This is a genomic window from Methanobrevibacter sp. TMH8, assembly GCF_020148105.1.
GTDB lineage: Archaea > Methanobacteriota > Methanobacteria > Methanobacteriales > Methanobacteriaceae > Methanobinarius.
This window is the reverse complement of record NZ_JAHLZE010000003.1, coordinates 1-57,671: the sequence shown is the minus strand read 5'-3', so window position 1 is coordinate 57,671 and position 57,671 is coordinate 1. Positions and strand designations below refer to the sequence as shown.

At 26.3% G+C, this 57,671-nt stretch carries 52 protein-coding genes, 1 tRNA gene and 1 pseudogene (1 of these 54 running past the window's edge); 39 read left to right on the top strand and 15 right to left on the bottom strand.

Annotated elements, in window-relative coordinates:
* The 4 genes from KQY27_RS00755 to KQY27_RS00740 form a co-directional block, all read left to right on the top strand.
* On the top strand, positions 1-983 hold the final stretch of the coding sequence (locus KQY27_RS00755; RefSeq protein ID WP_224424671.1) for an Ig-like domain repeat protein. The gene continues 1,351 nt to the left of window position 1, outside the view; 983 of the gene's 2,334 nt are visible here — the last part of the coding sequence; the start codon falls outside the window, past its left edge; its stop codon occupies positions 981-983.
* Positions 984-1,330: 347 nt separating this feature from the next.
* A complete protein-coding gene (gene purL / locus KQY27_RS00750) occupies positions 1,331-3,598 on the top strand; it encodes a phosphoribosylformylglycinamidine synthase subunit PurL (RefSeq protein WP_224424670.1) in 2,268 nt (755 codons plus the stop codon).
* A 151-nt stretch (positions 3,599-3,749) separates the two neighbouring features.
* A complete protein-coding gene (gene glp / locus KQY27_RS00745; RefSeq protein ID WP_224424669.1) occupies positions 3,750-4,985 on the top strand; it encodes a gephyrin-like molybdotransferase Glp in 1,236 nt (411 codons plus the stop codon).
* A 201-nt stretch (positions 4,986-5,186) separates the two neighbouring features.
* A complete protein-coding gene (locus KQY27_RS00740; RefSeq protein ID WP_224424668.1) occupies positions 5,187-6,344 on the top strand; it encodes a site-2 protease family protein in 1,158 nt (385 codons plus the stop codon).
* Between the two features lie 124 nt (positions 6,345-6,468).
* Here KQY27_RS00740 and KQY27_RS00735 read toward each other — a convergent pair whose 3' ends face one another.
* From KQY27_RS00735 to KQY27_RS00720, 4 genes are all read right to left on the bottom strand, one after another.
* The gene (locus KQY27_RS00735) at positions 6,469-7,146 is read right to left on the bottom strand and encodes a DUF166 family protein (protein WP_224424667.1); all 678 of its coding nucleotides are present in this window, start codon (positions 7,144-7,146) and stop codon (positions 6,469-6,471) included.
* Between the two features lie 196 nt (positions 7,147-7,342).
* Positions 7,343-7,720, bottom strand: a complete 378-nt coding sequence (locus KQY27_RS00730) for a putative zinc-binding protein (protein ID WP_224424666.1) — start codon at positions 7,718-7,720, stop codon at positions 7,343-7,345.
* A gap of 418 nt (positions 7,721-8,138) precedes the next feature.
* The gene (locus KQY27_RS00725; protein ID WP_224424665.1) at positions 8,139-8,552 is read right to left on the bottom strand and encodes a ferritin family protein; all 414 of its coding nucleotides are present in this window, start codon (positions 8,550-8,552) and stop codon (positions 8,139-8,141) included.
* A 266-nt stretch (positions 8,553-8,818) separates the two neighbouring features.
* The gene (locus KQY27_RS00720; protein ID WP_224424664.1) at positions 8,819-10,051 is read right to left on the bottom strand and encodes an FprA family A-type flavoprotein; all 1,233 of its coding nucleotides are present in this window, start codon (positions 10,049-10,051) and stop codon (positions 8,819-8,821) included.
* Positions 10,052-10,832: 781 nt separating this feature from the next.
* On the opposite strand from KQY27_RS00720, the gene KQY27_RS00715 reads away from it, so the two are divergent.
* A complete protein-coding gene (locus KQY27_RS00715) occupies positions 10,833-11,630 on the top strand; it encodes a V4R domain-containing protein (RefSeq protein WP_224424663.1) in 798 nt (265 codons plus the stop codon).
* 289 nt (positions 11,631-11,919) lie between these two features.
* Here KQY27_RS00715 and cobI read toward each other — a convergent pair whose 3' ends face one another.
* Positions 11,920-12,681 carry a precorrin-2 C(20)-methyltransferase gene (gene cobI, locus KQY27_RS00710; RefSeq protein ID WP_224424662.1) on the bottom strand — a complete coding sequence of 254 codons (762 nt, stop codon included), beginning with the start codon at positions 12,679-12,681 and terminating at the stop codon, positions 11,920-11,922.
* A 335-nt stretch (positions 12,682-13,016) separates the two neighbouring features.
* Here cobI and KQY27_RS00705 point away from each other — a divergent pair, with 335 nt between their 5' ends.
* The 5 genes from KQY27_RS00705 (at position 13,017) to gyrA (ending at position 22,072) form a co-directional block, all read left to right on the top strand.
* A complete protein-coding gene (locus KQY27_RS00705) occupies positions 13,017-14,909 on the top strand; it encodes an ATP-dependent DNA helicase (RefSeq protein WP_224424661.1) in 1,893 nt (630 codons plus the stop codon).
* A 193-nt stretch (positions 14,910-15,102) separates the two neighbouring features.
* Positions 15,103-15,540, top strand: a complete 438-nt coding sequence (locus KQY27_RS00700; protein ID WP_224424660.1) for a MarR family transcriptional regulator — start codon at positions 15,103-15,105, stop codon at positions 15,538-15,540.
* 134 nt (positions 15,541-15,674) lie between these two features.
* Positions 15,675-16,922, top strand: coding sequence for an MFS transporter (locus tag KQY27_RS00695; protein WP_224424659.1), 1,248 nt, complete (start codon positions 15,675-15,677; stop codon positions 16,920-16,922).
* 507 nt (positions 16,923-17,429) lie between these two features.
* Positions 17,430-19,367, top strand: a complete 1,938-nt coding sequence (gene gyrB, locus KQY27_RS00690) for a DNA topoisomerase (ATP-hydrolyzing) subunit B (protein WP_224424658.1) — start codon at positions 17,430-17,432, stop codon at positions 19,365-19,367.
* Between the two features lie 281 nt (positions 19,368-19,648).
* On the top strand, positions 19,649-22,072 hold the full coding sequence (gene gyrA, locus KQY27_RS00685) for a DNA gyrase subunit A (protein WP_224424657.1): 2,424 nt from the start codon (positions 19,649-19,651) through the stop codon (positions 22,070-22,072).
* Positions 22,073-22,248: 176 nt separating this feature from the next.
* Here gyrA and KQY27_RS00680 read toward each other — a convergent pair.
* Positions 22,249-22,324 (bottom strand) — tRNA-Arg (locus tag KQY27_RS00680).
* Positions 22,325-22,730: 406 nt separating this feature from the next.
* Between KQY27_RS00680 and rbr the strand changes: the two genes are divergently transcribed.
* Positions 22,731-23,270, top strand: coding sequence for a rubrerythrin (gene rbr, locus KQY27_RS00675; protein ID WP_224424656.1), 540 nt, complete (start codon positions 22,731-22,733; stop codon positions 23,268-23,270).
* 199 nt (positions 23,271-23,469) lie between these two features.
* On the opposite strand, the gene KQY27_RS00670 is transcribed toward rbr, so the two are convergent.
* Positions 23,470-24,204: a CPBP family intramembrane glutamic endopeptidase gene (locus tag KQY27_RS00670; protein WP_224424655.1), complete on the bottom strand. Its 735-nt coding sequence runs from the start codon at positions 24,202-24,204 to the stop codon at positions 23,470-23,472.
* A 468-nt stretch (positions 24,205-24,672) separates the two neighbouring features.
* Here KQY27_RS00670 and hisF point away from each other — a divergent pair, with 468 nt between their 5' ends.
* Both hisF and KQY27_RS00660 read left to right on the top strand, forming a co-directional pair.
* Complete coding sequence (gene hisF / locus KQY27_RS00665) at positions 24,673-25,497, top strand: imidazole glycerol phosphate synthase subunit HisF (protein WP_224424654.1); 825 nt, start codon at positions 24,673-24,675, stop codon at positions 25,495-25,497.
* Between the two features lie 48 nt (positions 25,498-25,545).
* The gene (locus KQY27_RS00660; protein ID WP_224424653.1) at positions 25,546-26,520 is read left to right on the top strand and encodes a DNA glycosylase; all 975 of its coding nucleotides are present in this window, start codon (positions 25,546-25,548) and stop codon (positions 26,518-26,520) included.
* 145 nt (positions 26,521-26,665) lie between these two features.
* Here KQY27_RS00660 and KQY27_RS00655 read toward each other — a convergent pair whose 3' ends face one another.
* The 3 genes from KQY27_RS00655 to KQY27_RS00645 all read right to left on the bottom strand — a co-directional run bounded on the left by KQY27_RS00655 (position 26,666) and on the right by KQY27_RS00645 (position 28,020).
* Complete coding sequence (locus KQY27_RS00655) at positions 26,666-26,962, bottom strand: transcriptional regulator (RefSeq protein WP_224424652.1); 297 nt, start codon at positions 26,960-26,962, stop codon at positions 26,666-26,668.
* A 354-nt stretch (positions 26,963-27,316) separates the two neighbouring features.
* Positions 27,317-27,583, bottom strand: a complete 267-nt coding sequence (locus KQY27_RS00650; protein WP_224424651.1) for a winged helix-turn-helix domain-containing protein — start codon at positions 27,581-27,583, stop codon at positions 27,317-27,319.
* Positions 27,584-27,690: 107 nt separating this feature from the next.
* Complete coding sequence (locus KQY27_RS00645; RefSeq protein ID WP_224424650.1) at positions 27,691-28,020, bottom strand: MarR family transcriptional regulator; 330 nt, start codon at positions 28,018-28,020, stop codon at positions 27,691-27,693.
* 227 nt (positions 28,021-28,247) lie between these two features.
* Between KQY27_RS00645 and KQY27_RS00640 the strand changes: the two genes are divergently transcribed.
* The 9 genes and pseudogenes from KQY27_RS00640 to KQY27_RS00600 all read left to right on the top strand — a co-directional run bounded on the left by KQY27_RS00640 (position 28,248) and on the right by KQY27_RS00600 (position 36,184).
* Positions 28,248-28,649 carry an NUDIX domain-containing protein gene (locus KQY27_RS00640; protein WP_224424649.1) on the top strand — a complete coding sequence of 134 codons (402 nt, stop codon included), beginning with the start codon at positions 28,248-28,250 and terminating at the stop codon, positions 28,647-28,649.
* A 467-nt stretch (positions 28,650-29,116) separates the two neighbouring features.
* Complete coding sequence (lysA, locus tag KQY27_RS00635) at positions 29,117-30,436, top strand: diaminopimelate decarboxylase (protein ID WP_224424648.1); 1,320 nt, start codon at positions 29,117-29,119, stop codon at positions 30,434-30,436.
* 58 nt (positions 30,437-30,494) lie between these two features.
* Complete coding sequence (gene dapF / locus KQY27_RS00630; protein ID WP_224424647.1) at positions 30,495-31,367, top strand: diaminopimelate epimerase; 873 nt, start codon at positions 30,495-30,497, stop codon at positions 31,365-31,367.
* Positions 31,368-31,723: 356 nt separating this feature from the next.
* On the top strand, positions 31,724-32,014 hold the full coding sequence (locus tag KQY27_RS00625) for a 50S ribosomal protein L21e (RefSeq protein ID WP_224424646.1): 291 nt from the start codon (positions 31,724-31,726) through the stop codon (positions 32,012-32,014).
* Between the two features lie 4 nt (positions 32,015-32,018).
* Positions 32,019-32,360 (top strand): RNA polymerase Rpb4 family protein, encoded by a 342-nt coding sequence (locus tag KQY27_RS00620; protein WP_224424645.1) that lies wholly within the window; start codon positions 32,019-32,021, stop codon positions 32,358-32,360.
* 644 nt (positions 32,361-33,004) lie between these two features.
* A pseudogene (locus KQY27_RS00615) lies at positions 33,005-33,571 on the top strand (DUF655 domain-containing protein); the annotation flags it as partial.
* A 439-nt stretch (positions 33,572-34,010) separates the two neighbouring features.
* The gene (gene rsmA, locus KQY27_RS00610; protein ID WP_224424643.1) at positions 34,011-34,904 is read left to right on the top strand and encodes a 16S rRNA (adenine(1518)-N(6)/adenine(1519)-N(6))-dimethyltransferase RsmA; all 894 of its coding nucleotides are present in this window, start codon (positions 34,011-34,013) and stop codon (positions 34,902-34,904) included.
* A gap of 67 nt (positions 34,905-34,971) precedes the next feature.
* Positions 34,972-35,580: a HemK2/MTQ2 family protein methyltransferase gene (locus KQY27_RS00605; protein ID WP_224424642.1), complete on the top strand. Its 609-nt coding sequence runs from the start codon at positions 34,972-34,974 to the stop codon at positions 35,578-35,580.
* Between the two features lie 67 nt (positions 35,581-35,647).
* The gene (locus tag KQY27_RS00600) at positions 35,648-36,184 is read left to right on the top strand and encodes a hypothetical protein (RefSeq protein WP_224424641.1); all 537 of its coding nucleotides are present in this window, start codon (positions 35,648-35,650) and stop codon (positions 36,182-36,184) included.
* A gap of 185 nt (positions 36,185-36,369) precedes the next feature.
* Here KQY27_RS00600 and KQY27_RS00595 read toward each other — a convergent pair whose 3' ends face one another.
* Entirely contained in the window at positions 36,370-36,792 is a 423-nt protein-coding gene (locus KQY27_RS00595; protein WP_224424640.1) for a peptidylprolyl isomerase, read from the bottom strand.
* A gap of 224 nt (positions 36,793-37,016) precedes the next feature.
* Here KQY27_RS00595 and KQY27_RS00590 point away from each other — a divergent pair, with 224 nt between their 5' ends.
* Positions 37,017-38,189, top strand: a complete 1,173-nt coding sequence (locus KQY27_RS00590; protein WP_224424639.1) for an acetylornithine transaminase — start codon at positions 37,017-37,019, stop codon at positions 38,187-38,189.
* 563 nt (positions 38,190-38,752) lie between these two features.
* On the opposite strand, the gene KQY27_RS00585 is transcribed toward KQY27_RS00590, so the two are convergent.
* Positions 38,753-39,085, bottom strand: coding sequence for a hypothetical protein (locus KQY27_RS00585; RefSeq protein ID WP_224424638.1), 333 nt, complete (start codon positions 39,083-39,085; stop codon positions 38,753-38,755).
* Here KQY27_RS00585 and KQY27_RS00580 point away from each other — a divergent pair.
* Positions 38,973-41,261: a right-handed parallel beta-helix repeat-containing protein gene (locus tag KQY27_RS00580; protein ID WP_342765732.1), complete on the top strand. Its 2,289-nt coding sequence runs from the start codon at positions 38,973-38,975 to the stop codon at positions 41,259-41,261. The two genes, KQY27_RS00585 and KQY27_RS00580, sit on opposite strands and share 113 nt — an antisense overlap.
* 175 nt (positions 41,262-41,436) lie before the next feature.
* Here KQY27_RS00580 and KQY27_RS00575 read toward each other — a convergent pair whose 3' ends face one another.
* The 3 genes from KQY27_RS00575 to hpt form a co-directional block, all read right to left on the bottom strand.
* Positions 41,437-41,877, bottom strand: coding sequence for a small multi-drug export protein (locus tag KQY27_RS00575; RefSeq protein ID WP_224424636.1), 441 nt, complete (start codon positions 41,875-41,877; stop codon positions 41,437-41,439).
* Between the two features lie 68 nt (positions 41,878-41,945).
* Positions 41,946-43,250 (bottom strand): tRNA pseudouridine(54/55) synthase Pus10, encoded by a 1,305-nt coding sequence (locus KQY27_RS00570; RefSeq protein ID WP_224424635.1) that lies wholly within the window; start codon positions 43,248-43,250, stop codon positions 41,946-41,948.
* Between the two features lie 393 nt (positions 43,251-43,643).
* Positions 43,644-44,216, bottom strand: coding sequence for a hypoxanthine/guanine phosphoribosyltransferase (gene hpt / locus KQY27_RS00565; RefSeq protein ID WP_224424634.1), 573 nt, complete (start codon positions 44,214-44,216; stop codon positions 43,644-43,646).
* Positions 44,217-44,479: 263 nt separating this feature from the next.
* Here hpt and KQY27_RS00560 point away from each other — a divergent pair, with 263 nt between their 5' ends.
* From KQY27_RS00560 to KQY27_RS00490, 15 genes are all read left to right on the top strand, one after another.
* Positions 44,480-45,814, top strand: a complete 1,335-nt coding sequence (locus tag KQY27_RS00560; protein WP_224424633.1) for a signal recognition particle protein Srp54 — start codon at positions 44,480-44,482, stop codon at positions 45,812-45,814.
* A gap of 115 nt (positions 45,815-45,929) precedes the next feature.
* Entirely contained in the window at positions 45,930-46,937 is a 1,008-nt protein-coding gene (gene dph2, locus KQY27_RS00555) for a diphthamide biosynthesis enzyme Dph2 (protein WP_224424632.1), read from the top strand.
* A 393-nt stretch (positions 46,938-47,330) separates the two neighbouring features.
* Positions 47,331-47,906: an exosome complex RNA-binding protein Csl4 gene (locus tag KQY27_RS00550; RefSeq protein ID WP_224424631.1), complete on the top strand. Its 576-nt coding sequence runs from the start codon at positions 47,331-47,333 to the stop codon at positions 47,904-47,906.
* Positions 47,907-48,022: 116 nt separating this feature from the next.
* Positions 48,023-48,298 carry a DNA-directed RNA polymerase subunit L gene (locus KQY27_RS00545; RefSeq protein ID WP_224424630.1) on the top strand — a complete coding sequence of 92 codons (276 nt, stop codon included), beginning with the start codon at positions 48,023-48,025 and terminating at the stop codon, positions 48,296-48,298.
* Positions 48,299-48,652: 354 nt separating this feature from the next.
* A complete protein-coding gene (locus KQY27_RS00540; protein ID WP_224424629.1) occupies positions 48,653-49,102 on the top strand; it encodes an NUDIX hydrolase in 450 nt (149 codons plus the stop codon).
* Between the two features lie 113 nt (positions 49,103-49,215).
* The gene (locus KQY27_RS00535; protein WP_224424628.1) at positions 49,216-49,530 is read left to right on the top strand and encodes a transcription factor S; all 315 of its coding nucleotides are present in this window, start codon (positions 49,216-49,218) and stop codon (positions 49,528-49,530) included.
* A 310-nt stretch (positions 49,531-49,840) separates the two neighbouring features.
* On the top strand, positions 49,841-50,740 hold the full coding sequence (locus KQY27_RS00530; RefSeq protein WP_224424627.1) for a hypothetical protein: 900 nt from the start codon (positions 49,841-49,843) through the stop codon (positions 50,738-50,740).
* Between the two features lie 347 nt (positions 50,741-51,087).
* On the top strand, positions 51,088-51,822 hold the full coding sequence (pcn, locus tag KQY27_RS00525; protein WP_224424626.1) for a proliferating cell nuclear antigen (pcna): 735 nt from the start codon (positions 51,088-51,090) through the stop codon (positions 51,820-51,822).
* 275 nt (positions 51,823-52,097) lie between these two features.
* A complete protein-coding gene (locus KQY27_RS00520; RefSeq protein WP_224424625.1) occupies positions 52,098-53,327 on the top strand; it encodes a hypothetical protein in 1,230 nt (409 codons plus the stop codon).
* A 374-nt stretch (positions 53,328-53,701) separates the two neighbouring features.
* Positions 53,702-53,980, top strand: a complete 279-nt coding sequence (locus KQY27_RS00515) for a 50S ribosomal protein L44e (RefSeq protein WP_224424624.1) — start codon at positions 53,702-53,704, stop codon at positions 53,978-53,980.
* Positions 53,981-54,067: 87 nt separating this feature from the next.
* Positions 54,068-54,247 carry a 30S ribosomal protein S27e gene (locus tag KQY27_RS00510; RefSeq protein ID WP_224424623.1) on the top strand — a complete coding sequence of 60 codons (180 nt, stop codon included), beginning with the start codon at positions 54,068-54,070 and terminating at the stop codon, positions 54,245-54,247.
* A 249-nt stretch (positions 54,248-54,496) separates the two neighbouring features.
* Positions 54,497-55,276: a translation initiation factor IF-2 subunit alpha gene (locus tag KQY27_RS00505; protein ID WP_224424622.1), complete on the top strand. Its 780-nt coding sequence runs from the start codon at positions 54,497-54,499 to the stop codon at positions 55,274-55,276.
* Between the two features lie 94 nt (positions 55,277-55,370).
* A complete protein-coding gene (locus KQY27_RS00500) occupies positions 55,371-55,541 on the top strand; it encodes an RNA-protein complex protein Nop10 (RefSeq protein WP_224424621.1) in 171 nt (56 codons plus the stop codon).
* 228 nt (positions 55,542-55,769) lie between these two features.
* Positions 55,770-56,540 carry a proteasome assembly chaperone family protein gene (locus tag KQY27_RS00495; protein WP_224424620.1) on the top strand — a complete coding sequence of 257 codons (771 nt, stop codon included), beginning with the start codon at positions 55,770-55,772 and terminating at the stop codon, positions 56,538-56,540.
* Between the two features lie 582 nt (positions 56,541-57,122).
* On the top strand, positions 57,123-57,671 hold a 549-nt coding region (locus KQY27_RS00490), incomplete at its 3' end, for an alcohol dehydrogenase catalytic domain-containing protein (RefSeq protein ID WP_224424619.1).

The window sequence follows — 57,671 nt, the reverse complement described above, 5'->3', positions numbered from 1 at the left end:
GCAATCCAGATAGAGATGATAATGGAATATATGCATCTACTGGTGAGGGCAGTAGTGGAGAAGCTAAAAATAATATAGCTGATGGTGTTATTAAACGGTTATCAGCTAGTTCAACTATAATTGCTCCTAATTCTACTGTTGGAAAACCAACCACTATTCGTGGTGTAGCTAAAGACCAAAATGGTAATCCATTAGCTAATGTTAAGTTAACTGTTACTGTTGATGGTAAAGTATATACTGTAACTACTAATAGTGCTGGTGAGTGGAGTTTAACTTATATTCCAACTAAAATAGCTAATATTCAAGTTACAGTAGCTTTAAATCAAAACAATGTATACTATGCATTTAGTAAAACTACTAGTTTTAGAGCTATTCAAACTGTTACTCTAACAATTTCTGCACCAACAATCAACCAAGGTAAAAAAACCAATATAAAAGTAACTCTTAAAGATGCAGATGGAAATATCCTCAAAGGCAAAAAAGTATCAATAACAATCAAAGGAAAAACATACACAGCAACAACTAATAACAATGGAATAGCTGTATTCAATATCGCTGGATTAAAGGGTGGAAAACATACTTTAACAGCTAAATTTGCAGGAGACAACAACTACAAATCATCAACAATATCAAAAGTGCAGAAAGTCAACCCTAAAACTAACTTAGGAATTGCATCAATTAAAAAATTGTCTTTCAAGAAAAGAGTATCTACATATAGAGTTACAATAGCTAATACTGGAAGTTTAAAATCTAAGGCTACTACTTTGGCTCTTTTCCATATGAGAAACGGAGTTAAAATCAAAACCAAATACATCAAAATTAAATCAATAGCTCCAGGAAAGAAAATATCAATAATCGTCAGCTACTTCCCAGATAAAGCTAATCACAGATACTGCATAGCCCACTTCCAAATCGATCCCAAAAACAAAAACAAAGAAATAATACTAGCTAACAACAAAAAATCAATAAGCCTAAAACACTAAAACAAAATAATATATCTATATTTAAAGAGATAATAATTAATTATTTTAATTATCTCACTTTTTTATTTTTTTTATTTTTTTAATCATTATTTATAATAAATATATGATATTTATATAAAGTATTTTAACTAAGTTGTAGAAAGATAATTATATTAAGTTTTATACAACTTATTATACAATTAATTATAAATTATCATAGTTAAATTATATCATATCTAAATTATTGTAATTATTATAATTATTGCAATTTAGTATTATTTAGTATAATATTATAAATATTGTAATTTTAGTATAATTTTTATCATTTAATTAATCTTTTTATATCATTATTATTAGGAAGTGTGGGAATGCTAGAAGATTCTGAAATGAAATATATTAAAGAAAAACTTGGAAGAGAACCTAATGAACTAGAAGAAGGAATGTTAGATATAATGTTCTCTGAGCACTGTTCATACAAAAGTAGTAGGCCTATTCTTGGTCTCTTTCCTACAGAAGGGGAAAATATAATAATGGGGCCTGGTGACGATGCAGGAATGGTAGCTATAACTGATAAGCTAGCTCTTGCTGTGGGAATTGAAAGTCACAATCATCCTTCAGCTATTGAACCTTATGGGGGAGCTGGAACTGGAATTGGAGGAATACTCAGAGATATTATTTCGATGGGTGCAATGCCAATAGCTCTTTTAGATAGTCTTCGTTTTGGACCACTTGAAGATCAAAAATCCCGATATTTATTTGAACATGTTGTTAAAGGTATTTCAGATTATGGAAATCGTGTAGGTGTTCCTACTGTTGGTGGAGAAGTTGAATTCGATGAGTCATTTAGAACAAACCCACTTGTAAATGTAATGTGTGCAGGACTTGTTGAAAAAGATAAAATTGTTAAAGGAATAGCTCCTAATGTAGGAGATGTTTTCCTTCTTATGGGTGGAATGACTGGAAGAGATGGAATTCATGGTGTAACATTCGCTTCAGAAGAGTTAACATCTGATTCTGAAATTGAAGATAGGCCAGCTGTTCAGGTTGGAGATCCATTTACAAAGAAAAAGGTATTAGAAGCTTCTCTTGAAATTCTTGAAAAAATTGATGTATCTGGAGTTAAAGATCTTGGTGGAGGAGGACTTACTTGCTGTATTTCTGAACTTGTGGATAAATGTGGAAATGGGGCAGTAGTTGATTTAAATTCTATACCTCTTCGAGAAGAAGGAATGACTCCTTATGAAATAATGTTATCAGAATCCCAGGAAAGAATGGTTTTTGTTATAAACCCAAAATATGTAGATGAAGCTTTTGCTATTTGTGATAAATATGAACTTCCAAGAGCTATCATTGGTAAAGTTACTGATAATAAGTTGATGATTGTTGAAGATGATAATACTGATAAAAACAAGAGCAATGATGTAAAAAATGAGTCTAATGAAAATATTCTTATTGTTGGTGATGGAATAAAAGAAACTTATGGTAAACCAATAGCTTGTATGCCAGCAGTACTTCTTGCAGATCCTCCTTCACTTAATCGGGATACCACTCCTCTTCAAAAGGATGAAAATTATGTTAAAGTTGAAGATCCATCAATAGATGAGTCAATTCTTAAAATTCTCTCTTCACCTAATATAGCTACTAAAAAGTGGGTTTATAAACAGTATGATCATGAAGTTCAAATTAGAACTGTTGTAAAACCTGGAGATGATGCTGCTGTACTTAAAGTAGATGATGAGAACGCAGTTGTACTTAGTTGTGATTGTAATAGTATTCATACAAAGCTCTCTCCATATGATGGGGGAGCTGGAAGTGTAGCTGAAGCTATTAGGAATGTTGTTTCTATGGGTGGGGAGCCTTATGCTGTTGTTGATTGTTTAAACTTTGGAAATCCAGAAAATCCAGAAATACTTTGGCAATTTAAACAATGTGTTCAAGGAATGTCTGATTTAGCTGAAAAGTTCAAAACACCTGTTATCAGTGGTAATGTAAGCTTTTACAATGAAACAGAAGGTATAAAAATCAATCCATCTCCTACTGTTGGTGTTGTTGGTGTAGCTAACCTTGATAATGTCCGAACTCTTGATTTTAAAAATGAAGGAGACAAAATTGTCATAATTGGAAAAACCTATGATGAAGTAGATGGGTCTGAATATCATAGAGCTGTTCACAGTCTTGAACAAGGTGAAGCTCCAAAAATCAGAATTGATGATGAGATTGTAGCTTCAAAATCTATATTAAATCTTTTAGATAATGATCCTGGAAAATTTAAAGGTGTTGAAAATAATATAACAGCTATTCATGACTGTTCTGCTGGAGGAATAGCTATAGCACTTAGTGAAATGGGAATATCAAGTGGTATAGGTGCAGAAATTGACTTGGATAAAATTCCTACAGAAGATAATAATGAAGGAAAAGTATCCTTAAACAATATTTTATTTTCAGAAAGTCATGGAAGATATATTATCACAGTAAAACCTAATGTTTTAGATGATGTCTTGGATAGTATTGATGTTCCTTGTGCTTGTATTGGTGAAGTTAAAGGCAATACTCTAAAATTATCACGTGATATTGAAATAGCTGTTGAAGATCTAAAAGATGCATATAATGGTGTTATTGAAGCATTTATGGCTTAATTTCAATATTATTATTAATTATATTTATTTAATAATTTTATTATTATATCTAACAACATTTTATATAACAAAATTTTATCTAACAAGATTTCATATAACAAAAATTTATCTAACAACATTTTATATTATGATTTTTTATTGAGGATTTTAAATGTTTTTATCTGAATTAATTCCAATGTCAGAAGTTCTAGATATCTTAGCTGAAAATCAGAAGATTATGGGAATAGAAACTATTGATTTGAAAGATTCATATCTAAGGGCTTTAGCTACTGCTATTTATTCTTTTCATGATTCTCCACCTTTTGATAAATCTGCTATGGATGGTTATGCAGTTATTGCCGAAGATACTTTTGGTGCTTCTTCTAATATTATTAAAGAACTAAAAATTATAGATCAAATTGGTGCTGGAGCATTTTCTGATAAAAAAATTAATAATGGCGAAGCTATTCGAATAGCTACCGGAGCTCCTATTCCTGATGGGGCTAATGCTGTTTTAATGGAAGAATATACTATTACTGAAAATGAAGGAACTGATGATGAATATATCAAAATTCATTCTCAAGTTACTCCAGGTGAAAATGTAGCTATATCTGGTGAAGATATTAAAAAAGGGGATAAAGTTGTTGACTCGAATATTATCATTCGTCCTCAAGAAATGGGACTTATAGCTTCTGCAGGTGTTGATTCTATTGAAGTTTACAAAAAACCAAGAGTTAAGTTAATCATAACAGGAAATGAATTGGTTAATCCCACTAAAAATCTCGATAAAGCTCAAATTATTAATTCTAATCAATATGTTATTGGATCTATGGTTGAAAGTTGTGGAGCAAATGTTGATATTAGCTATTCTCAAGATAACTTTAATACAGTTAAAGAAATTTTAGATGATAGTTCTAAAGATTATGATTTAGTCATTACAACTGGTGGAACAGCTATTAGTAAAGGAGATGTAGTTATTGATGCTGTTGATGCAATAGGAGAAGTTCTTTTTCATGGGGTAGCTATAAGGCCAGGAAAACCAGTTGGATTTGGTTTAATAAATGAAACTCCAATTTTCATGCTTTCTGGATATCCTGTAGCTGCTATGGGGCAATTTGATGCAATTGTTAGAAGATTTTTATTCAAAATGCAAAATATTGACTTCAATCCTAGAATGGAAAAAAGAGAAGCAGAAGTTAAGATTTATTCTAATTTAGGGCGAACAGATTACATTCGTGTATTTGCTGATGATGAAAAAGTAAGGTCTATATTGAGCAGAGGTTCTGGAGTAATTAGATCTATGGTTGAAGCCAATGGTTATATAATTGTTGATGAAAATCAAGAAGGAATAACTAAAGGTGATATTGTTGATGTTGTCTTTTTTGAAGCCATGAATTGGAATAAATAGTTTAAATTAATAATTTATTAAATATTATAAATAAATTAAAATAATTAAATTTATACATTAAATAATAAAAATTATATGTAATTATATAAATCAACAATTTAATACATTAACATTTAATACTTAAATAATCAAATTTATACATTAAAAAATTCATAATCAATAAGTAAAAATCAATTTTATTTTTTATTAAAGAGTGAAATAATGAATGCATTATGGTATTATGCGATTGGATTTGCAATTATATGGATTGTTGCACTAGTCTTTAGGAAAAGATTAGTTAACCATGGATTAGAAATTAATTTTCCCTTGCTTATGTGGAAAACTAAACGTCTTAGAGGATTTATTGACAGAATAGCTAATATATCTCCAAGATTTTGGAAATGGTTTATGAATGTAGGAATAGTTGTTTCTTTTATAGCTATGGTTCTGATAACATATTCATTATTCTTTTCACTTTCTACAATTACCCAAACTCCTTCTGTATCTTTAGTTATTCCAGGAGTTGAAGTTCCAGGTTCTCCAATTTTTATCCCATTTGCTTATGGGATAATTGGATTAGCTACAGTTATAATTGTTCATGAATTTGCTCATGGAATTTTAGCTAGAACAGAAAAAATAAAGATAAAATCAATTGGATTATTGCTTTTTGCAGTTCTTCCAGGTGCTTTTGTTGAACAAGATGAAGAAGATATGGAAAAATCAAGTAAAATTGCGAAAATGAGGGTTTATGCAGCAGGATCAATTGCTAACATTTGTCTTTTTGCTGTTGCATTTTTAATCATGACTTCAATATCAACATTTATTATTCCAGATGCTTTCAATGAAAATGGAGTTCAAATACAAAAAATTATCGAAGGTGCTCCTGCTGATAATATTTTAAAAGAAGGAATGATAGTTGAATCTATTAATGGGCATGAGATAACTGGTGGATCTAGCTATTCTGATGCGGTTTCTACATTAAAACCAGGAAAAACCGTTGATATCACGACTAACACGGGAACTTATAATTTCACGGCAGGTAAAAATCCAAACAATGCTTCTGTTGGTTATATGGGTATTCAGGGAGTTAAACATTATGAAATTGAGAGTAGTGTAGCTAATACCTATGGAAATCAGCTACCATGGATTTGGTTTGGATTAGTTGATTTGTTTATGTGGATATCTTTCCTTAATTTAGCTGTTGGATTATTTAATCTTCTTCCAATGAAACCTTTGGATGGAGGTCACTTATTTGAAGAATTATTAGATTATAAATTACCTGAAAATTTTGTTAAACCAATTGTTACTTTAATATCTTGGTTTTTAATATTTATAATCGCTATAAGCTTAATAATGGGACTAGGATTTAATTTATTTTAGTATATAAATAATTATTGAATTATTTATTTACTAATTATTTACTAATTAAATTAATTTATTATTTTCTTTCATTATCTAGTTATTTTCTTTCATTCTTATTATTTCTTCTATTATCTATTTTTGATTATTTTTCTTTTTTATTTTCATTTAAAGCTTTTTTAACAGCATCATGGTGTAATTGTGAAGCTATTTGTTTATGTGATTCTTCATCAGCGAATAATCGTAATTTATGACCTCTACAGGGGTAATGTTGGATTCGAAGACCTGCTTTTTTAGCTGTAATATCGATATCTGTAGCTTCTTTTCCAATCATATCTTTTGCCATAAAATCTGTAGCTCCACAAGGAGAGCCTCTAATAACATCAATTTCAGCTATTCTTTCTCCTTGACAATTTATTTTTATATCTGGTTTTCCAAACTTTTCTGTGAATTCTTTAAAAACTGAATTTCCTTTATTTCCTTCTAATTCACACATAGCATCAGGAACAGAAACATTTTTATATTTTAAAAGCTGTTTTTTAAATCCTTCTCCTCTCCAAACTCCTACAATGATCCATGAAACTTTTTCATGTAGTTGTTCTATAAGTTCAAGGGTCATATCGGCTTGTTTGATATAGGTTATTATTAAATCAAATTTAGCTAATTTTTCAATTAATGATGGGCTAATTTCTATATCATCTATAAATATTCCTTTTGGAGATTCTACTTCAAACATTTCTGTTTCAAATTCTTTACTTATTGTTTCACAGGCTCTTTCTCCAAAAACAGGTTCATCTCTAATGATAGCTATTTTTATGCTCATGATTGTTTCCTTATTTTCTTTTTTATTTAATAATATTTAATTATAATTATAATTTTATGTTTATTAATGATAATAATAGTTAATAATTGAATGAAGTGATAATAAATCGAATAAATAGATAAACAGAATAAATTGAATAAATTGAATAAATAGATAAATAGATAAATAGAATATACAGAATAAATGGATATATAATCTAAATAGAGTCTATTTGTTCAAAAATAGCTTCTTTTAATTTTTTAACAGATTTTTCACCATCAACATCTAATCTTGAAGGATCATTTACTTTTAAATTATTATCTTCTAAAAATTTATCTACATTAATTGATTTTTCAACTGAAACCCCTTTTGATTTTAATATTTTATTTACGCATGAATCAGAACATCCATTAATAGCCAAAATTGGATATTTTTTGATCATTTCATTGAAATCATCATTATCAGCAGCTGTAGCTGTAATGCATATAGAAACTATATTATCTTTATCAATTGCCAAATCATTACTAACGGCTCTAGTAACAAGGCCTAATGCACTCATTCCATTACATGCTGCTATTGAAATCTTTTCATTCATTTTTTCACCTAATTTATTTTATTATAATTGATTATATTTAATGATTTAATGATATTTATAAATATTTTTTTAAATAACATTGACAGTTAATTAATTTTTTATATTTTTTTAGTTTTAGAATTAAATAAAATAATTTAGAAAATAAATTTAAAGTATTGATAATTAAGTTAAAACAAGTTAAAATAAATTAAAATAAATTAAAATAAGTTTAAATAAGTTAAATAAGATAAATAAGATAAAAAAAAAGATTGATTTTGTTAATATTATATTTTAAATAATAATATAACTTAAAATAACTTAAAAATGAATATAATATAGAATATAATATAAAAATTGAATTAAAGTAATAAGAAAAAATATGTAAAAATAATTAGTTTAAAAAATAAGAAAAAATTTATTAGAAAAAATAAAAAAATATTTAGAAATATCTTTCCAATATTCCTTGTAGTATTTTAGCGTGACGACCTTCGTCTTTGGAACTTTCTTTAAAGAAATCACAAGGGTCTTCGAGCTTACATTCTTCAGATTTTTCTGCAGCTTCTCTTTTCTCTTTATTAGCCATTAATTCTCCTTCTAACATCATTTCAACATTTTCTTTTAAAGTTGGTTTAATGACTCCATTCATTTCTGCAAATCTTGCAGCATGTTCGGCTTCTTCCCATGCCAATCTTTTAAATACTTCAGCTAACTCCCCATAACCTTCTCTAGAAGCTTGTCTAGACATAGCTAAATACATTCCTACTTCTTGGGTCTCACCCATGAAATTAGCTTGTACTTCTTTTTCTACGTCAGTTCCTTTGGTAACTCCAATTTTATGTTCATATTTTGGCATTTTCTTTTCTCCTTATATAATATTTTCAATTATTTTTATGCTATATCCAATTTATTATTATTTATTATTATTATATTTTTCACTAATTTTATAATAATGATTCTTTATATATTATTAATTCAATAAATATAAGATTACAATAGATATAAAATTATAAAATATAATTTATAAAATATTATAATATAATGATAAAATAATAAAAAATAAAAAAATAAATTATCAAATATAATAGATATATTCTATTTATATTCTGTTAAATTATAGTTTTATAGTTTTTTGGCTTCTTCTACTAATTTTTGTCCTAATTTAAAACAATCTTCGTTTTCTGCTTCATCAGGAACATAATAGACTTCACAAGTGTCTACTACATCGAAACCAGATTCATTTAATTCTTTAGCTATGATGTCCACAGCACCACCTTTTCCTCCCATAGAACCGAAAGTGACAGCTTTTCTTTCAATTCCAGTTCTGTCATATTCGAGACCTTTCATATAGTACATAAGATCTCCAATACTTGGGAATGGTCCATTATTAATAGTTGGTATTCCAATAGCTACTGCTTTACTATCAAGAATGCTTTTTACTATTTCACTTCTTTCATCTTCATGTAAGAAGAACATTTCTACATCATATCCTTCAGCTATTACACCTTCAGCTACTTCATGAGCCATTTTTTGGGTTGAATAGTGCATAGTGTCATAAACGATTGTTACTTTATCTTTACATTGTCCTGTAGCCCATTCACTATACGCACCAATGACTTTCATTGGATCGGTCCATATTTGTCCATGTGAAGGAGCTATCATCTTAATTTGTTCAAGTAAACCTAATTCTGTAACTTCTTCAAATTTCTTTAATACAAGTTTTGATAGAGGAACTAAAAGATTTCCATAAAACTTTTTAGTAGCATCCATTAAAACATGTTCAGGGATTTCATGATCGAATCTTTTAGAGTAACATAAGTGTTGACCAAATGCATCATTAGGGAATAATATTCCATCTTCTACTAATAATGTGAACATACTATCTGGCCAGTGGAGAAGGAATGCATCTAAGAATGCTAAAGTTTTTCCACCAAGCTCTAAAGCATCTCCAGTTCCAACAGTAATAAATTCTGCTCCATTAATTCCAGGGTAATGTCTTTTCAATCCTTTTACAGCTATTTCAGTACAGTATATTGGTGCATTTGGATATCTTTTGTGGAGATCTACTAAAACTCCACTATGGTCCTTTTCGACGTGATTTTGTATAATTACATCTACTTTAGCATTTTCTCCAGTTTTTCCTTCTTGTGCAAATGCATCGTCTACTCTAGCCATTAACTCTTCAGTTTTCCCAGGATATGCGTTATCGATCAATGCTACTTTATCATCACCAAATACTAAATATGCATTGTAAGTAGTACCATCAAGAGTATATCCATGATAAACTCTTAAATCCCAATCAAGTACTCCTATCCAATATACGCCCTCACTTATCTTCATTGCTTTTGCTTTCATTTTATATCTCCTTATTTCTCATATTTTTAAATTTATGCCTTTTATAGCTTATTTCTTTGTATTAATTTATACAGAACACTCATCAGCCATTATACATAGTACTAATATATAAGAACGTTCGTACATTTAGAAACATATAGTTATTTTAGATTAAGTCATATATAAATTTTGTTATTTAATTGACAAGATTTAATCATATGAAACAATCTTTTGTTTTATCTATAATTTTAACTATATACGAACTGTTTGGATTTTATTCATTTGTTCTATTCGTTTAATTTCTAATAAAAACCTTTAAAACAATTAAATTTTTCATTTTAAATAATTTATTATCTTTGATTCACTTAATAATTATAATCAGCTCTTTTATTAACATTTTATATGGTTGTTCTAAAGAAAAGGTTTATATAGTGGAAATTACAAAGTAAACAATATATATTATGACGAACAGTAATGGAATGATTTTAAATATTATTTAATATATTTTTTCTAAAATATTAATTAAGAATATTAATTAAAATTATTAATTAAGAGTACTAATTTAAAATACTAATTTAAAATATTAATTTAAAGCTAATTTAAGATTAATTCTTCTGTTTTTAATATTTACATTTTTAAAGAAGTTAAAAATCTGATATAATGAAATTATAACATTTTTTAAAATGATATTATATTAAATATATATTACATAAATATATTATAAGTCCTATTAATTATGTATTAATTAGTCTTGATTAATACTAATAATAAGTAATATCCTTGAATTTAAAGGGGTATCGATATGGAAATTAGTGACCAAATTAATGAAGCAAAAAAACAAAAACCTATTCAAATTTTTTCTAAAGGACATAAAGAAATAGGTGTAAATGTAATTAAAAGTCCTGTTAAACTTGTTATTCTCTCAATGTTGAAAGATAGTGAGATGGAATTTGATGAAATCGTTAAAAATACTGGAAAATCTAAATCTACTGTTTCTGTTCATTTAAAATCTTTAAGAAAAGATGGAGTTATTTCTTTTAAATTTGATCCAGAAGATCAAAGAAAAAAAATATTCTATATTAATTCTAGATTTTTGGGAGAGATTGAAGTTCCTGAACCTTTTGAACTTAAAGAACAAAAAACAGAATTTTTAATAGAAAATATTATAAATAAAAAAGATTCTGATAAATTTGACTTTTCTCGCCTTTTATTCCATACTTTTCGTTCTACTTTAATCCAAGAAGGAATTAATATTAACCCTTTATTGTATGAAGCAGGTTATCATATTGGTTTAGCTTTATATGAGGAACTTAAGGATGATGATGTTGATACCTTCCTTAAAAACGTGCAAGAATTTTGGGAAGATTACGGTTTGGGGCGTATCGAATTTGATCTTGGAGAAAAAATTAAAATTACATCTTATGATTGTTTTGAGTGTGAATTACTTCCAAAAACAGGGAAACCAGCTTGTTATTTAGATGGAGGAATAATTGAAGCTATCTTATCTTCATTTTTGAAGAAAGATTTAAAAGTGACAGAAACTCATTGTTTCACAATGGGAGACAATCGCTGTGTATTTGAAGTAGAAACATTGGAATAATTCAGAAATCAAGTTTCATTGTTTCAATTTAGAATATCCTATTTAATTAGGATTATTCTTTTTCAAGTAAAATTTGATTATTTGATTTTTAATTCTTTTTATATTCTTATTTAACCTATATTTAAGCTATATTTAAATATATTTAACCTATATTTTAATTATTTTTTAATTATTTAATCATATTTTAAGTATACTTTATAGTATATTTATAGTATACTTTATATTATTGCTTTTAAAACTCTAATTTTTATTTCAAGTATTATTTTATTATAAATAGACTTTTCACTTTCTATTTTTTTAGTTTAACTATTGTAGTAGTTAAATATGGCTTATTTTTTGGAAAACCATCTATTATTTTCTCATTTTCCATTGTACAATTTTGGACAGATATTATATCTTTTTTACCATCTTGTTTATGTATTATTTCTTCTAATTCTTCTGTATTTCTAGAAGTTTTCATTAAAACAAAACTATTTCCTTCTTCAAGTAGTTTCTCCAAACGAGCATCGATTTTTGGAACTACCATGAGTATTTCATCTTTTTCTACCAATGGCTTACCTATACTTGAAGCACATGCTGTAAAAGAATTAATTCCAGGAATCATTTCTATTTCATATTTATTTTCTAATCTTTTCTGTACATATGAAAACGTACTATAAATAGAAGGATCTCCCAAAGTGATAAAAGCTACATCAACCCCTTGATCCAGATGTTTAGCTATTAAATTAGATGCATCGTCCCAATGTTTTTCTAAGGTTTCTTTATCTTCAGTCATAGGAAATATTGGTTCTAAAACCTTTAGTTGGGGAACATCACTATTTTTATTTCCTTCTTCTTCTATTTTTTCCCTTTCTATTTCTTTTTCTCTTTTTTCTCTGCTTTTTAATATTGGCTTAACAATAGAAAGGGCTATACTCTCTTTTTTTGGTGATGATTTCGGTGAACATATTATTGGAATCGTTTCAAGGATTTTAGCAGCCTTTATTGTTAAAAGTTCGCTGTCTCCAGGCCCTATACCAATTCCAAATAATTTTCCTTTTTGTTTTGTCAATTAAACACCATTTTTTTATTAATTATCTTAATAATTATTATAAATAATCTTTATATTAAATATTTTTATATTAAAAGTTTATATTAAATAGTTTCATATTATATAGTTTCATATTAAATAGATTTTATTAGTTTTACTAATTTTATTAAATAATTCTTTTATATTAAATATTAATAAATTAAAATTATATAAATAATTATATAAAAAAGCATTTAAAATAAATTTTTTAAGTATAAATCAATTTTTTACAATAAAAATATTTTTCTTAAATTAATATTATTTTTCATGACCACTAGCTATCATTTATTTATACTTCCATCACTAATATATTTTTGATGTCAAATTCTTTGTTTTGTCCAAATTGTGGAATGATGAAAAATAACTGTGTATGTGGAAATATACAAAAAAAGTCTAAATCAAAATATAATTCTACTAATTCTAATAATTCTCGTAATTCATATAAATCAAATAAATTTGCTAATTCTAATAATTCTAAATTAGTTTTATCAGACAATGAATTGAAAATGGAATCAGTTGGCATTCAAAATACTTATTCTATTGAGGATAATTTATTGGCTGATGGACGAGTTAAAGAATTGAAGAATAAATTTCCAAATATTAGTGAAGAGATAATTGAAAATTTTCCTTTTGAAACTCCGAGAAAAGGGCAGTTAGAAATTATATCTGATATTAACGAAGCTATTGAAGATGGATATAAATATATCATTCTTGAAGCTGGTACTGGTACTGGAAAATCAGCTATAGCTACTACTTTAGCTAAAATGTATCAGTCAGCTTATATTCTCACTATGACAAAACAATTACAAGCTCAGTATTTTAATGAGTTTGATTTTCCAATGGTTAAAGGAAGAGGGAACTTTTCTTGTTTACAAGATAATTTAGATTCAACCTGTGATATCGGAACTTGCAAAACTACTCCAAGTTCTCGAAACTTCTTTTGTAAATTTGGAATTTCAAGAACTCCAAATCTTACAGGGTCTGAAGCTTTTGAAGATGCATACGGAGTTCCAACTTTTTTTCAGGATGATGAACATTGCTATTATTGGCAACAAAAAACTAATGCAATAAATTCTCCTATTACATTAATGAATTATGATTATGCAATACTTGAATTGAATTATGTAAAGCATTTTCCTCCTAGAAATCTTCTTATTCTTGATGAAGCTCATAATATTGAAAATAAATTAATGAACACAATGGAGCTTACTTTATACAATAAAAGACTTGAAAAAGATATTAAAAAGAAAATTAATCCTAGTATTCTTAAAGAAAAAGATTATAAAGATTGGATAATGGAAATTGAAGCTATTAAAGATTCATACAGTGATATTGAAAGAAAAGATTTACCTAAAAATAAAGCTGATAGAATCAATTCTACTATAGCTAGATTAAAACAACTTAAAGAAAATCTTGAAAATGAGCCTAAAAACTGGATTATCGATCCATTGCCTGATGGAGTTTCATTTAAACCATTACGTGTTCATCAATATGCTAAAGATTATTTGTTCAGACATGGTGAAGTTTGTTTATTTTTGAGTGCAACAGTCCTCTCTCATAAGATGTTTTCTAAATGGCTTGGACTTAATCCAAATGAAGTTTATCATATGAAAGTGGATAGTCCATTTCCACCAGAGCAAAGACCTATTGAATTAAATATTGCAGGAAAAATGTCATCTAATAGAATTAAAAGAAGTGCTCCAAAGACTCTTCCTATATTAGAAGCTATTTTAAATAAACATAAAAACGATAAAGGTCTGATTCATACAAATAGCTATAAATGCCAGGATTATATTGTTAAAAAATTACCTAGCTCTCGATTGATTTCTCATACCTCTCAAAATAGAGAAAGGGTTCTAAATCACTTTGAAAAAAGTGAAGAACCTCTTGTATTAGCTAGCCCTTCTATGAGTGAAGGTGTTGATTTACCATATGATAAGTGCCGTTTTCAGATAATTTACAAGGTTCCTTTCCCTTATCTTGGTGATGAACAAGTAAATATGAGAATGAAGAGAGATAGGCGTTGGTATGCTTATAAAACAGTAATGACTTTGATGCAAGCATATGGCCGAGGAATGAGAGCTGAAGATGATTCTTGTTATACTTATATTCTTGATGGAGATATAGATATTCTATTTAAGAGCCCACTTTACAGATCTTTAGTTCCTCAATTTTTTAAGGAAGCTGTTGTTGATAATGATAAATTTTAAATAGTTTTTTGATTTTTTGTTTTTTGATTTTAAATATTATTATTTTAAATTTCTATTTATAAAAGAAATATTTATATAAAATAAAAAACAAATTAATTGATATATCAATTATAGATATATCAACTATTATAATAAATTAACAATGAAATATTAATAATTCAATCAAAAATTTAGCTGTTTTAAAAGTGAAAATATGGAAGATAGATTCGAATTCAGGGATGAAAAAGGACTTATGTGGTTAATTCCTAAGATTAACCATTTAATGAGAAATGAAATGGAAAATATCCTTAAAGAATATAATATTTCTCTTAGTCAATGGGTTACATTAGCTAGAATACATAGAATGGAAGGTTATAACCAAAAAAATCTAGCTGAAATTTCTCTTAGAAATAATGCAGCTATTACACGTATTTTAAATTCTCTTGAAGAAAAAGGGCTTGTTAAAAGAAAAGTGTCTCCCGATGATAAAAGAGAATTTTTGATTTATATTACAAAAAAAGGAGATCAATTATATAAAAAATCTGAAAAGATTTTATTTGATTATAATAGTGATATTGGCTCTATTTTCTCTGAATCAGAGTTAAATAAATTAGATTTTCTTTTGAAAAAGCTATTTTTACATTTAAAATAAATTTCTTAAATAAATTATTTTAAGATTATAACTTTAAGTGGGTTATATCTATAATAATAAATAGTTGAGGTATCAATTATTGATATTTAAACTATTTACAAATATTTTATAAATATTCTGTTAAATTGTAAAAGGTGTGTGTAATTTTAATAAATAAAATTAAAAAATATAATCAATCAAAAAATAATAATAACAATAATAAAGCATCTATGGTTGTATGGGCTGTATTTTTTGCAGGTATAATAGCATTTATGGGACTTGGTCTTGTAGATCCAATTTTACCAGCTATTTCTTCTCAACTTGGAGCGAGTCAAACTGAAGCTACATTACTTTTTTCTGGTTATAATGCAATAATGGCTGTTGCAATGCTTATTACAGGTTTTATAAATAGAAAATTAGGAACTAAAATAACACTTCTTGCAGGGATAGCTTTAATAGCTATATTTGCTGTGCTTTGTGGTTTAGGGCATAATGTTTGGGAAATAATAGTTCTTCGTTGTGGTTGGGGTCTTGGAAATGCTATTTTCATAGCTGTTGCCTTAACAACAATAATATCATTTTCTAAAGATAAAGTGAAAAAATCAATAATAATGTATGAAGCAGCTATTGGACTTGGATTATCAATCGGACCTATAATCGGAGGATTATTAGGGGGTTTTTCTTGGAGATTTCCCTTTTTTGGTGTTGGATTTTTAATGTTTATAGCATTTCTTTTAATCACTATTCTAATGCCAAAACATTCTCCTACTGAAGATCAAGTACAAGAATCAGTTGAACATCATAAAAATACTGAAACCTCTATATTGGATCCAATCCATGCAATGAAACATAAACATATATTAATATTTGGTTTTTTTGCTTTCTTATACAACTTTGGGTTTTTTACATTATTGGCATATGCTCCATTTGTATTAAATTTGTCTGCTGAAGGTATAGGATTAGTATTTTTATGCTGGGGTGTATTTTTAGCTATTAATTCAGTTATTATAGCTCCAAAGATTAGAAATAGGTTAGGTTCAATAAAATCACTATATTTAATTGTAAGTTTATTTGCTATATTGTTGTTAATAATGGGATTATTCACATCTATACAATGGGTAGTGATATTAGCTACAGCACTTTCTGGTATTTTAATAGGTAATATAAACACTCTACTAACAACTGTAGTCATGGATGGATCTCCAATTGATAGCTCAACAACATCTTCTGCATATAATTTCTTGCGTTTCATAGGTTCAGCTATTGCACCAGTCCTTGCAGGATTTTTGGGAGAAACTATTTCACCAAGCACTCCCTTTTTAGTTGGATTTGGCTTTTGTATATTAGCAATAATCTTCTTATTTTTCAACATTAGAAGAATTAAACATTTAAAACAGAAATAAAAGCTTAAATAAACTATTTACACACTTAATTTTCTATTATTTTATTATTTTATTATTTTATTATTTTTATTATTTTTTATTTCTTATTTATTATTTCTTATTTTTTTGTAAATTTTATATTTTTTCATGAAATTTTTATAAATATATTAGCTATTATTAAAAGCTTTAATTAAAAAATAAATAGATAAATTTCTATTTAAAAAATAAATAGATAGAATTATATGGTTTAAATCACTAAAATAAAATTGTATTCTTAAAATTAAAATAAAATTCTTAATTAAAATTTTAAATAAAAAAATTTTTACAATTAAAAAATGATTGAATATGGAAATGATTTGAGATTTGAAAATATGAATATCTTAAATATATGTTATAATAATTGTTATAATAATTATTTGAAGAAAATAAATGCAAAAGTTTGATTAAGAAATGTTAAATTATTAATATATGATAAAACAAATAGTAAGTTAATGATTAGTAGTTTTACATAATAAGGAAAAGATAAAAATGAATGAAAACATGAATGAAAGCACCTATAATGACAATGATATTAAAGTATTAAAGGGTTTGGAAGCTGTTAGAAAACGTCCTGGAATGTATATTGGATCAACAAGTAGTCGAGGACTTCATCATTTAGTCTGGGAAATTGTAGATAATTCTATTGATGAAGCATTAGCTGGTTATTCTGATATTATAAAAGTATTCATCAATAAAGATAATTCAATTACAGTTATTGATAATGGAAGAGGGATTCCTACTGGAATACATCCTAAAACTGGAGTTTCAACTATTGAAACTGTATTCACTGTTTTACATGCAGGAGGTAAATTTGGTGGAGGTGGATATAAAGTTTCTGGTGGATTACATGGTGTTGGTGCTAGTGTTGTTAATGCATTAAGTAGTTTTTTAGAAATTAAAGTTTATCAAAATGGTTCTATTTATTCAATGAGCTTTAAAAATGGTGGAAAAGACATTGAAAAATTAAAAGTTATAGGGGAATATGAAGGGGAAAAAAGTGGTACTGAAGTAACTTTTAGACCTGATCCAGAAATTTTCACAGAAACTACTGAATTTGATTATGATATTTTAAGAACACGGCTTAGAGAATTAGCATTTTTAAATAAAGGCCTCAAAATAATCTTGACTGATGAAAGAAGGGGAGAAGATAAAAAAGTTCAAGAAGAATTTATGTATGAGGGTGGAATAAAAGAATATGTTAAAATGCTAAATAAGAATAAAACGCCTCTTACTAAAGAAATTGTTGATGTAGAAGGTGAAATAGATGAGGTTATTATTGAAGTAGCATTACAATATAATAAAAGTTATTCTGGATTAATATATTCTTTTGTCAATAATATTAATACTCATGAGGGTGGAACTCATGAGGATGGAGTTAAACAAGCTTTAACAAAAGAAATAAAAAGATATGCCAAAGATAAGAAAATTTTAAAGGAAAAAGATGAACCTTTAATCGGTGATGATGTTAGAGAAGGTTTAGCAATGATCATATCTTGTAAACATCCTAATCCACAATTCGAAGGTCAAACAAAAACAAAACTAGGAAATTCTGAAGTTAAAAAAATTGCATCAAGTATTTTTTCAGAAGGATTTAGAAAATTCTTATTAGAGAACCCAAATGAAGCTAAAATAATCGTTGAAAAAGCAATGGCTGCTTCTAAAGCAAGAATAGCTGCTAAAAAAGCTCGTGAACTAACTCGGCGAAAAGGTGGATTAGAACTCACTACTCAATGGGGAAAATTAACAGATTGTTCATCTAAAGATGTGAAAGAAAGTGAACTTTTTATTGTGGAAGGAAATTCTGCAGCAGGGCCAGCTAAACAAGGTAGAGATTCTAGAATACAAGCTGTTTTACCAATTCGTGGAAAAATAATAAATGTTGAAAAATCTCGTTTAGATAAAATTTTAGCTAATGAAGAAATTCGAAGTTTAATAACTGCATTTGGTACTGGTGTTGGAGAAGAGTTTGATATTGAAAAACTTAGATATAATAAGATTATAATCATGACAGATGCGGATGTTGATGGAGCTCACATTAGAACATTGCTTTTAACATTCTTTTACAGATATTTTGAACCATTAGTAGAAAATGGTCATATTTATGCTGCTCAGCCACCTTTGTTTAAAATTTCTCATGGAAAAACCAATAAATATGTTTTAGATCAAGAAGAACTTGATGAATATGTTAATAACTTAAGTGAAAAAACTAAGTATGATATAAGTAGAATGAAAGGATTGGGTGAAATGGACCCAATTGAACTTAAAGAAACTACCATGGATATAAAAACTAGAAATCTTCTTAAAATTGAGTTAGATGATGCAATTTTAGCTGATGAAACTTTCCAAATATTAATGGGGGAAGATGTTGCTCCAAGAAGGAAATTTATTGAAGATAATGCATTGAATGTTAGAAATTTGGATGTTTAGTCGGATGTTTAATATTTTTATAAATTCTTTTGAATATATTATAGGATTTTTATAATTTTAATAATATTTTATAATATTTTTATAATATTTTCATAAGTATTTTTATAGATATTTCATAGATATTTTTATAGTATCTTTTTAGTATCTTTATAAAGTTTTAAAATATTATTTATAATATTTTTTAATTTTTTTATTTATGTTTTATAATCATGATTATATTCCATTATAATTAGAAGAATTATTATATTAGAAGAAATTTATGAATAAAATTGAGGAATAAAATGGAGAATGATATTGATAAAGTAACTAGGGTAAATATATCTTCTGAAGTAAAAGATTCATTCTTAGATTATTCTATGAGTGTTATTATTTCACGTGCTATACCTGATGTTAGAGATGGTTTAAAACCAGTTCACAGGCGTATTTTGTACACTATGTTTGAAGAGGGTATGCTTCCTAGCAAAAAACATCAAAAATCTGCTAATGCTGTTGGTGCTATTATGGGTCACTACCATCCTCATGGTGATTCAGCTATTTATGAAGCTATGGTTAGGATGGCTCAAGATTTTACTTATAGTAATACTCTCATTGATGGTCATGGGAACTTTGGTTCAATTGATGGAGATGGTGCAGGAGCATACAGATATACTGAAGCTCGTCTTTCAAAAATTTCAATGGAAATGCTGAAAGATATTAATAAAAACACAGTTGATTTTATAGATAACTATGATGGCCAAAGAAAAGAGCCAGTAGTTTTACCTTCAAGATTTCCTAATATTCTTGTTAATGGAAGTATAGGAATAGCTGTAGGTATGGCAACAAACATCCCTCCACATAATTTAGGAGAGGTAATAGATGGTTGTGTTGCATTTATTGATAATCAGGATATAACTGTTCTTGAATTAATGGATTATATTAAAGGGCCTGATTTTCCAACAGCAGCTTCAATTTTAGGAGATGCAGGGATTAAAAAAGCATATACAACGGGCAAAGGATCTATTACAATACAATCTAAAATTGATATTGAAGAAAAAAATGGAAAACACAAGTTAATCATAAGAGAAATACCTTATCAATTAAATAAAACAAATTTAATCGTTAAAATAGCTGAATTAGTTCGTGACAAACAAATTCAAGGTATATCTAACTTGAATGATGAATCTACGTTAGATGGAATAAGAATTGTCATTGATGTGAAAAAAGGATATAATGTTAATGTTTTATTAAATAATTTATATAAAAAAACTCAGCTACAATCTAATTATAGTATCAATCTTTTGATGCTTGTAAATAATAGGCCAAAAAGACTGAATCTTCTTGAAATTATAAATCATTATGTTCAATATCAAAAATCAATAGTTATAAGAAGAACTAAATTTGATTTAGAAAAATCAGAAAAAAGAGCACATATTTTAGAAGGTTTAAATATTGCTTTGGATAATATAGATGCTGTAGTAAAGATTATTAAAGAGACAGATGCTGTAGATGAAATAAAAAAAATATTCAATGAGCGATTTAACTTAACTGAAAAACAAAGTATAGCTATTCTAGACATGCAACTTAGACGGCTTTCAGGATTAGAAAGGAAAAAGATTAGTAATGAATTAACCGAAATCTTAAAATTAATTGAAGAACTTAAAGGAATTTTAGGTTCTGAAGATAAAGTTTTAAATATTATTAAAGAAGAACTCCTAGAAGTAAAAAATAAATTTGCACCTCCTCGTAGAACTATTATCGACAAATCTAGTGCTGAATTTATTGAAGATGAATCTTTAATTCCTGTTGAGAATATGATTATAACTTTAACCAATAAAGGCTATATAAAAAGTATTAAGCAAGATACTTATAGAACACAAAATCGTGCTGGAGTTGGTGTTAAAGGTATGGCTACAAATGAAGATGACTTTGTAGAAAATATGATTAACATGACCACACATGATTATTTAATGTTCTTTACAAATAAAGGAAAAGTTTATCGTTTAAAAGGATATGAAGTCCCTATTTATTCAAGACAATCAAAAGGTTTGCCTATTGTGAATTTATTGCCTTTAGATGAGGAAGAAATTGTCACTAGTGTATTAAAAGTTAACCAAGAAGAAAAATCTAAATATTGTTTATTTGCTACAGAAAGAGGTTTAGTTAAAAAAACAAAACTATCTGAATTTTCTAAAATTAGAAAAACAGGGAAAATAGCTATTAAACTGAAAGAAAATGACTCTTTAATTAGTGTTAAAAAAACTACTGGAAATGATCAAATTTTCCTCGCATCTTCAAATGGTAAAGCTATTCATTTTGATGAAAGAGAAGTTTCATCTTCTGGAAGAAATGCTTCTGGCTTAATAGGAATAAGAATGGATGAAGGAATTGTTGTTAGCTGTGAAATTACTAAAGATGGCCAACAAATCTTAACAGTAACAGAAAACGGTTATGGTAAACGAACAAATGTTGAAGACTATCGTTTAACTCATAGAGGAGGAAAAGGAGTTAAGGCATTAAAGAAAACCAAAAAAACCGGAAATCTTATATCACTTAAAGCTATTGATGGTGATAAAGATTTAATAATAGTAACTGAAGAAGGTATTGTAATAAGACTTCCACTAGAACAAACACCTTCTAGTGATCGTGTTACTCAAGGTACAAGACTTATAAAATTAAAAGATGGACAGAAAGTAAGTGCAGTTGCAACAATAGATAGAGAAGAGTAATGATATAGTTATTTTTCCACTACATTTATCTGTTTTTTATTTTTTATTTTCTATCTTATATTTTCTATTATATATTTTCTATTTTATATTTTTATTTTCTATTTTATATTTTTTATTTTTATTTTTCTATTTTAGTAAAATAAAAGATTTTTTTCATTTTAAAAGTAATAATAAAGCGGACCTGAGGGGATTTGAACCCCTGACCTGAGGATCCGAAGTCCTCCGTCATATTCCAGGCTAGACCACAGGCCCATTTATATAATGTTGCTAATTAATTATTTTAGATATTTAAAAAATAATCAGTTATTAGTTTTGTTAATATAGCTTAAATAATTTTTTATTATCATATGATAAAAATAATTTGATTCATACAATAATTAAAAACTTTATTTTCACTAAATTAATTAGAATCATTAGAGTTTAGAATCATTAGAATTGGAAAAACAATTAAATTTATATAATCTTGAATAGATAATATTTATTATTATATTTTATTATTATATTTTATTATTATATTTTATTTATTTATAGGTATTCTTGGGGTGTATTTTTTTATTTATAGGTTTTTTAATTAGAATTTTTATCTTTTAGATTTTTATCTTTTAGATTAAAAATAATTTTAGATTAATATTTTAGAGATAATTTAGAGGTAATTAAAATGTCAGATTTAAAAGGGACAAAAACAGAGAAGAATTTAATGAATTCTTTTTCAGGAGAATCACGATCTAGAAATAAATATACTTTTTATGCAGCTAAAGCAAAAGAAGAAGGTTATGAACAAATTGCTGCCTTATTTCTTGAAACTGCAGAAAAAGAAAGGGAACATGCAAAAATATGGTTTAAACTTTTGCATAATGATGAAATACCTGATACAGCAACTAATTTAGATGATGCAGCAGATGTTGAACATTATGGATGGACTAAGTATAATAAATTTGCAAAAGAAGCTGAAGAAGAAGGTTTTGACAAAATTTCTTATGTTTTTGAAATGGTAGGGCAAATTGAAAAGGAACATGAAGCAAAATATAGAAAACTTTTGGCCAATTTAAAAAATGATGAGGTATTTAAAAAACAAAAAGTATCAGTTTGGGAATGTAGAAATTGTGAATATATTATTGAAGGAGAATCTGCACCAGAAATTTGTCCAGTATGTGGATATCCAAAAGCATACTTTGAAATAAAGGCAGAAAATTATTGAAATTATAATACTAAATAGTATTATTTATTAAATAATATTATTTATTCTTTTATAAATTTATATTAAAATTTAATTAAAATCGATATAATAAGGTTTTTGAAGGATTTTAAATCCTGATTAGGAGTTCAAATCCCTTCAACCTAGTTTTCATTTTTTCAGTGTTTGTTAATTTTTATATATTTTTTAACTAATTTTCACATTAAAATAAAAATCCAGCCCCTGCACTGAGTGCTCCTAGGAAAATTATGGTATCAGTAGCTAAATGAACTATATAAGATGCTAAAATATTTTTACTCTTCAGATATACGAATAACATAATAATAGAACCTATTCCTTGAATCAAAATTACAGTTATAATACTTCCATAAGCATTATAATGCAATATTCCAAATAATATTACTGAAACTAAAGTAGCTATAATGATTCCCAATTTTCGTTGACCTGTAAATTTATATATTAAAAATAGAACTATTATAAAAGGAATTACTTTTATAAGTTCTTCACCGAATATTTGGAATGGGAAAGCTATCCAAAATAGGATACTATCTAGATGACTAATTGCAGGATTCGTATGTGCTACAATACCTATTGATTTTAATAGAACACCCATTACAAGTGAATATACGAAATATAGAATTATAGTTCCTAATATCAACCATATGTCGCTTTTTTGGAATTTTTTACATATAAGTCCTAATTTTCCATTAGCAACATAAAAAAAAGTTGCAAATGGAATTAAAAAGTAAATAAACTCAGATATGTATTGGGGGATTCCTGCTTTTGGGATTAAACCAAATAATAAAGTTATTAAAAAACCTATTGTCAATATAATCCATTTTCCATTGGATAAATGAGGGTTGTTGTTATAAAACGGAAAGTCTAATCCTTTTCTTTCAAATTTGAATTTATCTTTATTTTCACTATTTTCAGCCATGCTCACCACATTATTTAATTTAATTTTTAATTGATTTGATTAATATAATAATTAATATATTTAATTTTATTTAATTTTATTTAAATTTAATTATTAGTTATATTTTTATAATTTTTTAGTTTATTTTTCAGTATTTATCAGTACTTATCAGTATTTTTATAGTATTTTTATATATTATTTATAATTTTTATAAATATTAATATAATGAAATAGATAATAATTATAATAAATTTCATCTTACAATATTATAATATAATAATTTTATAACTTTATAATTTTATAATTTTATAATATTGAAAATATTAAATTTAATTCAAAAATAATATTAAAAATAATATTAGAATTTAAAATATTACTAGAAATAATATTAAAAATAATATAAATTATATAAAATTATATAAAATAATTTAAAATAATTTAAATAGTTTAAAATTAAAATAATTTAAAATTCAATTTAGGAGAATTGTAATGTTAACAAAAAGGATTATTCCATGTTTAGACTGTGATCTTCAAGTTCCAGAAGGTCGTGTTGTTAAAGGAGTTGAATTTAAACAAATAAAGTACGCTGGAAACCCAGTGGAATTAGCTAATAAATATTATGAACAAGGTGCTGATGAAATTGTTCTTCTTGATATCACGGCTTCAAAGGAAAAAAGAGCTACTATGAAAAATGTAGTAGAGGCTGTAACAGAAAATGTATTTATTCCTATATGTATTGGTGGAGGAATTAGGAAAGTTGATGATTATGTTGATATGCTAAAAGCTGGAGCTGATAAATGTTCTACTAATACTGCAGCTATCCATAATCCTAGTCTTATCAATGAAGCATCTGAAGTAGTTGGTACTCAAGCTTGTGTAGTGGGGATTGATGCAAAAAGAAGATATGTTGATAATCCTAAAGAAAGTGATGAAAAGAATATAATCGAGACTAAGGATGGATATTGTTGGTTTGACACAAGTATTTATGGTGGAAGTGAGTTTACTGGTATTGATGCTATTGATTGGGCTCAAGAATGTCAAGAACGTGGAGCTGGTGAAATTCTCTTAACTTCTATGGACAGAGATGGAACTGAAATTGGTTATGATCTTGAACTTACAAAAGCTATTAATGATGCAGTTGATATTCCTGTGATAGCTTCTGGTGGCGTTGGAAAACCTAAAGATATCCTTGATGCTTTTGAAATAGCTGATGCTAGTGCAGCTCTTGCAGCTAGTATTTTCCATTTTGATGAATACCCTGTACCTATAGTCAAAGAGTATTTGAAAGAAAAAGGCGTCAATGTTAGATTATAGTCATATATTATTGAATTATGATCTAATTATTGCATATTTGGTTTAATCATGAAAATTGATTCAACAATTGACCTAAAACTTACCCAAGAATCAGGCCAAACTTCACAATCTCCTTGGAAAAAGATAGAATTTGGTTATTGTGACATGATTTATGTAGATAATGTGCCGATTCTTGTTAAAGCTTATCAAAATGATATTTCTAAATTAAATGTTGATTTTGAACTTTCATCTTCTAAAAGTGATAGTGTTAGTGATAATGATTATAGTTCTATTGATGAAATAGCTATTGAAAAAGAAATAATTAGAATTTTTGACCTAAACTTTGATATTAATAAATTTTATAGCTATTTAGCTGAAGATGATAAACTTAAACCAGCTATTGATTTTTGTAGGGGTCTTCGTTTGTTTTTAGCTAAAGATCCTTTTGAGGCTATGGTTTCCTCTATAGCTTCAGCTAATAATTCTATTGCTCGTTGGACTAAATCTATAGCTAAAATTCGTGATAAATGGGGAAATCCCGTAAACTTTCCTTCTGGAACTTTTTATACATTTCCATCACCTGCATTGCTCATGTCAGTTTATGAAGATGATTTTGAGGAGTATGAAGCTCGTAATAAATCTATTGAGATTGAATGCTGTATAAAGAATCTTAAAGCCTGTGGTGTAGGTTATAGGGCTCCTTATATGAAAAAAACTAGTGAAATTCTAAGTGTTGAAGAAGATTTAATAGAACTTCCTAAGATGAAATATGAAGAAGCATTTGAAACAGTTCTATCTCTTCCAGGTGTTGGGCCTAAAGTAGCTGACTGCATTCTTCTCTATGGATATGGTTTTAAAGAAGCTTTTCCTTCTGATGTTTGGATAAAAAGAATTGTTTCTTATCTTTATTTTGATAATAAGGATATTTCTGTTGATAAAGTCCGTGAATTTGGAATGGAAAAATTTGGAGATTATGCTGGATATGTTCAATTATATCTATTCCATTATGCTCGTAAATCTGGTTTAATGGATAAATTAAAATAAAAATGATTTTCATTTGTTATTTTTGTAATTATTATTATTTTTATTATTATTTTTGTAATTATTTATTTGTTATTTTTTATTTATTTTTAATCATTTTTTTATTTTATTTGTTTTTCTGATTTTTTTCTGTTTTATAGATTGTTTGTTATTTTTTATCAATATTTTCTTTTGTTTTCAGATGTTTCAATACAGCTTTTCCTTTTGAAGTTATATGATATAATCTACCTTTTCTTGCATTTTCATTAATGCATGTTATAAGATTTCTTTCTTTTAAACCAGTAAGGTGACTACTAACATGGCTGGTTATTGTACCGATTTCAATAGCTATTTCTGAAGGAATTTTTAATTTTTCATTTTCAAGGGCCTTTAATATATCTTTTCTATATTTTGATGGTTTTACATAGGTTAGAAGGTCTACCATTTCTTCATCGTATTTTTTCATTAAATTCTCCTTGTATTAATTTATTGAACTTGTAGAAAATATGATTTTGCTTTTATATTTTTATATATTTAAAAAATCATATAAAATATAAAATATTAAATCATATATATCTTATTTTTACTCATAGCTACTTTTTATATCAATTCAATTTATATTTAGTGTAATAATTAATACGATTTAAATATAGAATAGATATATTATGTTTAATTTAAAAAAAATTTAATTTTATTCAATAAATTGGATATAATATAAATATAATAATATATGTATAATATAGACATGAACTATAATATGGCTTGTTTTATTTTATTATAAAAGATATAATTTTTGTTAAATAAAGTATATTATTAAGTATTATAGGAATTCAAGTAGATTCATTCCTTTATTTGTTATGCAATATAATCTTCCTTTTTTCTTTTCTTCATTAAGGCATTTTACAATATTCATTTCTTTCAATTCCCTAAGATTAACACTTATATGATTTGTTTTTAAATCTAATGCATATCCTATTTCTGATGGAATTTTCATACTTTGATCAGATAAAACTTTTATAATTTGTTGTTTTTGTTTTGAGGCCTTTATCGCAGATAATCCTTCTAAATATTCATCATTAATTTTCATTTGGGGATGTCTCCGGTAGTAATCTCTGTTTCAATTTTTGTATGTTTTAAACATAATAAGATTTAAAAAATAATAAAATATATTATTTAAAGATTTTCTATGTTCAATCATGATTTAATTATAATCTTTCCAATATTTCTTCCAAGCTTAGTTATTTCATGTTTTTTATTTTTCTTATCTTTTTCATTGATACATACTATAAGGTCATGGGTTTTTAAATCATTTAGAATTTTACTTGTGTGTGACATACCAATTCCAAGGATTTTAGACATTTCTGAAGGAGTTTTAACATTTTCATCTTTCATAAATATTTGCAATGCTTTTTGGCGATGTTTTGATGATTTAATGTCTGATATAATATTTAAATAAGTTTTATTATTTAAAAAAAGTTCTTTTTCTAGATTTTTATTTTTTAAATATTCATCTTTTTGTTCCATGATTTATACCATGTTATAAGCTAATGAATATCTTTATTATATTTAGTGGTATTTTTAGTTTACTTTAATTATGTTTTATATTTTATTTATGCAATTTTAAAATTTTTTTAATAATAATTTAATATAATAATTTAATAATAAAATTATATAGATTATATAGAATAAATATATTAAAGATAATTTATAATTTATTAGTAGTGAAATAATATTAATTTGAGGATGATTTGATGGATATTCCATATGGATTGACAATGAGAGGATTATTGAAACAAAATGATAAAATTTTAATTTTAAAAAGACATCCAAATTCAAAAACAAACCCTAATCGATGGGAACTTCCTGGAGGCAAAGTTGATCCTGGAGAAGACTTTGATGATGCATTAATAAGAGAATTTGTCGAGGAAACAAATTTAAATATAAAAATTGGCGATTTAGTGGGAGCAGTTCAGGAAAATTTCTCTTATAAACGGACTGTGGCATTAGTAATGCATGTTGAAATTATATCTGGAGAAATAGCTATAAGTGATGAACATATTGATTGGAAATGGGCGTATATGAATGAAATTAAAGATTTAGATGTTTCTGGATGGTTTAAAAAGCTATTAATTGAAAAAAATTATGAATTATAAAGCTATGAATTATAATATATTATAAATAACTAATTTTTTATTATACATAACCGTTTTTATATAATAAAAATTATTATAATTTTTTAGTTTTTTTAGCTATTTTTTATTTAGTTGTAGATATAAATATAGAATATTCTTTTCTTTTTAATATTTTTAAGACAAATTATTGTTTATTATTCAATTTTAATCAAGATTCTCCTACTAAAAAACATTTATATAATATAAAAGAGATATTATTTATTGATAGCTATTTACTTAAAAGGGAATTAATATTAAATAAAAAAATATAGAAAAATAAAAGTTAATTAAAATAATAAAAACTAATAAAAGTTAATAAAAGCTAATAAAAATTTTTAAAAATAATAAAATCAAATAAAATAGAAATAAAACTTATAATAAACTATTTTTAATTAAATTTAATTTATAAATAGTAATATAATAATATTTTTTTTATCAGGAGGACTTAAATGGATTTAAATCTTAAAGTGAATCAAAAAGGGCACATGGACATTGGTGGGGCAGATACTGTTGAACTTGCAGAGGAGTATGGAACTCCTTTATATGTTATTGATGAAGACAGGATAAGAGATAACTACAAAAGAGTTTACAATGCTTTTACTAAATATTATTCTGATTTCAAAATACTTTATGCATGTAAAGCTAACACTAATCTTTCTGTAATGAGAATACTTGAAGAAGAAGGTAGTTGTGTTGATGCAGTATCTCCTGGAGAAGTATATACTTCACTTAAAACTGGGTTTTCTCCAGATAGAATTCTTTTCACTGGTAACAATGTTACTAACGAAGAATTGAAATATGTAGATGGAACTGGGGTTAGAATTAATCTTGACTCTATTTCTCAGCTAAAAAGACTTTCAAAAGTTGTTGATCCAGAAGGATACAAAATTTCATTCAGAGTGAACCCTATGGTTGGTGCAGGACATCATGAACACTGTATTACTGGTGGAGAAATGAGTAAATTCGGTATAAAAGAAAGTGAAGCTGTTGAAGTATATCAAATGGCAAAAGATATGGGATTCAACCCTATTGGAATGCACACTCATATTGGATCTGGAATATTGGATCCTGAACCATTTAAACTAGCTACTACTGTTTTAATGGATATAGCTGGAAAAGTAGCTCAAGGAGCAGATATTGACTTTGAATTCTTAGATCTTGGTGGAGGTCTTGGAATACCATATGAGCCGGAAGAAAACTTACTTGACATAGATCCTTTTGCAGAAGAGATCACTGGAATATTTAAATCAAAATTATCTGAATATGGAATGGATGGAGCTAAAAAGCCTTATATGTATATTGAACCTGGAAGATATCTTGTTGGTGATGCTGCTATTCTTTTATCAAGAGTTAACACTATTAAAGAAAGCTATCGTAAATTCATAGGTGTGGACTCTGGATTTAACACTCTTCTTCGTCCAGCTATGTATGGTTCATACCATCATATTGTGGTAGCTAACAAAGCTAAAGATGCTAAAGAAATAAATGAAAATACTCCGGGTGTAGAAAAAATTGATGTTGCAGGAAATGTTTGCGAATCTGGAGATTTATTTGCAAGAGATAGAATCCTTCCAAAAGTTGAAGAAGGAGATCTTCTAGCTATTATGAATGCAGGAGCTTATTCATTCTCAATGGCATCTCAATATAATTCTAGACCTAGACCTGCTGAAGTTTTAGTTAGTGATGGAAAATCTGAAATTATTAGAGAAAGGGAAACTTATGAAGATCTTTATAACAATCAGATTGTTCCAAAAAGATTAGAAAAATAAATTTCCTTTTTATTTTTCAATATTTCTTAATTTATATTATTTTAAGGAGACATTAAAAATGAATTTATCAGGATTAAAGTTTTCTAAAATGCATGGTCTTGGAAATGATTATGTTGTAATAAATGAATTTGATCACGAAATTATTCCAGAAAACGAAAAAAATACCTTTTCCATTGAAATTTGTAAACGTGGATTTTCTGTTGGAGCTGATGGTGTTATTTTTGTTTGTCCAGCTACTGATAATGGTGATATAAAGTTTAGAATATTTAATGCCGATGGTAGTGAAGCTGAAATGTGTGGAAATGGTATTAGGTGTTTTTCTAAATATGTTTATGATAATGACATCATTAAAAAAGATAAACTCAATGTTGAAACTTTAGGTGGGTTGAAGATAGTTGAGATTACACCAGATAAGGAAAACAAAAATATTTCAAGTCTTTTCAAAGTTGATATGGGAATATCAACATTTAAAACAGCTGAAATTCCAATGATAGCTGAAACAGAAGAATTTTTAGATGAAACATTAGTCGTTGATGGTGAAGAAATATCCATGACAACAATTAGTGTAGGAAACCCTCATGCAGTTATATTTACAGAAAATGCCGAAAAAATAGACTTAAATAATTATGGTCCAGCTATTGAAAACCATGAATCTTTTCCTCAAAGAATCAATGTTCATTTTGTAGAAATTATATCAAAAAATGAAATTAAAATGATTACTTGGGAACGTGGAGCTGGATTTACTTACGCTTGTGGTACTGGAGCTACTTCCTGTGTTTTAAGTGGTTTTAAGCTTGGAATTTTAGATAATAATGTTCTAGTTCATCTTCCTGGAGGAGACTTGGAAATTGAAGTTTACAAGAAAGATGATGAGCTTGGAGCATTTATGAAAGGCGAAGCTGAATTAGTATTCACTGGTAAGATGATTTAAATATAGTAATTCTATAAAATTATTATTTTTGTTAATATCACTATATTTTTATTTTTTTATTTTTTACCTTTTTCATTTTTTTAAATTTTTGAAAATCTAAAAAGCAAAAATATATTAATACCTTTAACAAGAATATATTAATATTATCAAAGATAGGATAAATTTTCATAATTTTTATTTTAATATAATATTATTTTAATAAAATAATTTTAATATTATAAAAATTCATTTAAAAATACTTTGAAATAATATCCAATGATATTTTATGTAATTTTTTATTAGCTATTGTCTTATTTTCAATCATGACCATAGTTACATTAATACTTAATAAATTATAATTATAAGAGGTTATTAAAATGCAAAGATCAAGAGGATCTAGAAGTAGATCAAGAAATAAAATGACTAAGGTTTCAAGACCTGGAAGATCTAATCCAATAACTAGAAAAATTCAAAAATTCAATAATGATGATTTAGTACATATCATTATAGACCCTAGTATTCACAGAGGTCAACCACACACAAGATTCCATGGTAAGACTGCTAAAGTAATTGGATATAAAGGTAATGCTTATATTTTAGCATTAAATGATGGAAATAAATCTAAAGAATTAATTGTTAGACCTGAACACTTGAAACCACAAGAGTGATCCCATGATAGGGAAGAAAGCATTGGAAAATGAGCCAATTCCTACAGCTAAAGTAAAACAAATTCTTGAGAATTTTTCAGAAACCTATGAATTAAGTTATGAACAAAATTTAACTTTAGATCATGTTACAAAATTTAACAAAATCTCTTTAGAAGATGCTGAAGAATTAATAGAAAAATTAAGTGATATAGTCAAAAAAAAGCATGCTGTACGTATTGCAGATATCATGCCAAAAGACTTATCTGATTTAAGATTAATGTTTGCTAAAGAGAGAGTGCCTATAAAAAAAGAAGAATTAGAAGATATTCTTAAAATTGTTAATGAATATAGGCGTGAAGAAGAATAAATTTTGTAAATTTTTTTATTTATCTAATACAATTTATTAATCATTAGTTATTAATCAGCATTGATTTTTGCACATATTATTGATTTATAAGTTAGTTTATTAGATTTCATTATTTTTATTATTTTTATTGTTAAATAACTTGTTTTTAAGAATTTAATTTTGATTAAGATGATTATTTAGATGCTCTGTTTTTAAATTCTGGTATAATCTTATTATAATAATATTTTATTATAATTTATTATAACCTATATCCAATTTTGATTCATCTATTATAATCTAATCTCATTTTAATATATTGATATTTAATATCATTTATTCTAATATCATTATATTCTAATATTATTATTAATTAATTCATATTATATAATTAATTCATATAATAAAATATTATTTTTTTTAAATATTATTATCAGATATTCATTAGTTAGCTAATAATGACATTTTTTAATAAATTAATTTTTACTATTCAAAAATATTTCATTTTTATAGAAAAGTATTAAATGTAATAGAACCAATATGAGGATAAGTATAATTTAGAGATAACATAATATTTGAAGATAAAATAATTAATAAAAATAATTTGAAATTGTCAGTAGTTAGTTAAAACTATTAAGTTTGAAAAGTTGTACTGATGTTGTGATTAAATGGAAGATAATGCAGTAATATTAGACTATTTACCTTTAGGTTATGTAAAGGAAAACATGTCTACCTTTAAAAAGAAACCTGTTGCTCAGGCTATTGGAACGGAAAATTTCACTTTACTTGAACTTATTCCAAAAGACCACACTGATTTAGAAATTCATGAGAATGTTTATATTGGAGCTGGAAAAAGGGATAAAATAAGTCGAGTAAAAGGTAAGCTTGATTTTGAAAACTTAACTGCAACTAGTCGAATTGAAATCGATTATGTAATCGGTGAAATAATAATGGCTCATGAAGAGAAATATATCAAATGGATTAATGAAGCTGGATCCTTAAGCACACGTTTACACAAATTAGAGCTATTGCCAGGTATTGGTAAAAAACATATGTGGGACATAATTGAAGCAAGGGAAGAAAAACCATTTGAAAGTTTTGATGATTTACAAAAAAGAGTTCCATTACTTACAGATCCTGTAGCTAGTATAGCTAAAAAAGTTAAAATGGAATTAGATACAACTCAACCAAAAAGAGGTAAAAACAAATATCGTGTATTTACTCAAGCTCCAAGAAGGCCTGGATCAAGAGGAGATAGGCCTAGAGGAGACAGACCTAGAGGAGATAGGTCTAGGGGTGAAAAACCTAGGGGAGATAGGTCTAGAGGAGATAGACGTAAAGGAAAACCAAATTCAAGAAGAAGAGACTAAATAACCTTTTATTAATATTTATATATTAATATATTTATTTATATTCTTTTTTTCATGTATTTTTTTATATTTTTATATTATAGTTTTAATATACTTTTAATATATTTTTAATATATTTTTATATCTCAAATTTTATTATAATTCCATATTTCATAATTAAAATTTTATATTTTCATATTTCTAATTAAATAATATATATTTCAATATTCAAAATTAAATATTATATAATTTTTATATTTCACAATTATTTGTTTTTTAATAATTTAAAATTTAAATGTTAATTTTCTTTCAATGAAGTGATATTTTGAAATCAGATTATAATAACTCTCATCATGAGTCATTAGCTAAACAAACGAAGAAAATACTTCAAAAATATGGTATTCGTTTGAATAGAAATCTTGGACAAAATTACCTCATTGATGATTTTAAACGAAAGAAAATCATTGAGTTCGCAAAATTATCAAAAAATGATATAGTTTTAGAGATTGGTCCTGGAATAGGGACATTAACAACAGAATTAGCTAAAAAAACTAAAAAAGTAGTAGCTATTGAACAAGATAAGAAAATATATGATATTTTAAAGCAAAGAATTGAAGATGAATCTATAGAGAATATAGAGCTAATAAATGAAGATGCTGTAAAAACAGATATATCTAACTTTGTAAAATGTAATAAAATAGTTTCAAATCTTCCCTATCAAATATCTTCTCCAATAACATTTAAATTTCTAGAATTTGATTTTGATTTAGCTATTTTAATGTATCAAAAAGAATTTGCAGAGCGTATGATAGCTAAAACTGGGGATAAAAATTATTCCAGGCTTTCAGCTATGTTATACTTTAAAGGAGATATAGAATTTTTAGATAATGTTTCACCTGAATCATTTATCCCTAGACCAAAAGTTGATTCTTCTGTTATTAAATTAACTCCTAAAAACATTGATAAGAACCTTTTAATTGAAGATAATGCGGAATCTTATTCAAAAACTTGCAAAGCTATTTTTCAGCATAAAAATAAAAAAGTTAGAAATGCTTTAATAGATTCAAGACATATATTAGGATATAAAGATAAAAAAGAATTAAGAAATCTTATTGATTCAAATTTTTCCTTGGAGCCTTTTTTAACAAATAGAGTTATAAATACTAGTCCTGAAGAAATATTAGAATTAGCTATATTATTAAAACCTATAATAAAATAAATATATAAATTTGATAATAAATAATTTGATTTAATAATTTGATATTAAGTTGCAAATAGGTATACTTATGAAAATTGGTGAATTTGAATTTGAAACAGAAGAAATGGTTTATGAACCTTCTGATGATAGCTTTCTATTAGCTGAAAATCTTGATATTAATTCTGGGGATAGAGTTCTTGAAATAGGAACTGGATCTGGTATAATAGCTATGTATGCTTCAAAATTAGCTGATGAAGTGGTAGCTACTGACATTAATTTTAATGCAGTTCAATTAGCTGAAAAAAACTTTAGTAGCAATGATATTAATAATATAAAGTTACTTTTCGGAGATTTGTTCGAACCAGTAAGGGCCGAATTTGAAGGAAAGGATCAAAAATTTGATGTAATTCTCTTTAACACTCCCTATCTTCCGACTGATGATTGTGAAATTTTAGAAGATAATCTAAATTATGCATTTGATGGTGGATTAGATGGAAGGAAAGTCATTGATAGATTTTTAAATGAAGTAAAAGATTATTTAAATGAAGGTGGAAGAGTTCAGCTAATCCAGTCTTCACTTTCAAATGTTGAAGAAACACTTTTAAGATTAGAAGAATTAGGTTTTATAACTGAGATAACAGCTAGTGAAAAGTTTTTCTTTGAAGAAATAGTTTTAATTACAGGATTTTTATATTAGTTTTTTTATATAGAAAAGCAAACTATAAATGTGTTTTTAGATATATAGATATAAAGGATGTGAAAATTTGAAAAACAAAAGACACATGGGGGATATAGGCTTGTTTGTATTGAGAATAAGTTATTCTCATGTTATTGCATATTTTGTTGCAGGAATATTCGCTGTTTTAGTACTTGGGTATCAAGAACACTTTTTATCTGAACCTTTATCATTTATGCGTCCTGTTGATTCTGCAATTGTGGCTCTTGGCCCGTCTTTACAAATTTTTAGAGGTTTATTTTTATCTTTAATATTAATTCCTTTGAGGGAAACATTTACTAAAGAAAAAAATGGATTTATTAAATTAGGTATATTAATTCTTGGTTTATCTCTATTTTTTACTATAGGTCCAACTGTGGGTTCTTTTGATGGTTATATTTTCACAAATATTCCATTTATGTATCAGATACTTGGATACCCTGAAGCATTTTTATATATTCTGCTATTTATTTCTATTTTATGGCTTTCATATAAAAAACAGAAAAAATGGTTAGATATAATTGGTATTTTTGCTGTAGCTGTAATTTGTTCATTAAGTATTATGGGATATTTATTTGCTATTTAATTTTTATTTAATTTTGTTTATTTATTTTGTTAATAGTATATTATTTTTAATTTATTTGCCTAATCTATAATTGATATTCGGTAGAATAAGAATTTAACTTAACAAAATAATAATGGGAAAAATAATAAAATAAATTTTAAAAAATTTTAATAAAATAAAAATGTAAAAAAGGAAAGTTATTAAAATTAACCTGTAACAGTTACTTTTAACATCTTATCTCCAGCTTTGACAGAGTTTACAACATTCATTCCAGAGATGACTTTTCCAAATACTGTGTGAACTCCATCAAGATGAGGTTGAGGGGAGTGAGTTATGAAAAATTGACTTCCACCAGTGTCCTTACCTGCATGTGCCATAGATAAAGCTCCAGTTCCATGTTTGTTGTCGTTTATTTCACATTTGATTGTGTAACCAGGTCCGCCAGTTCCATTTCCTTTTGGACATCCTCCTTGGATGACAAAATCATCAATAACTCTGTGGAAAGTTAAACCATCGTAAAATCCATCTTTGGCTAATTTTTCAAAGTTAGCTACAGTGTTAGGAGCATCTTTTTCAAATAATTCTAATTCTATATTACCTTTTTCAGTTTCAATAATCGCTTTTTTCATGGTATCACTAATATTATTTAATTTTTCATTAAAGTAATTAAAGTAATTATTTTAATCTATTAAAATATATATAATTAAAAATATATCATAAAAAACATATCACAAAAAATTATGTTTGTTATTGTATATTTATTTTTGTATTTTATATTATTATAATTATTATAATGTTAATTATATAAACAAATAAAAATAAAATAATATAATATTAATATTGAGGAATAAGAATGAATAATAAGGATATCATAGATTTAGATTCAAAATATATCATGCAAACTTATGGGCGTCAACCAATAGCTTTAACTCATGGTGAGGGAGCTTTACTTTGGGATGCTGATGGAAATGAATATATAGACTTCTTTGCAGGGATAGCTGTAAACGCACTTGGACAATCTCATCCAAAAATTATTGAAACTATTAAAAAACAAGCAGAAAAACTCATTCATGTTTCTAATGTTTACTACACAGAAGAACAAGTGAAACTAGCAGAAAAATTAGTTGAAATCACCATATTTGAAAGAGTATTTTATGCAAATAGTGGTGCTGAAGCTAATGAAGGGGCTATAAAATTAGCTAGAAAATACACTGGTAAAGGAGAAATAATAGCTACAAATAATTCTTTTCATGGAAGAACTTTAGTCACTGTTACAGCTACTGGTCAGGATAAATATAAAGAACCTTTTAAACCACTACCTTCTGGATTCAAACATGTTCCTTTTGGAGATAGTGAAGCAATAGCTAATGCTATTAGTGATGATACTGCTGCTGTACTTGTAGAAGCTATTCAAGGTGAAGGTGGAGTTGTAGTTCCTCCAGAAAATTATTTAAAAGAAGTTGAAGCTATTTGTCGTGAGAAAAATGTTCTTTTTATTCTTGATGAAGTACAAACAGGATTTGGTCGAACTGGTGAGATGTTTGCTTATGAATTATATGGAATAAAACCAGATGTCATGACAATAGCTAAAGCTCTTGGTAATGGATATCCTATTGGTGGACTTTTAGCTAGGGGAGATGTTGCAACTGCCTTTGATTATGGGGATCATGGTTCTACATTTGGTGGAAATCCTCTTGGTTGTGCAGTAGCTATGACAGTTATTGATGCGATTAAAGATGAAAACTTATTAGAAAATTCAAAAACTGTTGGAAAATATCTTAAAGACAAACTAATTCAATTAGGGGAAAAATATGATTGTATTACTGATGTTCGTGGATATGGGCTGTTTTTAGCTATTGAACTTGATCGAGAATCAGCTGAATTTACAAATAAAATGAGAGAAAAAGGCTTTTTGATAAATTCAACAGCAGGTAATGTTTTAAGATTTGCTCCACCTCTTATAATAACAAAAAATCATGTTGATAAGATGATTGTAGCTTTAGATGGATTATTATCTGAAATTTAAGTAATTATTATTGTTTATTAATAATAATTACTAATAATTTTAAAATTTTCTATATTATCTATATTTTTCTATATTTCAAAAATTTTATTTTTCTTTATTTCATAATTTTTCTATTTTTAGTTTTGCTTTTTCATGGTTTTCATTATAGAATTTTTTATTTAGTGAACATTATTTTAATTCTTTGAATGTTCGTTTTAGATAAAACTTATATATAACTTTTATAATATATTAGCGTAGTATCTAATTTGTGATTTATTTTCATGGATTGATTGTATATTATAGTAGTTTTATTTGTAAAAATTTTTCTGTATTTTTTATAAATTTTTTTATTAATGAGAATAAAAATTATCCTCCATTATTAGTGGAGAGGGGGATGATTTTTATCCTGATTAATAGAAAAAATAAGAATGAAAAGCTTTGAAAAGCTTTTATATCATTAATATGATTATATACTTTTTTAATCTTATTTACAATTGAATAAAAATGTCAATCCCTAAATTTACAGGGGGAATAGTTAATTATTCTTCTTAATTGTATTATTAATAAAATTTTTTTCTTGTTAATCAAATTAATATTCTATAAATAATATAAAAAGGAGGTGAAAAAATAAAAAACAAAGATAATTTTATTAAAAAAATAATTATTTCGACAATATTATTAACAATATTATTCATTTGTTTATCATCAGCTAATGCAGTAAATGTAACAATTAATCCTGGAGATGCTGGAGGAGTTAATAGTGCTGTAAGTACTGTTGCAAGTGGTAGTGATGTTAATAATACAATTACACTTAATCCTGGAACATACAACAAAACAACAGACAGAAATAACAACATTACATTTAATGGTAAAAATCTTACAATACAAGGAAATATCTCTGCAGGTCCTGTAATCATCGATGCACGAGGTCAAGGAAGAATATTCACAATAAGTGGTAATTCTAATGTAACATTCATCAATATAATATTTATAAATGCAAATGTTACAGGAAATGGGGGAGTAATCTACAACAGTAATTCAGGTACTAGATTGACATTTATAGATTGTGTATTCGAAAATAACACAGCTACTAGTTATGCTGGCGCTATTTATAATTCTGGTAATAATTTAGAAATTAAAAATTGTACTTTCACAAACAACACAGCTACTAGTTATGGTGGTGCTATTTACAGTTATGGTAATAATTTAGAAATTAAAAATTGTACTTTCACAAACAACAGAGCAAATCATGCTGGTGCTATCTATTCTCAAAGTTCTAATTTCAAAGTAATAGGTAGTATTTTCACAAACAACAGAGCAAATAGTGGAAATTATTATGGTGGTGCTATATTTGATATTTATGGTTCTAATTCCACTTTAACAAACTGTAATTTCACTAATAACACAGCTGGATGGGGTGGTGCTATTTTTTACTATCTTACAAATGATGTTACAATAACAAACACCACTTTTGAAGACAATGTAGCAAATTGGTATGGTGCTGCTGGTGGTGCTATCTATGCTGAAGGAAATAATTATAAATTCATAGATTGTAATTTCACAAATAATGAAGCACTTTATGGTTATGGTGGAGCTATAATTCATCATGGAGCTAATCATTCAGTTTCAAATTCTACTTTCACAAACAACAGAGCATCCAATAGTGGAGGTGCTATATATATCCATAATTTTTCTTCTGCTGGTACTGCGACTTATAATTTCAAATTAACCAACTGTACTTTCATCAATAATACAGCTGACATTGGTGGTGCTATCTACAATCAATGTAATTCTTCTACAATAACAAATAGCAATTTCATTGCTAACAATGCATTAAATCGTGGTGGTGCAATTGGCAATGTTAATAATCTCACTGTAACAGATTCTAATTTCACTGATAATACTGCATCGAATCATGGTGGTGCAATTTATAATAATGTAAATTCAAATATCTCTGTTTTGCGCAATATCATGAGTGGTAATTCTGCGAATTTGGGGCAGATGATTTATAATAATGGTACTATAAGTGTTTTAAACCTTATTTTTATTGATAATTCTACTTGGGTGGTTAAAAAAGGTTCTACAATCATTTTGAATGCTACTTTAACTGATGATATGGGTAATACTATTACAGGACAAAACATAAGTTTCTATGTGAATGGAAGTCTTGTTGGAAGTGTGGAATCTATAGAAGGTTATGCTAACATAACTTACTTAGTGAATGGAGTTGAAGGTATTATTTTACCTGTAAATGGATCATATAATGGAATTGGAAATTATCCAATTGTTATCAATAATGGGGAGTTGTTAATTCAACTACTTACTAATTCAACTATAAATGCTCCAGATGGTAAAGTGGGAGATTCTATTAATGTTTCTGGTATTGCAACTGATGAAGAGGGAAATCCAATTGCTAATACTCAAATTAGTGTTACTATAGATGGTAAAACATATAATATTACAACTAATAGTAATGGTGAATGGAATCTTATCTTTACTCCAGAAACTAGTGGTAATTTTACTGCTATTGTTTCTTGGACTGGTAATTCTAGCCATAATGGATTCACAAACAGCACAACTTTCAATATTGATAAGTTAAATACTAGTGTCAGTGTTGTGGCTCCAGATACTAAAGTTAATCAAACAATCAACATCTCTGGTGTTTTAATTGATGAAAATGGTAACCCAGTAGCTAATGCTCAGCTTAATGTAATTGTAGATGGTAAAATTTATAATTTAACTACTGATAGTAATGGTCATTGGAGTTTGCCTTACACACCAACTCGTGCTGGAAGTATTGAAGTTTTAGTAAATTTTGCAGGTAATTATATCTATTTATCTTCTGAAAATGCAACAATATTTAATGTTGAAGCAAATAATGGAGTTAATGAAACCAATGAGACTAATGAGATCAATGAGACTAATGAGAATAATGAAATTAATGAAAGTAATGGGACAAATGAGACTAATGAGAGCAATAAAACAAGTATCAATTCAGTCGCAAGTGCAACTATGAAAAAAACAGGAATGCCAATTATAATTATATTATTAATATTGTTAAGTAGTTTAGGATTATCTAGCAGAAGAAAATAATAATCAAGCTTTTTTTAGGGTATTGATTTTTTATCCTTTATTTTATTTTTATTTTTATTTTTCTTTTTTTTCTTTTTCAGAGAAGAAATAATCTCTATTTAATTTATTATTTAGTTTCAATTTATGAATTAATCGTATTTAAAAGCTAATAAATTTTATTGTATAGCTAATAATCTCATGACATTGCTTTTTGGAATATATCAATTCCAAAATCACCTGCAGTAGTAAGTATGATACTCCATACAACTATTCCTATAGACATCCACTTTATTAAATTTTTTTTGGGAATTCCTAAAGCTATTCCAATAGCAGTACCAATTGGAGCTCCAAAAAGTAGTGGAGATAATAATCCTAAACCTACAGTACCATATTTATTCCAGATATCATAGGCTCGTCCTTCTTTAATATCTTTATTTTTTGATTTCCTTTTAATGATCCAGTTTCTTATAGATTCTCCAAAATATGCAATTATTATTGCAGATAATATTGATCCTAAACTAGATGCAACAATTATTAAAATAGGATTAAGTCCAAATCCTAGTCCTAATGGTATTGAAAACCATAGTTCTAATATAGCTGCGATAAAAATAACTAAGATTTCTATTAATATATCCATGATGTGCACCAAAAATAATTTATCTTTTAAATTTATTTTAAAATATTCTCATTAATATTTATTCTTTATTATCCTACTTCAATAACATCTAATTCTTTACAAATAGCATTTGTTTCTAATATTTCACTTACATTTGGTTTTGTTCGATAATCATCACTTGAAATTAATTCTTTTATGTATAATCCTCCTTGTGTTTTAACTATCATTTCAAATGTATTTGAACTAAGTAGTTTTGTTGAAAGTTCCCTAACTTCTCTTTTTCGAACTTTGTCTGCTCTTCTGTGAGCTACTCTTTGAGGTGTTTGTTGGTCAATTATTTTATTTTCAAGCTGTGCTTTAATTTTAGCTAATTCTTTTTCAGTTATATTGTCTTCACATTCTACTAATGCTCGATAAACTTTGAATGTATCTGGAGATGAAACTTTAATTTCTGCTTTCCTTTTTCTTTCTGTGAATTTTAAGCCAATATACTCTGTTTTTCCTTTGGAGTGTTCATTAACTTCTTTTTGGATTTGTTTAAGATCCAACTTTCTAATTTTAGGTTCTTTTATTTCAAGAACAAATGGTCGACCAGTTCCAAGCATTCTAACGTCAATATCTTCTCTTCCAGCACCATGAAATTTAGCTTCATATCCTCTTGTTTCTTTTAAAACAATTTCGGAGATCAGTTCTTCTACAGACTCTTTATACATCTTTCCGGTTCCATTACAATCATCACAGCCTTTTCCTTTACATTTTCTACAAGGCCATTTTGTTTGTGGAATCCCACGAATTAATTTTTTATATCTTCCTTCTATAAATATTGGATTTATTTGTATTCTGACTTTAATATTTTCTAACTGATTGGATTGTTCTTGTGAATAATTTTCATCCATAATTTTTCTCAAATCAACCATAATTACAATATCAGGATTATCAAAATCAACTTCTTTATTTAATTCTTTTTCAATTAATTTTCCTATTTCTCGATTAATTTCTTTTTTTATATTTTCAACATCTAAATCCAATGCTTCATTTAACCATTCATCTCTATTTAATATTTTTTCTGGTATTTTGGATCCTATTAAAAATGTATCAAATTCCAAATTCAGATAATCAATTTTTCCTTTGATTCTTTCTAAAATATTTCCATTTTTTATATTTTTATCTATTTCAAAAAGTATATTGGAACATGTTTCACATTTAACTTCTTTATCAAAATTAACAGATTCAAAGTTTAGATTGTTTTGAATTAATTTTCCTTTTTCTTCATTTCCATCAGCTTCTGATGATTCAATTATATCTGAAAATTTTCTTCCAAGACAACGATTACAAATATTTCCATTATTTAGTTCAATAAGCTTTTTAGCTTTTAAAAGTATATTTTCGTTCATGATATCATTCTATTAAAAATATTAAGTATTATATTTATTTATTATAGTATCATAATCTATTAAAATATATTATATAATTAATTATATTAAATATGATATAATATTATTTAATAAATATTATAAAATATTATAAAATAATTATAAAATAAAATAATTATAAAAGGTTTATAAAATATTTATAAATTACTTATAATCGGCTACTTATATCAATTACATATTAAATTACTTAAATTATTATAAAAATTATTTAAAATTAAATTTATAAAAGTTATTCAAATTAGTAAATGCTAAAATAAAATTAAAAATAAGAATAAATATTAAAATAAATAATTAATTAATAAATAATTAATCAAACGATTAATAAAATAATTAATAAAATAACTAATAAAATAATTAAACGTCTTCAATGGTTGATTCTATAACAACTTTTCCATCAACAACATTTAATTTGACAATAGTCATAAGAGGAACTCCAGTTTCTTTTTCTACAATAGATTTTCCAGCACCTTTTTCAACAATAGCTATTGCTTCAGCTATTTGAACATCCATTTCTTGAAGGGCTTTGATAACTGCAATATAGGTTCCACCAGTACTTACAACATCATCAATGAGAAGTATTTTGTCTCCTTTTTTAAGTGAATTTATATATAGGTTTGCTTCACCATAACCTGTTTTTTGGAATACTGGGACCTCTCCTGGAAGTCCATAGTCTCTTTTTCGAATAACTACAAATGGAATGTCGGTTTCAAGTGACAGTGCAGTAGCTAAATGAATTCCCATAGCTTCAACACATACTATTTTGTCAATATCTAAATTAGCTTTCTCTTTTATAATAGCTACAATTTCCCTCAATACTTCTGGTTTCATTTCAGGAATTCCATCAGTTACTGGATGAACAAAATAGTTATATTCTCCTTTTTTAACAATTGGAGATTCTAATAATGTTTTTTTTAATTCTTCTAGCATTTTTACACCCTATGAATAATGATATATATAATTTTTATATCTATTTTATACTTAGATAATTGTTATGTAATGTTGTATGTAATTTTGGAATAAGTATTAAAATCATTAATTATTTATTTAAAGATAACTAAATATATTTTTGTATAATATATTAATATAAAATAATTCTAATTAAAACAATTAATATAAAAAATTATAAAATAATTTTATATAGATCTATTAATCTTATTATCAATATTATTAATCAAAAGCCTGGTGATTAAATGTTAGGAGATTTAGGAAAGAATCTTACCAATACCATGAAAAAATTAGCTGGTATGACGGTAATAGATGAGAAAACTATTAAAGAAGTTGTTAAAGATATTCAAAGGGCTTTAATTCAATCTGATGTAAATATTCAACTTGTTCTACAGTTATCTAAGAGAATTGAAGATAGAGCACTTAATGAAAAACCACCTAAAGGAATAACTCCAAGAGAACATGTAATAACTATTGTTTATGAAGAAATGGTTAATCTTCTTGGAAGTGAACCTCATGAACTTGAAATTAATGAAAAACCATTTAAAATAATGTTTCTTGGGCTTCAAGGTAGTGGTAAAACTACTACTATTGGAAAATTATGCAGATTCCTTCAAAAAAAGGGATTTTCTCCAGCTGTTGTTTGTACAGACACATGGAGACCAGCTGCTTATGAACAATTAAAACAACTCACTGAAGAAATGCAAATTTCATTATATGGTGACCCAAATAACAAAGATGCAGTGGATTTAGCTACTAAAGGTTTAAAACACTTTAAAAATCAAAAAATAATTATCTTTGATACTGCAGGTAGACATAAAGAAGAAAAAGATCTTTTAGATGAAATGGAAAAACTTTCCTCTGTAATTGAACCAAATGAATCCATGCTTGTCATTGATGGAACTATTGGTCAACAAGCTGGTGAACAAGCAAAAGCATTTGCAAGTACTACTGATGTGGGTTCAATAATTATTACAAAGTTAGATGGTTCAGCTAAAGGAGGAGGTGCGCTTTCAGCTGTATCTGAAATTGGAGCTCCAATTAAATTCATTGGTACTGGTGAAAAAGTTGATGATTTCGAACCATTTGATCCAGATAGATTTATATCTCGTTTACTTGGAATGGGGGATATAAGAACTCTTATTGAAAAAGCTGAAGAAGTTGTTGATGAAGATGTTGCTGCTGAAACAATGAATAATATGCTAAGTGGTAAATTCACCATTAAAGATATGGAAAATCAATTTGCAATGATGAATAAGATGGGGCCAATGAAGCAGATTATGAATATGATTCCCGGACTTGGTGGAAAAATACCAAAAGAAGCTTCTCAAATGACAGAAGATAAAATAAATATGTATAAAATTATAATGTCTTCTATGAGTGAGTATGAAAAGGAAAATCCCAAAGTTATTAAGCAATCTCGTGTAATGAGAATAGCTAAAGGATCTGGAGTTAAAAATGAAGAAGTAAAAGACCTCCTCAAATATTATAATAATACTAAGAAAGCCATGAAAGGATTTGGAAAACGTGGTATGGGTGGAGGATCTATGGGTAGACTCATGGGTCAATTTATGAGATAAATTCTTCATTAAATTTTTTTTAAATATTTTATTAATAGCTGAAACTATAACAACTTTGACTCAATATTGAAACTAAAAATATAGCAAAAACACATTAAATTTTTCAGAGGTTTAAATGTCATTATATGATATGGATATTGAAAGAGCTATAAAAGTTATAAAAAAACGAAATGCTAAAAATGTTGGTCTTCAATTTCCAGAAGGATTAAAAACTCAAGGAGTAGCTATAGCTAGAATTCTTGAAAAAGAAACAGAGGCAAATATTATAATTTCTGGAGACCCTTGTTTTGGTGCTTGTGATGTTAGTGATAATAAAATGAAGGATATTGTGGATTTAATAATTCATTATGCTCATACTCCTCTTCCTATTAAATATAATGTGCCTGTACTATTTATTGAAAGCTATTCAAAAGTTGATGTTCAAAAATCTCTAGCTGAAGCTCTTGATTTGTTGAATGATTATTCAAAAATTGCTTTAGCCACTACAACTCAGCATTTACATCTTCTTGATGAGATTAAAGATTATCTTGAAGACAATGGAAAAGAAATAGTTCTTGGTTCTTCAAAAAGCACTCGAAAAGGACAAATTCTTGGTTGTAACTTTTCATCTATTAAAAATCTTGATTGTGAAGCATATCTATTTGTTGGAAGTGGAAATTTCCATCCATTAGGAATTCATTTATTTACTAAATCTCCTGTTATTGTAGCTGATCCTTATACTGGTGAATCTAGGGATATTAGTGAATTTGCAGATAAAATTCTTAGAATTCGTTTTGCTAGAATAACAAAAGCTAAAGAAGTTAAAAAATGGGGGGTTCTGATTTCTTCTAAAGAAGGTCAACATAGATTAGAATTAGCTAAAGAAATAAAAAAATCCCTTGAAGATGAAGGGATGGAAGCTTTTTTAATCATGGTTGATAATATCAACCCCGATATATTATTACCTTATATGGATTTAGAAGGTTTTATTGTTACAGCTTGCCCAAGAATCGCTATTGACGATTCTCAAATGTATAAAAAACCACTTATAACTCCTCAAGAACTTGAAATTGTCTTAAATAAAAGAAGTTGGGAGAATTATCAATTAGATGAAATAATTTTTCATGAAAAAGATAAAATTTGATTTTCATGATTATTTATCTTGAATTGATTTTTTCCTGATAATTAATGATTTTTGAAATTAACTATTTCGAATATTAATATTTTCGATGTTATTTTTTGTTTTTTGTTTTTTGATGTTATTGGTTTTTATATGAAATTTTTTATATAAAATTTATATAATACAAATTAATATATATAATGAAATTCATAATGTATTACTTGCAACATTGCTAGAAATTAAAAAGATTTTGAAAAGATTATTAACAATTTGCTAATTTAATTAAAAATATTAATTATTAATATTTGATCATTGATATTCTATTAGCTATATTAATTTTAAACTTTAATAAAATCCTTATTTTAGAATTTTAAATATAGAAACATAAAAATTTTAGATATATGGCGAGGAACAAGCATGAAAGTTAAATCTGGAGATTTTGTAATGCCGGGAGATATTCTTGGGGTTAGTGAACAATTTTTACCTGATAAATGGACTTATGATGATGAAGGAAATATAAAAGCAGCTGTTTTAGGAACAGTCGATATAAGTTCTTCTAACAAAAAAATTTCTATCATTCCATCTTCTGGTAACCCTACTGTTTTAAATGTAGGAGATAGTGTTTATGGGGAAATAACTGATGTACGTGGTCAAAGAGCTATGATAAATGTTCAAAAAATGAAAGGAACTGATAGAAGATTAGCTCTTCCATACATGGCAGCAATTCATATATCTCAAGTGAAAAAAGGATATTTAGAAAAGTTAACTGATGCTTTTAGAATTGGGGATGTTATTGAAGCAAAAGTATCTAAAATTCTAGGAGATAACTTAGATTTAAACACTGAAAATAAAGAAGGTGGTGTTATAAAAGCTATGTGTACTAGATGTCGTGCTTATATGGTAACAACTGATAGGAAAGATGAACTTTATTGTGAAGTTTGTGATAGAAAAGAAAGAAGAAAAGTTTCTATTAACTATGATTGCAAAGAATAAAAGAATAATTTAAAAGATATAATATTATAATTTAATTTTATAATTTAAATAGTTTATTTAATTATTTATCAAATTGCATTGATTTATAACATTTATTAATATTTATGGATGATAAAATGGAAGATATTGAGATTTTAAATAGTACTAAATTGGAACTTGAATTAATGATTCCTGGTGAAAGTCACACTATTTGTAATGCTTTAAGAAAAATTCTCATGGATGATGATGAGATTGATTATGCAGTATATGGAATCGATCACCCTTTAATTGGAGAGCCAAAAATTACTATTAAAGCTAAAAGAACTAAAAATCCTAAAAAAGCACTTTTAAGAGCTTCTACTGCATTAAAAGAACAATCTGAAGAATTTAAAAAATTAGTAGAATCTATGTAATTTTAAATAGATGAAAGTTTTATTTAAAGGATTATTATAATATTATATAATAAATTAATAATCATATTTATAATATATAACTGAATTATAATTTTTATAAAGATTATACAAAATTATAGAAAATTATACAAGATTATAATTTTTTAATAATGATTTTAAGTATTTTATATAGATTTTAAAGTAAATTCTATTATTCCTTTATTTTTATAAGAGTTAAAAATGTTTCATAAGATATAAGAGTTTTGTTTATAAATATTGGCTATTTTCAAATGTTTCAACATAAATTAGCTTGTTAAAGCATTAAGATATTGCATTAGATCTAAAAAATGTGATTTAAGGAAATGCTGTGATAGTTTGAGTGAATATAAAAAACCCTCTGTTACTGTTGATATAATTATTTTTAATGAAGATAATAATGATAAAATAGAAAAAAACAATAAAGATGAGTTTATTTTAATCAAAAGGAAAAACGAACCATTTAAAAATTATTGGGCAATTCCTGGCGGATTTGTTGATTATGGTGAAACAGTAGAAAATGCAGCTATACGAGAAGCTAAAGAAGAAACAGGCATTGATGTTAAATTAAAAAAATTAATTGGAGTTTATTCTGATCCCAAAAGAGATCCAAGAGGTCACACAATTACTATAGTTTATTTAGCTATAGGTGATTTTAATCAGATGAAAGCTAGTAGTGATGCAGCTTGTGCAAATATATTTTCTTTTAATACTATCATGTCTATGAAAATTGCTTTTGATCATAAAAAAATTTTAAATGATGTTTTTAAGGAAATAAATAAAAATTAAACTTTTTTAAATCAAATTTTATATTTTTTGATTTTATAGAATTTTATAAAAATTCAAAAAACAAATTTAGAAAATATTATAAATTAATATTTTAGACAGATTGGAGTGATATTATGGAGTTTTGTCCAAAATGTGGGGCTATGATGCTTCCAAAAGGCGATAAATTTCAATGTAAGTGTGGCCATACAAAAGAATTAAGTAAAGATGAAGCTGATAAGTATGGTGTAACCGAAAAGATTGATGCAAAAGATACAGTAATAATGAAAGGTGAAGACATAGATACTCTCCCTACTACTAAAGTTACATGTCCTAAATGTGGTAATGACAGAGCTTCATGGTGGTTACAACAAACTCGTAGTGCTGACGAAGCAGAAACTAGATTTTTAAGATGTACTAAATGTAAACATACTTGGAGAGAATATGATTAATTTTTCATCTAAGACTCAAGCCCTATTGATTTATATATAATAACTTTTTATATTAAAAATATATTTGAATAATTTTTCAAAATTCTGACTGAATATATTATTGATAACTATATTATTTAATTTCAGATAATATTGATTATGAAATGGTTTATAATCAATTATTATATATGTTTAAGAATATTTTAAATTAAATATTAAACTGAATATTAAACTAATAAAATCAACTAATAAATTAAATAATAAAATTAAATAATAAAAAATATTATATTTTAGGTTAATTATTTTGAATATTTTATAAGGGGAAATTTAATTGACTGATTCCAAAAAATCTTCTGATGAAGAATCTATGATTGGTAAAATTTTTTCATCTATAGAGAAGATTAATAAAATTGATTCATCTGATTTAAAAGATGAAGATGAGAAAAAAAATAACGAAGGGGACTCTAATAAAGACAACTTCGCTGATAAATTACCACTCACTTCAAAAGCTGATGAATTTTTATCTGATGATTTTAAGAGAAAATTCCCTATATTAGCTATTTTTGGAACAGTTATTGGAGTAATTCTTATTATATTTGGAATTATTTCAATCTTAAATGCATCTGAAAGAGTTGTGGATAGTGTTGCCTCTGGTGAGACTGGAACTATATCTATTTTTATAATATTTTTAGGTATTTTATTTTTAGGGTTATCGTTCCTTAAATTTTTTGCAAAAACCGGCCCTATTTCAAATGCTTTTGAAAGTCTCAATGATTTAAAGTTATTAGATGAAAATGAATTTGATGATGAAGAATCTGATGAAAAAGAACAATCAGCTGAAAATAATTCTGAATCAGACAATCTTGATGATGTGAAAGAAAAATCTGATGATTTAGATAATATGGAAGATATGGAAGAATCGGATGATTTGGAAGCCAATGAAAAAGATTCAGATTTGGAAAAGGTTTTAGGATCAGATGAAGGGACTAAAGAATCTTTGGATGATGAAGTTTTTGATGAAGAATCTGATGAAAAAGAACAAGCAGCTGAAAATAGTTCTGAATCAGATAATTTTGATGATATGAAAGAAAAATCGGATGATTTGGATAATATGGAAGAATCAAATGATTTGGAAGATAGTAGACAAGATTTAGATTTGGAAGAGTCTTTAGAATCAGATGAAGAATCTGATGTTCTTGATAATCAATCTGAAGATAAAGATCAAAAATAGATTTAAAGATTAAAGATTTCTAATAATGAAAATAAACAACTCTCTATTTTTATATTTTAATATTATTTTTTGACTATTTCTAATTATATTATGTTTTTTTATATGATTAATTACATTTTTGATATATTTTTATAATAATTTATTTTAATAATAACATATAAATTTGAAAAATTAAATATATGTATAAATATGATGAAATACTAACTCATATATACATGTTAAATCTTTGACATCATTCTATTAGCTTAAATTTCAAGGTAAATCGACCTATTTAAAACATTTTTAATAATGGCTAATATGCAATAATGTTAACAAAAAGTTTTAAATTGACTAAGAGATGATTTTAAATGTTTAAAGCTGAATTAAGTAATCCTAATATTTTAAAAACTAGTTTTGATGCTATTTCATCTATTGTAGATGAAGTACAAATTCAAACTGATAGTGAAGGTATCAGATTAGATGCCTTAGACCGTAGTCACATTACATTCGTTCATTTAGAACTTAAAGCAAGTTTATTCGATGAATTTGTTTGTGATGAACCAGAAAAGATTAATATAGATACTGATGAATTTGTTAAAGTTTTAAAACGTTCCAAAAGTGATGATAGAGTCATAATGTCTCTAGATGAAGGAAATTTTATTATAACTTTTGAAGGAGAAGCTAAAAGAACATTTAAAATTAGGCTCATTGATATTGATCAGGAACCACCTTCACCTCCAGAATTAGATCATCCTACTCAGTTTGAAATTCCTTTTGCACTTTTAAAGGATTCCATAGCTGATATAGATATCTTTTCTGACAAAATAGCTCTTAAAGTTGATAATGAATATTTCAGAGCTGAAGCAGAAGGTGAATTTGGAGATGCCAATATAGAATATCTTCATGGCGAAAAAATTGATTCTGAAGCTAAATCAGTATTTTCACTTGAAAAAATCAGAGAAATGCTTAAAGCAGATAAATTTTCTGATATAGCTACAATAAAACTTGGAGATGATATGCCTCTTGATCTTAAACTTAAAATGGTTTCTGATGATGGGGAACTTAGTTTCTTACTTGCTCCAAGAATAGAAACTGAAGATTAGTTCAGTTTCTTATTTTTTATATTTTTAATTCTTATGTGCTTTTCATTGCATTTTTCATTTTAATTTATTATTTAAATATTTTCATATTATATCATATTCATCTTAGATTTTACTCAAATTTTAAGAGTTATTAAAGCTTTTAAATCATTTAAAGTTTTTAAAATTTTTAAAACTTTTCAAATTTTAAAACTTTTCAATTGGTAAAATTTATGATTAAATAAAATATTTTCAGTTATTAATCTAAATAAAAATAAAAGTTATAGAGATGATTATTCTTGGACGATCAATTCTTTGCAAAATTACGTGAAATACAAAAAAAGGAGCGTGCCAATAGTTCCCTAGCTAGGGTAGGAACTGATTTCTATAAAAGAACTCACACATACCTAGATTCAATTAGGGATGTTGCCCGTAATGATCCTTTTTCAAATGAAAGTGATTTATTAAAGAATGTTCAGAGAATTGCTACTGAAATATGTGAAATAAGAGAACATAAAATAGCTGATGCGGCTGTAATGAATATACATCGTTCATATCATCTATTTCAAGGAAAACCTCAATTTGATTTAGTTGATACAACTCCTCTTAATATTACAGAAGAGGAAGAAGCCCTATATTTTTCTTTCATTGATGTTTTAAAGAATCATAGAAGAGGGATTTCTTTAGATCAACTTAATAATCATGAAATTATTAATGATTCGAATGAGAATGAAATAGATAATACTTCTGATTCAATTAATAATTCTTCTATTAATAATAGTAATGCTAATACTAATACCAATAATGAAAATATTGGCAAAAATATTACTAAAGATAATGAAAATCAAAATTTCGATGTTAAAAATAAAACTAAAGTTAATAAAGATGAAAATATAGTTAGTAGCAATAATTCTAATAATTATTCTAATGATAAAGAAAGAATTGAAAATGACGAGAAAGATGATTTAGTTTTAAATAGATTAAATTCAATCAAATCTGGCAAAATTATTAAATATGAGACTCCGGAATCTATTGAAAAACAAATAATCAAATCAAAATATCCTAAGAATAATATAACTGATATCAATAATCATAATGCTATTAAATCTAGTATAAATAATAATAAAAACTCTATAAACAAAAAAAATTTTACTAATAATATTAAAACCACTAATAACAATGACAATATAGAAAATAGAGATTCTTCTAAGAATAATTCTGCAAAACCAAAGTCTAAGATTTCTAATATTATTGGAAATGAAAATGATCAATTTATTGATTTAGATCATTTGGATAGTGATATTGGCCATTATAATTTAGAAGAAAATCATTATAATAAATTTAATTCTAAATCTACAGCTGATAGAATAGCTAATGTAATGGTTCTTATATTTTCAGAGATTAATTCTATAATTGGTGTTGATAAAAAGGTATATGGTCCTTTTCAACCTCAAGATATTGTTATAATGCCTGATATTAATGCTAAAATATTAATTAAAAATAAGAAAGGAAGGTTAGTCAAAGTATAATTTGAAAGTAAATTTTTAACAATTTTACTTTGAATTTTTGATTATTATATTATTGATTTTTTATTAATTTTTCCATTAAATTTAAATATAGATAAATCAATATATTATGATAATATCTATTATTTCAATGAAAAGTTTATTATCAGTTTTTTTATAAAGCCTCAAAATAGCATTAATGGCTTTTATTAGTTTTAAATCATGTGATTTAAGGTTTTAATGATATATTTTTCTTTAAAATTAATATATTACTGTTTTAGTAATTTTATTTCAAGATAATAAATATTCAACTTATGGTTGGTATATTGTTAGATATATTTACACATATTATCAATTTATGTCATGGAGACATACATTTACAAAATATAGGTGATTAGATGAAAATTCCTAAAGAAAAAAGAACTTACTGTCCAAAATGTAAAACTCATACTGTTCATGAAGTACATGTAGCTAAAAAAAGAAAAGCTAGTGAATTAAAATGGGGACAAAGACAATTTAGAAGAGTTACTGCAGGTTACAGAGGATATCCAAGACCATTACCAGGTGGAAATAAACCTGTTAAAAAATTAGATTTAAGATACAAATGTAAAGAATGTGGTAAATCTCGTGTTGCAACCTCTTTCAGAACTGGAAAACCAGAGTTTGTAGCTCAATAATTAAATTATTTGGAAATATTTTTCCATAATCAGCTAAATATCAATATTTGCTGATTAATTTTTTAAATTTATAAATTTGGTGATTATATGGCAAACGAAAAAAGAGGAAATTTTTTAAAAGTCAAATGTCTAGATTGTGATAATGAACAAATAGTATTTGACAGAGCAGCTTCTACTGTCCAATGTATTATATGTGGAAAAACACTTGTAAGACCTCTTGGTGGAAAAGCAAAAATAACTGCTCATATAGATTCTGTATTAAAATAATATTAAAATAATAAGATAGCTATAGTTTATTAACTTTTAAGCTATCTAATCATATTTATTCTATAATATTAATAAAATTATAATTATTTATTATATTTATAAAATTTAATTAAACAAATTTAATTAAACAAAATTTATTTAAATAAAATTAAAAATATTTAACAATAGATTCAGCTAAAGATTATTATTATGGCTTATTAATTAATAATAGATTCTTTAGCCTATTTTCATTGTTTTTTAGGTGTTTTAATGGTAAGAAAAAGTCAAGAATGGCCAAATGAAGGGGAACTTATAGTCGCTACTGTTTATAAAGTTCTTGGTTATGGTGCATTTGCAAACCTCGAAGAATATGAAGGAAAAGAAGCTTTTATTCATATTTCTGAAGTATCTTCTGGTTGGGTAAAAAATATTAGGGATTATGTACGAGAAAACCAAAAAATTGTAGCTAGAGTACTAAGAGTTAATCCTAAAAAGGGTCATGTAGATGCTTCTTTAAAAAGAATAAGAGAAGATCAAAGAACTAAAAAGATTCAACAATGGAAAGTGGAACAAAAGGCAGAAAAATTTTTAGAATTAGCTGCAAAATCACTAGATAAAAATCTTGATACGGCTTATAAGGAAGTAGGTTATAAGTTAATGGATACATTTGGTGATATATATGGCGCTTTTGAAAATGCTGCAGAAGAAGGTGAATCATCTCTCATTGATGAAGGAATCGATGAAGAATGGGCTAAAACTATCGTAGATATAGCTAAAAAGAATATTACTCCTCCTGAAGTACATATTACTGGCTATGTAGATATACAAACCTTTGATCCAAATGGTGTAGATATAATTAAAAAAGCTCTTAAAGCTGCTGAAGGAGAAGACATTGAAGTTCAATGCGTAGGTGCTCCTCGTTATAGAATCACTGTGAAATCTTCTGATTATATTCAAGCTGAAAAAAACTTAAAAGCTGCTGCTGATAGAGCTATTAAGATAATTGAAGATTCTGAGGGTAATGGAACCTTTTTACGTGAATTAGAATAATCATTATTTATATTTTATTTCTTAATTTTTTATTTAATTATCAATTATTCTTATTTACTATATTTATTAGATATGTTTTTCTTGAGTGATGTAAATGAAAATGAAAATGCATAAATGTAAATCTTGTAATATTTACACACTAAAAGATCAGTGTCCATCTTGTGAGGGAGAAGTTAATGTTATTTACCCTCCAAAGTATTCCATTGAAGATAAATATGGAAAATATCGCCGTAAACTTAAGGAACAATCATTAAATTCAATATAATTTTTTTGTTTTGTTAAATGTAGAGATTCTACTTTTTAAAGCAAATAATATTAAATATTTCTAAATATTTAAATAATTACTTGTTAATATTATTAAATATTATTAAACTAATATCAAATTTTAATTAATATTAATTAAATATTAATTAAATTTAATTAAATTCTAATTAAAGCATATTTTTATTTAAAAATAAATTTTTATTAATTATATTACTATAGAGGAATTTTCATGAAAGATACTGAAATCAATATTTTGGAAGAAATAGAATTAAATAATCCTATTTTTATTGAAGCTCTTCCAGGTATTGGACATGTAGGTAAATTAGCTGCTGATCATATTATTGATGAATTAGACGCTACTAAATTTGCAGAACTTTATTCATATCATTTTCCACCTCAAGTTTTTGTAGATGAGGATGGTTTAGTTGAAAATATGGTGAATGAGTTTTATTACTTAAAATCTCAAGGAGAAGACAATAAAGATTATATAATTCTCGTTGGCAATAGTCAAGCTCTATCTCCAGAAGGCCAATATCAATTATCTGGTGAAATTTTAGACTTTGTTGAAAAATTTGGAGTAAAAGAGATGTATACTTTAGGTGGCTTAGCTACAGGTCATCCTATTGAAGAATCTAGAGTATTTGGTGCAGCTACTGATATTGAAATTATTGAAACATTAAAAGAACTAAATATTGAAATAAGGTCTGCAGATGGTGGTATTGTTGGAGCTTCTGGATTACTTCTTGGTTTAGGTAAACTAAGAAACATAAAAGGAGCTTGTTTAATGGGAGAAACACCAGGTTATTTCATTGATGCTGAAGCTGCTGAAGCTATTTTAGATAAATTAGCTATCATTCTTAATATAGAAATCAACACAGATAAATTAGATGAAAGGGCAGAAGAAACAAGAAAAATGATTTCTAAAGCTCAAAAAATGGAACAAGAAATGATGAATAAAACTTTAGGTTCCGGTGAAGATGATTTAAGATATATTGGTTAATGAATTAAAGATTTAGCTTTTCATATTTTATATATCTTTATTTATTTTTCTTCATTCTTACTCATTTTTATCCGTTTTATTTATTTTTTACTTATTTTTAATTATTTTTTATTTCCTTTTTTATCATTTTTTCTTTATTTCTTTTTTAATAATGTATATCTATCAATATTTTTTATATTAATTGTAATACTTTTTTTATTATATTTATACATTATATTATGAAAATCATTTAGAAAATTATTTATATTGTATTTTATAAATTCAAAATGGGGGTATATATGGAACATTAATTTGTGAAATATGTAAATATATTATAAAATTAATATGGATGTTTAACTTAGAAACACAACTAAATGCTTGTTATATTTTTTAGATATGCATTTTAATATACAATAATATGTTATTTATTATCTTGATTATTTTTAATATTTACCATTCTACCAATTATTGATATTTTGTAATATTTGATGGATTTTACATATATATAAATTAATTAAATATTTAATTTCAATATCTTACTTAATTTCAATGATTGATACCATTATATCCTAATTTGAATATAAAAATTAAAGGGTTGATAAAATGAAAGGTTTAGCTATGTTGAGAATTGGTGAGATTGGTTGGATTGAGAAAGATAAGCCTGAGATGAGTCCTAGGGATGCTTTGGTGAGGCCGTTGGCTCTTGCGCCTTGTACTTCTGATATTCATACTGTTTGGGAAGGTGCTATTGGTGATAGGCATAATCTTATTTTGGGTCATGAAGCTTTAGGTGTTGTTGATGAAGTGGGTAGTGAGGTTAAGGATTTTAAACCTGGTGATAAGGTTATTGTTCCTGCTATTACTCCTGATTGGGATGATGAAGCTGCTCAAAGAGGTTTTCCTTCACAGACCACTGGGCCGTTAGGTGGTTGGAAGTTTTCTAATTTTAAAGATGGGGTTTTTGGTGAGTATTTCCATGTGAATTTAGCTGATGCTAATTTGGCTCATTTACCTGAGGGTATGTCTCTTGAAGCTGCTGTGATGATTCCTGATATGCTTTCTACTGGTTTTATGGGTGCTGAAAATGCCAATATTCCTATGGGTGGTTCTGTTGCTGTGCTTGGTATTGGGCCTGTTGGTTTAGCAGCTATT

Coding starts and splice junctions, on each gene's coding strand:
- purL (WP_224424670.1), top strand. CDS start 1,331: ATGCTAGAAGATTCTGAAATGAAATATATTAAAGAAAAACTTGGAAGA.
- KQY27_RS00560 (WP_224424633.1), top strand. CDS start 44,480: ATGTTAGGAGATTTAGGAAAGAATCTTACCAATACCATGAAAAAATTA.
- gyrB (WP_224424658.1), top strand. CDS start 17,430: ATGAATGAAAACATGAATGAAAGCACCTATAATGACAATGATATTAAA.
- KQY27_RS00730 (WP_224424666.1), bottom strand. CDS start 7,720: ATGAATGAAAAGATTTCAATAGCAGCATGTAATGGAATGAGTGCATTA.
- KQY27_RS00605 (WP_224424642.1), top strand. CDS start 34,972: ATGAAAATTGGTGAATTTGAATTTGAAACAGAAGAAATGGTTTATGAA.
- KQY27_RS00625 (WP_224424646.1), top strand. CDS start 31,724: ATGCAAAGATCAAGAGGATCTAGAAGTAGATCAAGAAATAAAATGACT.
- pcn (WP_224424626.1), top strand. CDS start 51,088: ATGTTTAAAGCTGAATTAAGTAATCCTAATATTTTAAAAACTAGTTTT.
- glp (WP_224424669.1), top strand. CDS start 3,750: ATGTTTTTATCTGAATTAATTCCAATGTCAGAAGTTCTAGATATCTTA.
- KQY27_RS00495 (WP_224424620.1), top strand. CDS start 55,770: ATGAAAGATACTGAAATCAATATTTTGGAAGAAATAGAATTAAATAAT.
- KQY27_RS00725 (WP_224424665.1), bottom strand. CDS start 8,552: ATGCCAAAATATGAACATAAAATTGGAGTTACCAAAGGAACTGACGTA.
- KQY27_RS00620 (WP_224424645.1), top strand. CDS start 32,019: ATGATAGGGAAGAAAGCATTGGAAAATGAGCCAATTCCTACAGCTAAA.
- KQY27_RS00585 (WP_224424638.1), bottom strand. CDS start 39,085: ATGATTACAGGACCTGCAGAGATATTTCCTTGTATTGTAAGATTTTTA.
- KQY27_RS00500 (WP_224424621.1), top strand. CDS start 55,371: ATGAAAATGAAAATGCATAAATGTAAATCTTGTAATATTTACACACTA.
- dapF (WP_224424647.1), top strand. CDS start 30,495: ATGAATTTATCAGGATTAAAGTTTTCTAAAATGCATGGTCTTGGAAAT.
- rbr (WP_224424656.1), top strand. CDS start 22,731: ATGTCAGATTTAAAAGGGACAAAAACAGAGAAGAATTTAATGAATTCT.
- KQY27_RS00655 (WP_224424652.1), bottom strand. CDS start 26,962: ATGAAAAAATACGATGAAGAAATGGTAGACCTTCTAACCTATGTAAAA.
- KQY27_RS00545 (WP_224424630.1), top strand. CDS start 48,023: ATGGAAGATATTGAGATTTTAAATAGTACTAAATTGGAACTTGAATTA.
- KQY27_RS00650 (WP_224424651.1), bottom strand. CDS start 27,583: ATGAAAATTAATGATGAATATTTAGAAGGATTATCTGCGATAAAGGCC.
- KQY27_RS00595 (WP_224424640.1), bottom strand. CDS start 36,792: ATGAAAAAAGCGATTATTGAAACTGAAAAAGGTAATATAGAATTAGAA.
- KQY27_RS00640 (WP_224424649.1), top strand. CDS start 28,248: ATGGATATTCCATATGGATTGACAATGAGAGGATTATTGAAACAAAAT.
- KQY27_RS00720 (WP_224424664.1), bottom strand. CDS start 10,051: ATGAAAGCAAAAGCAATGAAGATAAGTGAGGGCGTATATTGGATAGGA.
- KQY27_RS00570 (WP_224424635.1), bottom strand. CDS start 43,250: ATGAACGAAAATATACTTTTAAAAGCTAAAAAGCTTATTGAACTAAAT.
- hisF (WP_224424654.1), top strand. CDS start 24,673: ATGTTAACAAAAAGGATTATTCCATGTTTAGACTGTGATCTTCAAGTT.
- gyrA (WP_224424657.1), top strand. CDS start 19,649: ATGGAGAATGATATTGATAAAGTAACTAGGGTAAATATATCTTCTGAA.
- KQY27_RS00590 (WP_224424639.1), top strand. CDS start 37,017: ATGAATAATAAGGATATCATAGATTTAGATTCAAAATATATCATGCAA.
- KQY27_RS00510 (WP_224424623.1), top strand. CDS start 54,068: ATGGCAAACGAAAAAAGAGGAAATTTTTTAAAAGTCAAATGTCTAGAT.
- dph2 (WP_224424632.1), top strand. CDS start 45,930: ATGTCATTATATGATATGGATATTGAAAGAGCTATAAAAGTTATAAAA.
- KQY27_RS00660 (WP_224424653.1), top strand. CDS start 25,546: ATGAAAATTGATTCAACAATTGACCTAAAACTTACCCAAGAATCAGGC.
- KQY27_RS00535 (WP_224424628.1), top strand. CDS start 49,216: ATGGAGTTTTGTCCAAAATGTGGGGCTATGATGCTTCCAAAAGGCGAT.
- KQY27_RS00645 (WP_224424650.1), bottom strand. CDS start 28,020: ATGGAACAAAAAGATGAATATTTAAAAAATAAAAATCTAGAAAAAGAA.
- hpt (WP_224424634.1), bottom strand. CDS start 44,216: ATGCTAGAAGAATTAAAAAAAACATTATTAGAATCTCCAATTGTTAAA.
- KQY27_RS00705 (WP_224424661.1), top strand. CDS start 13,017: ATGTCAAATTCTTTGTTTTGTCCAAATTGTGGAATGATGAAAAATAAC.
- lysA (WP_224424648.1), top strand. CDS start 29,117: ATGGATTTAAATCTTAAAGTGAATCAAAAAGGGCACATGGACATTGGT.
- KQY27_RS00505 (WP_224424622.1), top strand. CDS start 54,497: ATGGTAAGAAAAAGTCAAGAATGGCCAAATGAAGGGGAACTTATAGTC.
- KQY27_RS00670 (WP_224424655.1), bottom strand. CDS start 24,204: ATGGCTGAAAATAGTGAAAATAAAGATAAATTCAAATTTGAAAGAAAA.
- KQY27_RS00735 (WP_224424667.1), bottom strand. CDS start 7,146: ATGAGCATAAAAATAGCTATCATTAGAGATGAACCTGTTTTTGGAGAA.
- KQY27_RS00550 (WP_224424631.1), top strand. CDS start 47,331: ATGAAAGTTAAATCTGGAGATTTTGTAATGCCGGGAGATATTCTTGGG.
- KQY27_RS00515 (WP_224424624.1), top strand. CDS start 53,702: ATGAAAATTCCTAAAGAAAAAAGAACTTACTGTCCAAAATGTAAAACT.
- KQY27_RS00575 (WP_224424636.1), bottom strand. CDS start 41,877: ATGGATATATTAATAGAAATCTTAGTTATTTTTATCGCAGCTATATTA.
- KQY27_RS00715 (WP_224424663.1), top strand. CDS start 10,833: ATGGAAATTAGTGACCAAATTAATGAAGCAAAAAAACAAAAACCTATT.
- KQY27_RS00740 (WP_224424668.1), top strand. CDS start 5,187: ATGAATGCATTATGGTATTATGCGATTGGATTTGCAATTATATGGATT.
- KQY27_RS00700 (WP_224424660.1), top strand. CDS start 15,103: ATGGAAGATAGATTCGAATTCAGGGATGAAAAAGGACTTATGTGGTTA.